The sequence below is a fragment of the Pseudomonas sp. PIC25 genome, from assembly GCF_002286785.1.
Classification (GTDB): Bacteria; Pseudomonadota; Gammaproteobacteria; order Pseudomonadales; family Pseudomonadaceae; genus Pseudomonas_M.
In genome coordinates this window covers 1-54,355 of the sequence record NZ_MUJY01000066.1, presented here as the reverse complement: position 1 = coordinate 54,355, position 54,355 = coordinate 1, and the positions used below count along the sequence as shown (strand labels likewise).

Below are 54,355 nucleotides of genomic sequence, written 5' to 3'. Positions count from 1 at the left end.
GCCCAGGACGGTGAAGATTTCGAAGACCCGCTATCCAGTGGATCGGAAGGCTGCTCCGCTTAAGTGAACAGCATTACCGCCTTTGCGCGGGGCTTTTTCATGCCTGCCTCAGCCCTCCATCAGCAGCATGACCACCGGCACGGCGACCACCAGCAACGCCATCAGGAAGAGCAAGCCAATTCCCACCGCTCGCCAATTGGAGAAGAACGAGCCACCCACCGCCCGGTGGGTATTCACTTCTTTCTCCATCAACTGCTTGGCATAGAAGTACATACCAGCCACCTGGATAGCCGTGATCGGTGTGGCCGGCATCGAGTCCGGCAGGAAAAAGCTGAGCGCCAGCAGAGCAACAAAGACACCCACGCCCATCGCCCAAGCCTGGGTGATCTCGGCGGAGCGTCCCAGTTGCTTGAGGTTCTGGACAATGAAGTAGGCCCCCGCTATGGGAGTGCCGAAGAATGTCCCCAATGCTACGGCGCCCAGGCTGTAGAGCTTGCCATCGGTTGTCGTCGTGCCGGTCAGGTCGGCCGAAGGGGTACGGAAGGGGTTCTCTGCGTCCATGCGCGTTTCCTCAGGTCAGATCGAAAGTATCGGCATCCATATATGCCGGAAAACGTTCCCGGTAGGCGGTCAGTCCAGCAGCCTCCAGGCGGGCCCTGAATACGCCGTCACGGTCACCGGCATCCAGCAGGGTTTCGCCCTGGTAATCCAGCACTTGGCTGTCGCCACTGTAGGGATGGCCCTTGCCGTCGGTGCCTACCCGGTTCACGGCTGCAACGAAACACAGGTTCTCGATGGCCCTCGCCGGCAGCAGTCGATTCCAGTGGTGGCGGCGCGCGGCCGGCCAGTTGGCGGTGTAGAGCAGCAGGTCGGTGTCGTGCGGGTCGTAACTCCAGACCGGGAAGCGTAGGTCGTAGCAGACCAGCGGACGCACTCGCCAGCCGTTACATTCCATCTCCACCTGTCGCTCGCCGGCGGTGTAGTGCTTGTGCTCCCCGGCCATACGGAACAGGTGGCGCTTGTCGTAATGCAGCATCTCGCCATCCGGGCGCGCCCAGAGCAGGCGATTGCGGTGGCTGCCATCGCGGGCCTGGACAATCAGGCTGCCGGTGATCGTCGCATTCAGCCGCGCCGCCTGTTGCAGGAGCCAGGCGCTGGTCGGCCCCTGCTCCGGCTCGGCGAGCCGCTCGGACTCCATGGAAAAGCCGGTGCTGAACATCTCCGGCAGCACGATGAGATCGACGCCACGCGCCTGCTCCAAGAGAAGCTCAAGCTTCGCACGGTTCGCCGCCGGGTCCTGCCAGACCAGATCGGTCTGCACCAGGGCCAGACTCAGATCGGGCAACTCGTTCAGATTGCGCATAGTTTCTCCGCTGCCTGTCCGAGGGTTTCCTCACGCTTGGCAAAGCAGAAACGCACCAGGCGCAGGTCCTTCGGCGGAGTCTGGTAGAACACCGATACCGGGATGGCGGCGACGCCGTGCTCGCGAGTCAGCCATTCGGCCATTGCCAGATCGTCGAGGTCCGGCCGTATTTCGGAATAATCGACCAGTTGAAAATAGGTGCCGGCGGCACGGGTGAAGCGGAAACGCGAGCCGGCCAGCAGGTCGCAGAACAGATCACGCTTGCTTTGGTAGAACGCCGGCAGCTCAGCGATGTGCTCGGGGTGCTCCAGCATGAAGTCGGCCAGCGCCCACTGCAGCGGCGTCACGCCGCAAAAGCTGACGTACTGGTGCACCTTGCGCAGCTCGGCGGTAAGAGCCGGGGGCGCCACCACGTAACCGGTCTTCCAGCCGGTGACGTGGTAGGTCTTGCCGAAGGAGCTGACCACGAAGGCACGTTGGTAGAGTTCGGCGTGAGCCAGGACGCTGGCATGCCGCTGGCCATCGAACACCAGGTGCTCGTAGACCTCGTCGCTGACCAGATAGATATCGCGGTCGCGGATCAGGGTGGCCAGACGGTCCAACGCCTTGCGGGAAATCAGGGCTCCGCTGGGGTTGTGCGGGCTGTTCAGGATCACCATGCGCGTGCGCGGACTGAGCGCATCGCTGAAACGCTGCCAGTCGATCTCGAACGTCGGCAATGCCAGCGGAACATGCACGCAGCGACCGCCGGCCAGCTCCACCGAGGGCTCGTAGCTGTCATAGCAGGGATCGAAGACAATGACCTGGTCGCCAGGGCGGATCACTGCCTGGATAGCGCAGAAAATCGCCTGGGTCGCGCCGGGAGTGATGGTGATTTCACTGTCGGCGCTGACCGTCTGGCCGTAGCAGATCGCGATCTTTGCCGCGACCTGCTCGCGCAAGGCCGGCAGCCCGGTCATCGGCGCGTACTGGTTATGGCCTGCGGCGATATGGCGGCCGACCGCCTCGCGCAAGGCGGCAGGGCCATCGAAATCGGGAAAACCCTGGGACAGGTTCAGCGCGCCGGTTTCCGCAGCAAGCTGGGACATCCGGGTAAAGATGGTGGTGCCGACGTTCGGCAATTTGCTTTCGATCATGGGCTTCAACAGGCAGCGGGCTGAGTCGGGGCGACAAGCTTATCCCCTGGCGCCTGCCGCCTGAAGACCGCCCGCCGCTATTTCCTCTTGTCCTTGCGCTTCTTCTCTTGTTTCTTGTGGTGGCTCATCAGCCGGCGCTTCTTGTTCACCTGGCGGTCGGTGAGGGTATTCTTCTTGCCCTCGTAGGGGTTTTCACCGCCCTTGTATTCGATGCGAATCGGCGTGCCGACCAACCGGAGAACCCGCCGATAGGTATTTTCCAAGTAGCGCGTATAGGACTTCGGTACGGCCTCGACCTGATTGCCGTGAATCACGATCAGCGGCGGGTTGGCACCACCCAGGTGGGCATAGCGCAGCTTGATGCGCCGACCGTTGACCAGCGGCGGCTGGTGCTCCTGCACCGCATCCTCGAGAATCTGAGTCAGGCGGCTGGTGGGCCAGCGGGTAATCGCCGACTTGAACGCAGCCTGCACCGACTTGTACAGATGCCCGACACCCGTGCCATGCAAGGCCGAGATGAAGTGTATGTCGGCAAAATCGACGAAGAACAGCCGGCGCTCCAGTTCGGTCTTCACATAGTCGCGCTGGCCGGGCTCCATGCCATCCCACTTATTGAGCGCAATGACCAGCGCCCGGCCGGTCTCCAGGACGAAGCCGAGCAGGTTGAGGTCATGCTCGACCACGCCTTCACGGGCATCCATGACGAAGACCACCACGTTGGCATCCTGGATGGCCTGGAGTGTCTTCACCACCGAGAACTTTTCCACGGCCTCGAAGATCTTGCCGCGACGGCGCACGCCGGCGGTATCGATCAGCGTGTACTTCTCCTCGTCGCGCTCGAAGGGAATGTAGATGCTATCGCGGGTCGTACCGGCCTGGTCGTAGACGATCACCCGCTCCTCGCCGAGCATGCGGTTGACCAGCGTGGACTTGCCGACGTTGGGCCGACCGATGATGGCGATCTTGATACCGTCCTTCTCGCTCGGGCCAGGAATGCGCTTGGCTTCCTCGCCTTCCGCGACATCCTCAGCCGCAGCCTCTTCGATCGCCTCGGCATCGGCATCCTTGGGGAACTCACCAAGGGCCGCCTGCAACAGAGCGCTGATGCCTCGCCCATGGGCCGCGGCGATCGGCAAGGCGTCGCCGAGTGCCAGTGGACTGAACTCGGCCCGGGCGATATCCGGATCGACGTTGTCGACCTTGTTCGCCACCAGGAAGGTGCGCTTGTTCTTGCGGCGCAGATGCTCGCCGATCATTTGGTCGGCGGCGGAAAGGCCGGCGCGGGCGTCCACCAGGAACAGCACTGCATCGGCTTCCTCGATGGCTTGCAGAGACTGCTCGGCCATCTTCGCGTCGATGCCCTCTTCGTCGCCGGAAATACCACCGGTATCGATGACGATGAAGGTGCGCCCCTGCCAGCGCGCCTCGCCGTACTGGCGGTCGCGGGTCAGGCCGGAGAGATCGCCGACGATGGCATCGCGGGTCTTGGTCAGACGGTTGAACAGTGTCGACTTGCCGACGTTCGGGCGGCCCACCAGGGCGATTACGGGAACCATAAGGCTCTCACCTGCTTATTTCAGAAAACACAACGGCCGCTGCAAGGGCAGCGGCCGGACATTTCGGCGACCCGCATGGGGCGGGTCGCAGTGGCAAGACGGGTTTAGCGAATGGTCAGACCGACCAGCTCGCCCCCGTTGCCATAGGCATACAGCCATTCGCCGACCACTAGCGGGCGGGCACGCAGGCCATCGCTGTCGATGCGGACGCGACCGACGAAGCGGCCGTCCACCTGGCTAAGCAGGTGCAGGTAACCTTCCAGATCACCGACTGCCACGTAGCTGGAGAACACTTCCGGCGCCGACAGTTGGCGGCGGGCCAGTTGATCGTTGCTCCAGAGTGCCGACGAGGAACGCTCGTCGATGCCTTCGACGGTACCGCTGGCCTGGCTGACGTAGACGCTGCCGAAGCCCTGCGCCACGCCGACATAGCTGGAGGCCTCGCGCTGCCAGAGCACCCGGCCGCTTTCCACATCCAGGCCGGCGACGCGGCCCTGGTAGGTCACGACATACAGAGTGCCGCCGGACAGCAGCAAGCCGCCGTCGATGTCTACCACGCGATCCAGCTCGGAACGGCCGGAAGGCACGGCTACGCGTTGTTCCCAGACCGGCAGGCCGCGCTGGGTATCCAGGGCGATCACCTTGCCGGTGGAAAGGCCGGCAATGGCCAGGCGGTTGGTCACGATGGGAGCACCAGTACCGCGCAGCGTCAGTACCGCCGGGGTGCTTTCGTAGATCCAGCGCTGGTTGCCGGTATCGGCATCAAGCGCGATCAGCCGGTCGTCCTGGGTCTGAACGATGACCACGTCACCGTTAGTTGCCGGAGGAGCCAGTACCTCGCTGGTCACGCGGGCACGCCATTTCTCTTCGCCGCTGGTGGCGTCCAGGGCGATCACCTCACCCTTCAGCGTCCCCAGCAGGACCATCCCATAGCCGGCACCCACGGCGCCGGATACCGGCAATTCCAGGTCTTCCTTCCAGACCACCTTGCCACTGAAACGGTCCAACGCCATGACTACGCCTTCGACATCGGCCGCGTAGATCACATCGCCGTCGACCGCCGGCACCAGCATGTTGAAGGTTTCGCCCTGGCCGTCACCAATCGAGCGGCTCCATTCCTTCTTCAGTTGCACTTCCTCTTCGAACTTGGGCAGCTCGGCCGGCGGCAGTTCCTTCTTGCTGTTGCTGCTGCAACCCACGACCACGGCGGCCAGGGTCAGCACTACGGCATATTTCCAGCGCTTCACGTCAGGCATCCCCTTTAGCCAGGTCGTCGAGCTTCATCTGCAGGCTGCCTACCGCCGCGTCGTCGGAGAGCGCAGCCTTGGCCTTCTCATAGGCGGCATGGGCTTCATCGGTACGGCCGAGCTGGACCAGCAGATCGCCACGAACTTCTTCACGGCTCGCCAGATAGGCCTTGTCCGCATCGCCTTCGAGCAGTTTGAGCGCCTCTTCGGCCTTGCCCTGGGCCGCCAGCACACGGGCCAGGCGCTGGCGCGCCAGTTCGCCAAGGGTGGCATCGGCCGGCTTGTCGACAATGGCCCGCAACTCAGCGGCGGCATCGTCCAGCTTGCCCGCTTCGACCGCCACCTTGGCGACAAAGAGGCTGCCGTACTGGGCGTATTGAGTGCCGGCATAATCGCTCTTGAGCTTGCCGGCCAGTTCGCTGACCTTGCCTGCATCCGGCTGGCCGCTAGGTGTCAGGGCGGTTTCCAGCAGTTGCTGGTACAGCATGGAAGCGCCTTGCGCCTGGTTGGTCTGGTACTTCTGCCAGCCCTGCCAGCCGAACACCGCCACCAGCGCCAGCGCACCGCCGGTCAGCAGGGGCATGCCGTTGCGCTGCCACCATTCCTTGATCAGCGCCAGTTGTTCTTCTTCGGTACGCGAGGTCACCCCAATGCTCCTATCCGTCTGATACTCAAGCCTGCATGCAGGCAGCCAGGTGCTCGGCAAGAGCATCCCAGGCAATGTTCTGTTGTTCGCCGTCGGTACGCAGCGGCTTGCACCCTACCACGCGGTTGGCCAGTTCGTCGTCGCCCAGAATCAGCGCATATGACGCACCGCTCTTGTCGGCCTTCTTGAATTGACTCTTGAAGCTGCCGCCCCCCGCATTGACCAGCAGACGCAACCCAGGAAGGGCATCGCGCAGGCGCTCCGCCAGCGCCAGAGCAGCCAGTTCGGCGGGCTCGCCGAAGGCGCAGAGGTAGGCGTGAGCCGGACTGTTCAGCTCCGCCGGCACCAGCTCCAGGGTCTCCAGCAGCAGTACCAGACGCTCGACACCCATGGCGAAACCGACGCCCGGGGTCGGCTTGCCACCGAACTGGGAGATCAGGCCGTCGTAGCGGCCGCCGGCACAGACGGTGCCCTGGGCGCCGAGCCTGTCGGTCACCCACTCGAACACGGTACGGCCGTAGTAATCCAGGCCGCGGACCAGCTTCTGGTTGATCTCGTAGCGGATACCGACCGCATCGAGGCGGGCCTTGAGCCCCTCGAAATGAGTGCGCGACTCCTCGTCCAGATAGTCATGCAGCGTCGGCGCATCAGCGAGGAGCGCCTGGGTCTGGGCATTCTTGCTGTCGAGAATACGCAGCGGATTAGTGGTCAGGCGGCGCTGGCTGTCTTCGTCGAGTTGGTCGAAGCGCTCGCGCAGATAAGCCACCAGAGCATCCCGATAGGACGCACGGGCTTCACTGGAGCCAAGGCTATTGAGTTGCAGAGTGACGGAATCGGCCAGGCCAAGCCTCTTCCACAGACGCCAGGTCAGCACGATCAGCTCGGCATCGATATCCGGCCCCGGCTGGTTGAAGACTTCCACACCGATCTGGTGGAACTGGCGATAGCGGCCTTTCTGCGGCTTTTCGTAACGGAACATCGGGCCGGCGTACCAAAGCTTCTGGACCTGACCGCCACCGGTCAGGCCGTGCTCAAGCACCGCACGCACACAACCGGCCGTACCTTCCGGGCGCAAAGTCAGGGACTCTTCGTTGCGGTCGAGGAAGGTGTACATCTCCTTGTCGACCACATCGGTGCCTTCGCCGATACCACGGGCGAACAGCTCGGTGAATTCGAGGATCGGCAGGCGGATTTCCTTGTAGCCGTAGCCGTCCAGCAACTGTGCGAAGGTGTTCTCGAGGTAGCGCCAAACCGGAGTCTGCTCCGGCAGGATGTCGTTCATGCCACGTATGGCTTGCAGCGTTTTGCTCACGAAAGATCCTTAGGAAATTAACCGCGCGCGATCAGGGTCGCGTCGGCCTCGGCCTTTTCGGCCGCCTTCCGGCGGATCAGCTTTTCCAGCTCGTCCACCAGATTGTCGTTGGTCAGTTTCTGTGCGGGCTTGCCGTCGATGTAGATCAGGTTGTTGGGCGTACCGCCGGTCAGGCCGATATGCGCTTCCTTCGCCTCGCCGGGGCCGTTCACCACGCAGCCGATTACCGCCACATCCAGCGGAACCAGGAGGTCGTCGAGACGCCCCTCCAGTTCGTTCATGGTTTTCACCACGTCGAAGTTCTGCCGCGAACAGCTCGGACAGGCGATGAAGTTGATGCCACGCGAGCGCAGGTGCAGCGATTTGAGAATGTCGAAACCGACCTTGATCTCTTCGACCGGATCGGCGGCAAGGGAGATGCGGATGGTATCGCCGATCCCCTCGGCCAGCAGCATCCCCAACCCCACTGCCGACTTGACGGTACCGGAGCGCAAGCCACCGGCTTCCGTGATGCCCAGGTGCAGGGGCTGCTCAATCTGCTTGGCGAGCAGACGGTAGGCTTCCACCGCCATGAACACGTCTGAGGCTTTCACGCTGACTTTGAAGTCCTGGAAGTCCAGACGGTCCAGGTGCTCGACATGGCGAAGTGCGGACTCCACCAGCGCTGCCGGCGTGGGTTCGCCGTACTTCTTCTGTAGGTCCTTTTCCAGCGAACCGGCGTTGACGCCGATGCGGATAGGAATGCCCTTGTCGCGGGCGGCATCGACCACGGCCCGGACGCGGTCTTCACGACCGATATTACCCGGGTTGATGCGCAGGCAATCGACGCCCAGCTCGGCAACCCGCAAGGCGATGGTGTAATCGAAGTGAATGTCCGCCACCAGCGGAACCTTCACCTGCTGTTTGATCTTGCCGAAGGCCTCGGCAGCCTCCATGTCCGGCACCGAAACGCGAACGATGTCCGCACCGGCATCTTCCAGACGACGGATCTGGGCCACCGTGGCCGCCACGTCACAGGTATCGGTGTTGGTCATGCTCTGCACGGAGATGGGCGCATCGCCACCCACGGGCACGGAACCGACCCAGATCTTGCGCGACTGGCGTCGCTTGATGGGAGACTCGCAATGCACGGTTTATTGCCCTCCCAAGGTGAAGCGCGCAGTTTCGCCACGGACATACGGTGCCAGATCGACCGTTTGGCCATTGAAGCTGACCTGCACACCGCGGGCATAGCCAAGATGCAGTTTCAAGGGCGCCTTGCCACTGACGTCCAGGCTTTCCCCCTCTCGCTTCAAACCGCTGTAGAGTACCTTGCCAGTGGCATCGGTGATCTGGGTCCAACAATTGGCGGTGAACTGCATACGCACCATACCCTCGCCCGGCTGGACCGCTACCGGAGCCGCAGGCGGCGTCGCCGGAGGAGTGACGCTCTCAGGCTGGGCCGGGGTCTCGGGCTCGGTCGAAGCCGACGGTGCTTCGCCGGTCGATGCGGCATCGCTCGGAGCGGACGGCTCGGCATCACTTTCCGGCTGACCGGCGACTTCCGGCGAAACGGAAGGCAACGGTAATTCGGCCTGATCGCCGCTCGCCTCGGCCACGGCCTGGTCTTCAGGCTCATCCAGCGGATGAATCTGCGTCGTACCGTCGGCGCTTTCCACTTCGACATGCTCGATGCCCAGCCCGGTGCGTTCTTCGCCCCGGTTGGAAGACTGTTCCTGCCACCAGAAGAAGCCGACAGCAGCCAACACTGCCAACAGCGCGAAACTGACGAAGCGCAGCAGGTTCTGGGACAGCCTCACCGGCTCCTCGATACGGCCGAGGCTGTGCACGCTACTGCCCGTGGCGTCCGTTCCCGTGTACTGGTCGAACTCTTGTACCAACCGGGTCTGGTCCATGCCCAGCAACTTGGCGTAGGCGCGAATGTAGCCGCGTGCGAAGGTGTGCCCCGGCAACTGGTCGAAAGCCCCGTCTTCCAACTGGCGCAACGCCTGCGCAGTCAGGTTGAGCTGAGCGGCAACGTCGGTCAGCTCCCAATTCCTGCTTTCGCGGGCTCTTCGCAGCGTCTCGCCCGGATTGACGCGAGTCGCCGCTACAGCTTCATGATGCGACGCGTTCATTGTTGCTCCGACAGATATTGCTGATATTCCGGCGTACCGGGATAAAGGCGCTTCAACTGCAGGCCGAGGCTGGCAGCCCTGTCACGATCGTCGAAGATGGTCGCCAGGCGGGTACCCAGCAGAAGGCTGCGGGCATTCTGTTCGGACAGACGACTGAAACTTTCATAGTACCCACGAGCCGGTACGTACTCTTTATCCTCGAAGGACAACACGGCCAGCTCCAGCAGCGCACGCGGCTGCTCGCGATTCAGGCGCAGGGACTTCTCCAGATGTTGCTTGGCCAAGGCACGCTGGTTCAGCTTCAACGCGGTAAGGCCGAGGTTCTCGTAGACGCGCGAGCGCTCGGGATAGAGATTGTCCGCTGCGGCCTGCTGGAAGCGCTCGTAGGCTTCCTTGTAACGCTGCTGTTCGAACAGGAAGCTGCCGTAATTGTTGAGAATCCGCGCATCGCTGCGCAGGGACAACGCCTTGCGGTAGTTATCATCGGCCAGCTTGGGTTCCATCTCGGTCTGGAACACCAGGGCCAGTGCCGCATAGGCATCGGCATTCGAGGAATCGAGTTCGAGCGCCTTCTTCAATGGAACCTTGGCTCGCTCGGTCTGGCCTTGCTGGAGATAACCGAGCCCCAATTGGATGTAAGCATCGCGCGCTTGCTCACGACCCTCGGAGGTCTTCATCCGGTCGACATTGCCGGTGGAAACGCAGCCTGTCAGGAACAGACCGGTGAAAAGCGAAAGCAGCGCAGCGCGCACGATCATGAAACTCCTCCCTTCAGGTTCGATTGGCAGTGCCGCCCGGTGTGTCGGCATCGGTGCCGAGCTGACGCACGGCGATATAACGTTCGCTGCGCCGGGTACGATCCATCACCTGACCGACCAGCTGGCCGCAAGCCGCATCGATGTCATCGCCGCGCGTAGTGCGTACGGTGACATTGTGCCCCGCCTTATGCAGCAGGTCCTGGAAACGACGGATCGCATTGTTGCTCGGCCGCTCGTATCCGGAAAAAGGGAAGGGATTAAACGGAATCAGGTTGATCTTGCAAGGAAAATCCTTGAGAAGCGCGACGATCTGCGCAGCGTGTTCCGGCTGATCGTTGACATCCTTGAGCAGCGTATACTCGATGGTCAGCACGCGCTTCTCGCCGAGCCGGGAGATATAGCGCTTGCAGGCATCCAGGACGACCGCCAGCGGATACTTCTTGTTGATTGGTACCAGCTTGTTGCGCAATTCATCGTTGGGCGCGTGCAGCGACAGCGCCAGGGAGACATCGATCACCTCCCCCAGCTTGTCGATCATCGGCGCCACGCCGGAAGTGGACAGGGTCACCTTCCGTTTGGAAATCCCGTATCCGAGGTCGTCCATCATGATGCTCATGGCGGCGACCACGTTGTCGAAGTTCAGCAGCGGCTCACCCATGCCCATCATCACCACGTTGGTAATGGCACGATCGATTTTCGCCGGCACGGTGCCGAATGACTTGTTGGCGATCCACACCTGGCCGATCACTTCCGCCGCAGTGAGGTCGCTGTTGAAACCTTGCTTGCCGGTGGAGCAGAAGCTGCAATCCAGGGCACAACCGGCCTGGGAGGACACGCAGAGGGTGCCGCGCCCGCCCTGGGGAATGTAGACGGTCTCGACACAACTGCCGGACGCCACGCGGACCACCCATTTACGGGTACCGTCGCTGGAGATGTCCTGGCTGACCACTTCCGGACCGCGAATCTCGGCAGAGGCCTTGAGCTTGTCGCGCAGGGCCTTGCCGATATTGCTCATGGCATCGAAATCATCGACACCAAAGTGGTGAATCCATTTCATCACCTGACCGGCACGGAAGCGCTTCTCTCCGATGGATTCGAAGAAGCTCTCCAGTTGAGGCTGGGTCAGGCCCAGCAGATTCACTTTTCCGGTCGATTCAGTCATGGCTTCACCCTTCCCGCGATTCGCTTAGCGAATGCGAGCGCACACCTCGGTGGCGGCGAAGAAGTAGGCGATTTCGCGAGCAGCGGAAGCCTCGGAGTCGGAACCGTGCACGGCGTTCTCGTCGATGGAGACGGCGAAATCGGCGCGGATGGTGCCAGCTTCGGCCTTCTTCGGATCGGTGGCACCCATCAGTTCACGGTTTTTGGCAATGGCGTTCTCGCCTTCCAGAACCTGGACCAGGACCGGACCGGAGGTCATGAAGGACACCAGATCCTTGAAGAAGGGACGCTCTTTGTGCTCGGCGTAGAAGCCACCGGCTTCACGCTCGGAGAGTTGGACCATCTTGGCGGCAACGACACGCAGGCCGGCCTTTTCGAAACGGGTCAGGATCTCGCCGATGACGTTCTTGGAAACGGCATCCGGCTTGACGATGGAAAGAGTGCGCTCAACGGCCATGAAAAACTCCAGAAACTTGAGGTTAAAGCGAAAAATTAAACCCGCGAATTATACGCGGGTTCCAGTGAAATGCGTAGGGCCGGGGGCCTGGCTCAGTCGAGCTCTTCGATCCACGCCGCCTGGATGGCTTCGAGGACCTTCTCGCCGCCACGCTGGGGATCGTCGTCGAAGTCCGGCAAGGCCAGTACCCAGCGGTGCAAATCGACGAAATTGACGTAGCGCGGGTCCACGCCCGGCTTGCTCTCTGCCAACTCGATGGCGATATCCAGAACATCCGTCCACTTAAGGCTCATGATCGCTCCCGTTTCGCCTCAATGCCCTTCGGAGACCTGATTGATAGTGTACTTCGGAATTTCCACTACCAAATCCTCGTCTGCCACAACAGCCTGGCAGGAAAGCCGAGAGGAAGGCTCCAGCCCCCACGCCTTGTCGAGCATATCGTCTTCCAGTTCATCGGATGGCTCCAGCGAGCCGAAGCCTTCACGAATGACGACATGACAAGTGGTACAGGCACAAGACTTTTCGCAGGCATGCTCGATGTCGATGCCATTGCGCAAGGCGGCGTCAAGAACGGTTTCGCCGGGTTGCGCCTCGATCACGGCCCCCTCGGGACAGTGCTCGGCATGGGGCAGAAAAACAATCTGCGGCATCGGTCATTCCTCGATTTCGTTCAGGCGACGTCCGGCCAGGGCGGCTTTCACCGTGGCATCCAGACGACGCGCAGCAAAGGCGTCGGTAATTTGGGTGAGGCGCTTGGCCTGCCGCTCGATGGCAGGCCCATCGGTACCCACCATGAGTTCGCGCAACTGCTCCATCTGCGACTCGATGGCCGCGCGCTCGTCGGCACTGAGCAGACGCTCGCCATCGGCTTCCAGGGCAGCGGTAACCGCCTCCAGCAGACGCTGGGCATCGACCTGTTGCTCGCGCAGCGCACGCGCGGCCTTGTCGTCGCCCGCATGCTGGAAAGAGTCCTGCAACATGCGAGCGATTTCACTGTCGGTCAGGCCATAGGACGGCTTCACCTGGATGCTCGCCTCTACACCCGAGCCCAGCTCGCGAGCCGAGACGTTCAGCAAACCATCCGCGTCCACCTGGAAAGTCACCCGAATCTTCGCCGCCCCCGCCACCATGGGCGGAATGCCACGCAACTCGAAACGCGCCAGGGAGCGGCAGTCGCTGATCAGTTCGCGCTCGCCCTGCAGCACATGGATCATCATGGCCGTCTGGCCATCCTTGTAAGTGGTGAAATCCTGGGCACGCGCTACCGGTATGGTGGTATTGCGAGGAATCACCTTCTCCATCAGCCCACCCATGGTTTCCAGGCCGAGCGACAGAGGAATCACATCGAGCAGCAGCAACTCGTCGCCGCCACGCTTGTTACCGGCCAGCATATCGGCTTGGATGGCCGCACCAATGGCCACGACCTGATCGGGATCGATATCGGTCAACGGCTCGCGTGCGAAGAGTTCGGCGACCGCCTGGCGAACGCGCGGCACGCGGGTGGACCCACCCACCATGACCACGGCCTCGACCTCCTCCAGCTCGATGCCCGCATCGCGCACAGCCCGACGGCACGCCTTGAGACTGCGCGCCACCATCGGCTCGATCAGCGCGTCGAAATGCTCACGCGTCAGCAGCCCCTGCCAAGCGCCGTATTCGACCACCACGGAGGTTTCGCCGGTCAGCGCCTCTTTTGCCGCACATGCGGCTCGCAGCAGGCTGCGCTGGGCCGCCGGATCGAGATCGGCGGACAATCCGGCCTGCTCGACGATCCAGCCGGCGACCGCGTGATCGAAATCATCACCACCCAGCGCGCTGTCGCCGCCCGTGGCCATGACTTCGAACACCCCGCGACTCAGCCTCAGGATGGAAATATCGAAGGTGCCTCCGCCCAGATCGTAGATCGCCACGACCCCCTCCGCCTGCTGGTCGAGGCCATAGGCGACGGCAGCCGCCGTCGGCTCGTTGAGCAGACGCAGGACGTTCAGACCGGCAAGTCGCGCGGCGTCTTTGGTGGCCTGGCGCTGAGCCTCGTCGAAATAGGCAGGCACGGTGATGACCGCCCCGACCAGTTCGCCGCCCAACGCGGCTTCGGCGCGCTGACGCAGCACCTTGAGAATATCGGCAGAGACCTCCACCGGGCTTTTCGGACCTTGTACGGTCTCGATGAACGGCATGTGCGATTCGCCGCCGCTGAAGCGGTAGGGCAACTGTTCGCCCAATTGCTTCACGTCCGCCAGGCCACGTCCCATCAGGCGCTTGACCGACAATACGGTGTTCAGCGGATCTTCGGCTGCCGCAGCCTTGGCAGTTCGCCCCACCTCGACCCGATCAATGTGGTAGCGCACCGCGGACGGCAGGATGACATCTCCGCTCTCGTCGGCCAGAGGCTCGGACAAGCCACTGCGGACGGCGGCGACCAGAGAATTGGTGGTGCCCAGATCGATCCCCACCGCCAGACGACGCTGGTGTGGCTGGGGGCTCTGTCCGGGTTCAGCGATCTGAAGTAGAGCCATGCTTGCCTGGATATCGGGCGCGTCACCAAGGGCAACGCGCAGGTTAATCGTCGAGGCGCTCTTCCAACTGGCGCACTTCGTAGGAGAGTTTGTCGAGGAACTGCATCCGCCGTACGAGCCGCTCGGCCTCTTCACGACGGGCCGCATCGTTCCAGCAGGCTGCGAACGCCTCGTTCAGCTCTTCCTGAGCCCCCTTGAGACGGCGCTTGAATGCCGCCACCCCCGACAAGTCCGCGCTGTCTTGCAGGTCCTCCAACTCCTCGCGCCAATGCATCTGCTGCATGAGGAAATCGGGGTCTTGGACAGTGGCCTCCAGCGGCAACTCGCGACCATTAAGCGCCAGCAGGTACAGCGCCCGCCGCGGCGCGCTCTTCAGCGTCTGGTAGGCCTCGTTGAGGCTGGCCGAACGCTCCAGAGCCAAGCGCTGCTCGCGCTCCGACGCATCGGCAAAGCGATCCGGATGAACGGTGCGCGCCAGCTCGCGATAGCGCGCCGCCAACCGTTCGAGATCGACGCGAAAGTCCGGCTGCAGGTCGAACAGCGCAAAGTGACAGGGGCTACCCACGGAGAGCCTCAGACATTGAAACTCTCGCCACAGCCGCACTCGCCGCGGACGTTGGGGTTGTTGAACTTGAAGCCTTCGTTGAGGCCCTCGCGAACGAAATCGAGCTCCGTGCCATCGAGGTAGACCAGACTCTTCGGGTCAATGATCACCTTCACGCCATGGCTTTCGAAAACCTGGTCGTCAGCACCGGTCTCGTCCACAAACTCCAGTACATAAGCCAAGCCGGAGCAGCCCGTGGTGCGCACACCCAGGCGAATACCCTCGCCCTTGCCACGCCCATCCAGTGAGCGGCGGACGTGCTGGGCGGCGGCTGGGGTCATGGTGATGGCCATTGGAAACTCCTCACTCACTGAAACGACTCAGAGCAAGCCTTTCTTCTGCTTGTAATCGCGCACGGCCGCTTTAATGGCGTCCTCGGCGAGCACCGAGCAGTGAATCTTGACCGGAGGCAGAGCCAGTTCTTCGGCGAGCTGGGTGTTCTTGATGGTCTCAGCTTCATCCAGGGTCTTGCCCTTCATCCACTCGGTGGCGAGGGAACTGGACGCGATCGCCGAACCGCAACCGTAGGTCTTGAACTTGGCGTCTTCGATGACGCCCTGCTCGTTGACCTTGATCTGCAGGCGCATCACGTCACCGCAAGCCGGCGCACCGACCATGCCGGTCCCGACATTGGGATCTTCGGCGTCGAGCTTGCCGACGTTGCGCGGGTTTTCGTAGTGGTCAATGACCTTGTCGCTGTATGCCATGTTGCAATTCCTCTCACGTCAGGGCGTCAATGCGCCTGCCACTCGACCTTCGACAGGTCGACACCCTCTTTGAACATATCCCACAGCGGCGAAAGCTCGCGCAGCTTCGAGACCGCCTCGGAGACCTTCTGCGCCGCATAGTCGATCTCTTCCTCGGTGGTGAAGCGACCGAAGGTGAAACGGATCGAGCTGTGTGCCAATTCATCGTTACGCCCCAGCGCACGCAGCACATAGGACGGTTCCAAGGAGGCCGAAGTACAGGCCGACCCGGAAGACACCGCCAGGTCCTTGAGCGCCATGATCAACGACTCACCCTCGACATAGTTGAAGCTGAGGTTGAGGTTGTGCGGCACACGGGCAGTCATGCTGCCGTTCACGTAAAGCTCTTCGATACCTTCGACCTGACGATAGAAACGGTCGCGCAGGCTGCGGATACGCTCGTTCTCCTGGACCATTTCTTCCTTCGCGATACGGAAGGCTTCGCCCATGCCGACAATCTGGTGGGTCGCCAGCGTGCCGGAACGCATGCCACGCTCATGACCGCCGCCATGGATGATCGCCTCCAGGCGAACACGCGGCTTGCGGCGCACGTAAAGCGCACCGATCCCCTTCGGCCCGTAGGTCTTGTGGGCAGAGAAGGACATCAGGTCGACTTTCATCTTTTCCAGATCGATCTCGACCTTGCCGGTGGATTGCGCGGCATCCACGTGGAACAGCACGCCACGGGAACGGGTCAGCTCGCCGATGGCGGCAATATCGTTGATCGTGCCGATCTCGTTATTGACGTGCATCACCGAGACCAGAATGGTGTCGTCGCGCAGAGCCGCCTCGACCATCGCCGGGGTGATCAGCCCGTCTTCGCCCGGCTCGAGATAGGTCACCTCGAAACCTTCGCGCTCGAGCTGGCGAGTGGTATCCAGGACCGCCTTGTGCTCGATCTTGGAAGTCACGATGTGCTTCCCCTTGCCCGCATAGAAATGCGCGACACCCTTGATGGCCAGGTTGTCGGACTCGGTAGCACCGGACGTCCAGACGATCTCGCGCGGATCGGCATTGACCAGTTCAGCCACCTGCCGCCGGGCATTCTCCACCGCTTCTTCGGCTTTCCAACCGAACACGTGGGAGCGCGATGCCGGGTTACCAAAGTTGCCATCGACCAGCAGACATTCGCTCATCTTCTGGGCAACGCGAGGATCCACCGGTGTCGTGGCCGAGTAGTCGAGGTAAATCGGCAATCTCATCAAACTTCTCCTATCAGGCTGGCATCCTGCTCATTCAACGGCGGACGCTTCAATCTTATCCAGGCGCGGCGCCCTCGCATTGGTACTGCAGCGACGCTGATCCTGACGCTGGGCGACCTCCTGCACCTCGCGACGGGTAACGAGGTCGGCCAGGCTGATACCACTGAGGAATTCATGAATCTGCTGACTGAGATCGCACCAGAGGTGGTGAGTGAGGCAGGTATCGCCGGAATGGCAGTCACCGAGCCCCTGGCAACGGGTGGCATCGACCGACTCGTTGACCGCGTCGATCACCTGGGCCACCTGGATACCCTGCATATCCCGGGAGAGCTGGTATCCCCCTCCGGGGCCACGCACACTGGTCACCAGATTGCCACGACGAAGCTTGGCAAAGAGCTGCTCCAGATAAGACAGGGAAATTCCTTGGCGCTCGGAAATATCCGCCAGGGACACCGGACCATGCTGGGCATGCAGAGCCAGATCGAGCATGGCGGTGACGGCGTAACGGCCTTTAGTGGTCAGACGCATGGTTGGAATACCACGGGATCGCTGGTTTGCAGCGAGTATGCAATTCCCGAGTATTTAAGTCAACTAAAAGACCTATCCTTTTACTCAGGTTTACGCGCCCCAGCAGGGGCGCGCATCATAACAGGACACCAGCAACCGCGCATCAGGCCGCAGGCTTACTGCCGTCATCCTTGACCCCGGCGAAGTCCTCTTCGCGCAGCGCAGGCAGCTCCTTAGCGCAATAATCACTGCCCAGCGCCTTGAGCGCCGCGCACATCCCCTCCAGGCGCGCATCCACCGCCTGCAGGTGATCCAGCAACTGACCGATCGCCCGCGCCACGGGATCAGGCATGTCCTGGCCGACGCCGTATGCGTCGAAGCCGAACTTCTCGGCTATAGCCTGGCGCTTGGCCTCCTGTTCGTCATCGACCTTTACGATGATTCGCCCGGGAATACCGACCGCCGTAGCGCCAGCCGGCACGGCCTTGGTCACCACCGCATTGGAGCCGATCTTCGCCCCCGCCCCCACCGTGAAAGGCCCCAGCACCTTGGCGCCGGCACCGACCACCACACCATCTTCCAGGGTCGGATGACGCTTACCCTTGTTCCAACTGGTACCACCCAGGGTCACCCCCTGATACAGCGTCACGTCATCGCCGATTTCCGCCGTCTCGCCAATCACGATACCCATGCCATGATCAATGAAGAAGCGCCGGCCGATTTTCGCCCCCGGATGGATCTCGATCCCAGTCAACCAACGGCCGAAATTCGACACCAGACGTGCCAGCCATTTCCAGCCGGCGCCCCACAGCGCATGCGCCAGACGATGCAACCAGATCGCATGAAGGCCCGGGTAGCAGGTCAGCACCTCGAACGCGTTGCGCGCAGCCGGATCGCGATGGAAAACGCTCTGGATATCTTCTCGAACGCGCTCGAACATCAGTCTTCTCTCCGCTTGTGAGGCTCCCCCCGGGCAACCTTCTGAGTCTCTGTCAGAATGCCGCGAAGGATATTCATTTCCAGCTTGCTGATACCGCAACGCCCGTAAAGCCGGCGCAACCTCGACATCAGATGCCTCGGCTTCTCGGGATCGAGAAAGCCGATGTCCACCAGCGTCTTTTCCAGATGCCCATAGAAAAGCTCCAGCTCCTCCACCGTCACCGGCTGGGAATTTAGAATCGCCGTGGTCTCCAGCTTCTCCATCTTGGTCGGCTGCCCCTGGGCCGCCAACCATGCCATGCGAACCTCGTACACCAACACCTGCACCGCAGCCGCCAAGTTGAGCGAACCGAACTCCGGGTCCGACGGGATATGCACATGGAACTGGCAACGCTGCAGCTCTTCGTTGGTCAGGCCGGCGTATTCACGCCCGAAAACCAATGCGACCTCAGCCCCAGCCCCCACTTGATCGAGACAGGTTGCCGCACATTCACGCGGATCCAGGAGCGGCCAGGGAATGCGTCGGTCTCGCGCACTGGTGCCAAGCGCCACACTGCACCCCACCAATGCCTCTTCCAACGTGCCGACAACCTGCGCGTTGTCGAGGATATCCGTCGCGCCGGAAGCGCGAGCGACGGCCTCCCCACTGGGAAAATCCTCGGGATCGACCAGCACCAGACGGGAGAGCCCCATGTTCTTCATGGCGCGCGCAGCCCCGCCGATATTGCCGGGATGACTGGTATTCACCAGGACCACTCGTATGTTCTGCAGCACCGGGCACCACACACAAACAGCAAAAAGGCAGCAAATCTTACAGAAGCCCCCCGGCGAACGCCACGCACCACACAAGGCGCGCTACCCGCGCCAAGCTTTTCTGCTAGAATGGCCGGCTTTCTTTAATGTCCCAGGTAATCGTCCATGCAGCCCATGCTGAATATCGCGCTGCGCGCAGCCCGCAGCGCCGGAGAATTGATCTTCCGTTCCATCGAGCGGCTGGATGTCATCTCGGTCAACGAGAAGGAAGCCAAGGATTATGTGACCGAGGTCGATCGCGCTGCCGAGCAGACCATCGTCAACGCCCTGCGCAAGGCCTACCCGAATCACGGCTTCAAAGGCGAAGAAGGCGGACTGATCGAAGGCAGCGGCGAAGGTGCCGACTACCAATGGATCATCGACCCGCTGGATGGAACCACCAACTTCGTTCGCGGCGTACCGCACTTCGCCGTGAGCATCGCCTGCAAATATCGCGGCCGTCTCGAACACGCCGTGGTGCTCGATCCGGTCCGCCAGGAAGAATTCACCGCCAGCCGCGGTCGTGGCGCGGCCCTGAACGGTCGCCGCCTGCGCGTCAGCCCGCGCAAGGGCCTTGAAGGCGCACTGCTCGGCACGGGGTTCCCCTTCCGCGATAGCCAGATGGACCATCTGGACAATTACCTGAACATGTTTCGCAGCCTGGTCGGACAGACCGCCGGCATTCGCCGCGCCGGCGCCGCCAGCCTGGATCTGGCCTACGTGGCCGCCGGCCGCTACGACGCCTATTGGGAGTTCGGCCTGTCCGAATGGGACATGGCTGCGGGCGCCCTACTGGTACAGGAAGCCGGTGGCTTGGTGAGCGATTTCACCGGCAACCACGAATTCCTGGAAAAAGGCCACATCGTCGCCGGCAATACCAAGTGCTTCAAGGCCGTACTGACTGCGATCCAGCCACACCTTCCCCCGTCGCTGAAACGCTGACCGCAGATACGAAAAAACCCGGCCTAGACCGGGTTTTTCTTTGTCTCGATTTCGCCTACTGGGCAGGCTGGGATTGCTGCGCCAGAACCAACTGACCATCCTTCACCGGAATGGCGGCACCCGGATCGCGATCCATCCGCACCTTTCCGACCTTCTCACCCAGCTTGTATTTCACGTCATAACCGACCACCTTTTCGCTGGTGTCGGTCACCGTATTACAGCGGGTCTCGGTCGTCGTGTACGTGTCACGCGCCTGCATGCCTTCCTGAATCTTGTTACCGGCATAGCCACCGGCTGCAGCACCAGCCACGGTAGCGATCTTCTTGCCGTTACCGCCACCGACCTGATTACCCAGCAATCCGCCGGCCACCGCACCAATCACGGTACCTGCAATCTGATGCTGGTCCTGCACCGGACGCTGGCGGGTCACGGTAACGTCCTTGCATACTTCGCGCGGGGTCTTGATCGTTTCCTTGATCGGCTCCACGGCGAGCACTTCGGCATACTCGGGGCCGCCACCCACAAGACTGTAAGTAGCCAGGGCACCACCGGCAGTCACACCGACCGCACCCAGTACCGCACCTACGAGCATCGACTTGTTCATATATCTCCTACCTCTCGATCGGCACCCGAGTGCCTTTGTCCTTGCCTTGGACCCAGGCACCGCACGAGAGTTCCGCTTCGCTACTCAGGGGCGATCATCCACCGCCTCCTCGACTGCCGGCGGAATCAGGTCGTCGCGGGTGAGTTTCAGCCAGATCAGCAGAATGCTGGCGATATAGACGGACGAGTAAGTACCCGCCAGAACACCGATGAACAGCGCCAACGAGAAGCCCCACAGGTTTTCCCCACCGAAGACCATCAGCGCGACGACCGCCAGAAGGGTGGAAATCGACGTTGCAAGGGTACGCAACAGCGTCTGGGTCGTGGAGATGTTGATGTTCTCGATCAGCTCGGCCTTGCGCAGGACACGGAAATTCTCGCGGATACGGTCGAACACCACGATGGTATCGTTCAGCGAATAGCCGATGATTGCCAGGACCGCCGCCAGGACCGTGAGGTCGAAGGGAATCTGGAACAGCGAGAACACCCCGAGCGTCACGATCACGTCGTGGATCAGCGAAAGGATCGCACCCAGACCGAACTTCCATTGGAAGCGGAAAGCCACGTAGACCAGGATGCCGCCCAGCGCCAGCAACATGCCCAGGCCGCCCTGGTCACGCAGCTCCTCTCCGACCGCCGGACCGACGAACTCGACCCGCTTGACCGATACCGGGTTGCCGCTGTCCGCCTGCTCCAAAGCCGCAGAGACCTTGTTGCCGAGCTGCGGGTCGTCGCCCTGCAAGCGCACCAGCACATCGGTGGTAGCCCCAAAGCTCTGCACGACGGCGTCTGGATAGCCTGCCGCACTCAGTTGACTGCGCACCTTGTCGAGTTCGGCCGGCTTTTCGTAACCCAGCTCGATCAGGGTGCCGCCAGTGAAGTCCAGGCCGAAATTCAGCCCCTGGAACGCGAGGCTGCCCAGGGATACCAGGGTCAGCAACACGGTCGCGGCAAACGCCAAGTGGCGAATGCCCATGAAGTTGATAACGCGTTTCATCGTGGCGTACCCCTTAAATCCACAGCTTCTTCAGATCGCGACCACCGAAGATCAGGTTGACCATGCCACGGGTCACGACGATGGCGGTGAACATGGAGGTAATGATCCCGAGCGACAGCGTCACGGCGAAACCTTTCACCGGACCGGTCCCCATGGCGAAGAGAATTCCCCCCACCAGCAGGGTGGTGAGGTTGCCATCGAGAATGGCCGAGAAGGCGCGATCGAAGCCCTCATGGATGGCACGCTGAATGGACATTCCGTTGGCGATTTCCTCCCTGATACGGGAGAAGATCAGCACGTTGGCGTCCACCGCCATACCCATGGTCAACACGATACCGGCGATGCCGGGCAGGGTCAGCGTCGCCCCCAGCAAGGACATCAACGCGACCAGGACGACCATGTTGAAGCCCAGCGCGACGGTCGCCAGCAGCCCGAAGAACTTGTAGATCGCAACGATGAACAGGGCGACGAAGAAGAAGCCCCACAGTGCGGCATTGGCACCCAGCTCGATGTTCTCCGCACCCAGGCTCGGCCCGATGGTGCGCTCTTCGGCGAAGTACATCGGCGCGGCCAGACCACCGGCGCGCAGCAGCAGTGCCAGTTCGGAGGACTCGCCCGGACCATCGAGACCAGTGATACGGAAGCTGTTGCCCAGCGGCGACTGAATGGTCGCCAGACTGATGATCTTCTTCTCCTCACGGAAGGCCTGCACCGGCACCTCCTTCTCGACGCCGCCGACCACCTGCTTGACGTAGCGGGTTACCGGCTTCTGTTCGATGAAGATCACCGCCATGCTGCGCCCGACGTTGTTGCGGGTAGCGCGATTCATCAGGTCGCCGCCATGCCCATCCAGGCGGATATTCACCTGCGGGCGACCGTTCTCGTCGAAACTCGCCTGCGCATCGGTCACCTGGTCACCGGTGATGATCAGGGTGCGCTCCAACTGGACCGGCGGGCGTCCTTCCTGACGAAACTCGAAAGCCTCGGTAGTCGCCCGGGCCGCATCCGCCTCGGCCTGCAGACGGAACTCCAGGTTCGCGGTCTTGCCAAGGATACCCTTGGCCGTTGCGGTGTCCTGCACCCCTGGCAGTTCCACGACGATGCGGTTGGCACCCTGACGCTGAACCAGCGGCTCGGCGACACCCAGCTCGTTGACCCGGTTGCGCACCGTGGTCAGGTTCTGCTTGATGGAGTATTCCCGGATTTCCGCGAGCTTGGCCGGGGTCAGCGCCAGGCGGAGCACCTGCATACCGTTACGCTCGCTGCTAGTCGCATCGAAGTCGGAGAAATTGCGGCGCACCAGGGCCTGGGCTTTTTCCAGCGTATCCGCGTCGGTGAACCCCAACTGGATGGCGCCATCCTGCTGCGGCAGGCTGCGATAACGAACCCGCTCTTTGCGCAGCAGGCTCTTCACTTCGCCTTCGTAGACTTTCAGGCGTGCATCCACCGCCTTGTCCATGTCCACTTCCATCAGGAAATGCACGCCACCGGACAGGTCCAGGCCCAACTTCATCGGACCAGCCCCCAGATTGCGCAACCAATCGGGCGTGGTCGGTGCAAGGTTCAGAGCGACTACATACTCGTCGCCCAGTGCACGGTGAACCACATCCCTGGCCGGCAACTGGTCTTCCTGGCGAGTCAGGCGCAACAAGCCGCCACCCTGCTCGCCGAGACCGCTCGACTTGACCGCAATACCGGCGTCCCTGAGGGCGCGCTCGGCACGATCAAGATCGGCCTGGCCAATCTGCAGCGCAGCGCTTTGGCCTCGGATCTGGATGGCCGGATCGTCAGGGTAGAGATTGGGAGCGGAATAGATAATGCCTACCGTCAGAACCACGAGGATCAGCAGGTATTTCCACATGGGGTATTTATTGAGCATGACGCGCCGCCTAATGACGCGGGGCGCCTTGCGCGCCCCGTCCAAATGGTGAAGTGATGTGCTTAGATGGCCTTCAGCGTGCCCTTGGGCAGCGTTGCGGCAATGGCCACTTTCTGAATCTTCAGCTCGACGGTGTCGGACACTTCGAGCACGACAAAATCGTCGGCAACCTTGACCACTTTTCCAGCGATGCCACCGGAGGTCACCACTTCATCGCCCTTCTGCAGACCGCCGAGCAGGTTTTTGTGCTCCTTGGCGCGCTTCGCCTGCGGGCGCCAGATCATCAGGTAGAAGATGACCAGGAAGCCGACCAGAAACACCCACTCGAAACCGGTGCCGGCAGGGCCAGCCGCCGGGGCAGCCGCATCAGCGTAGGCAGCGGGGATCAGAAAGCTCATGTAGCACTCCTGTTACTCATATATAAGAAGGGAAAGCGTGTTCTTGTTCAGTCCAGCGGCGGCGTTGGCAGGCCGCGCCGAGCATAGAAGGCATCGACGAAGGCGGCCAATGTACCCTGTTGGATAGCCTCGCGCAAACCAGCCATCAGACGCTGGTAATGCCGCAAGTTATGGATTGTATTCAACATGCTTCCCAACATTTCGCCGCATTTGTCCAGATGATGGAGATAGGCGCGGGAAAAGTGTTGGCAAGTGTAACAGTCGCAGGTCGGGTCCAATGGCGACTCGTCGTGCTTATGGGCGGAATTGCGGATTTTCAGCACACCGGTCTCGATGAACAGGTGACCGTTGCGGGCATTGCGGGTCGGCATCACGCAATCGAACATATCGACCCCGCGGCGCACGCCCTCCACCAGATCCTCCGGCTTGCCGACCCCCATCAGGTAGCGCGGCTTGTCGGCCGGCATCCGTGGCGGCAGGAAATCCAGCACACGGATCATCTCTTCCTTCGGCTCGCCAACCGACAGGCCGCCGATCGCCAGCCCATCGAAGCCGATCGACTCCAATCCTTCCAGCGAGCGCATGCGCAGGCTCTCGTGCATACCGCCCTGGACAATGCCGAACAACGCGGCCGGATTATCGCCATGGGCCACCTTGGAACGCTGGGCCCAGCGCAGCGACAGCTCCATGGAGCGGCGCGCCACATCCTCGTCGGCCGGATAGGGCGTGCACTCATCGAAGATCATCACAATGTCCGAGCCGAGATCGCGCTGGACCTGCATTGACTCCTCGGGTCCCATGAATACTTTGCTGCCATCGACCGGCGAAGCGAAGGTGACCCCCTCCTCCTTGATCTTGCGCAGCGCACCAAGGCTGAACACCTGGAAACCGCCAGAATCGGTGAGGATCGGCCCCTTCCACTGCATGAAATCGTGCAAATCCCCGTGCCGCTTGATCACCTCGGTTCCGGGACGCAGCCAGAGATGGAAGGTATTGCCGAGGATGATTTGGGCACCGATGGCTTCGATATCGCGCGGCAGCATGCCCTTCACCGTCCCGTAGGTACCGACAGGCATGAACGCCGGGGTTTCGACCACACCGCGCGGAAAGGTGAGACGGCCGCGACGGGCCTTGCCGTCGGTCGCCAGAAGCTCGAAGGACATATGGCAGGTGCGGGACATGATCAATCCTCGGGGCCGCGGGGTGCGGGGTTGCGGGTGATGAACATGGCATCACCGTAGCTGAAGAAACGATATTCCTGCTCGACGGCCGCCCGGTATGCAGCCATGGCCTCGGGATAGCCGGCGAAGGCGGAAACCAGCATGAGCAGGGTGGATTCGGGCAGGTGGAAGTTGGTCACCAGTGCATCGACCACGCGGAAGCTGTAGCCCGGGAAGATGAAGATATCGGTGTCGCCACTGAATGGCTCAAGCGCCCCGTTCCGCGCGGCGCTTTCCAGCGAACGCACACTGGTGGTCCCCACCGCGACCACACGACCACCCCGGGCCCGGCAGGCTGCCACCGCATCCACCACGTCCTGGCTCACCTCGAGCCATTCGCGGTGCATATGGTGGTCTTCTATGCGATCCACACGAACGGGCTGGAACGTGCCGGCTCCCACGTGCAGAGTGACGAACGCGGTCTCCACCCCCTTCTCCCGGATCGCCTCGAGCAGCGCCGTATCGAAATGCAGACCGGCCGTAGGTGCGGCAACGGCGCCGGCACGCTCGGCGTAGACGGTCTGGTAACGCTCGCGGTCGGCGGCTTCGTCCGGTCGATCGATGTAGGGCGGCAGCGGCATGTGGCCAACGCGCTCGAGCAGGGGCAGCACCTCATCGGCGAACGCCAGTTCGAACAGCGCATCGTGGCGGGCCAGCATCTCGGCCTCGCCCCCACCCTCGAGGAGAATCTTCGAGCCAGGCTTGGGCGACTTGCTGGAACGCACGTGGGCCAATACCCGATGGCTGTCCAGCACCCGTTCGATGAGGATTTCCAGCTTGCCGCCGGATGCCTTCTGGCCGAACAGACGCGCCGGAATCACCCGGGTGTTGTTGAACACCATCAGGTCGCCGGGGCGCAGATACTCGAGGAGATCCGGAAAGCGGCGATGCGCCAGCGAACCGGTAGGACCATCCAGGACCAGCAGGCGGCTGGCCCGCCGCTCGGCCAGCGGATGACGGGCGATCAGGGATTCGGGCAGATCGAAATGAAAGTCGGAAACGCGCATGATGGGGTCGTCTTGCAGGGCCGCGAAGTTTAACGGAATTAGTTCGCGGTGACCATGAAACCCAATTGACCCGGAGAAAATGCCTCCCTATACTGCGCCGCCATTATGCCTCGGTGGCGGAATCGGTAGACGCGGCGGATTCAAAATCCGTTTCTGGCGACAGAGTGAGAGTTCGAGTCTCTCCCGAGGCACCATAAGAAAAATCTCCCCCCAGCCGTTCTCGACGGCGCCCTCCGTTCCAAGTCTTCTTCGATCCGCCTCATCTGCCGACATGGCGTTTTCCGCAGCCCTGACCCGGGACTTTCGCAGCCATGAAAAAGGCACCTTCCTGGGGGTTGGCATTTGCCTGAAAGTTAGCGTAGAGTGTGCGCACTGTGTTTGCATGGGTCGCTGTTGAATCGTGACCTGGTGCAGTAGATCCTACAGATCCGCTACATCCCGCTCGACTTCTCTTACTCTCTGCAACCAGTTCCAGTCCTCTATTGTCATAGAGGCTGCCATCAACTCCAGTTCCAAGGAATTAAGATATGTCGAATCGTCAAACCGGCACCGTCAAGTGGTTCAACGACGAGAAGGGCTTTGGCTTCATTACCCCCGAGAGCGGTCCGGATCTGTTCGTGCACTTCCGCGCCATCGAAGGCAATGGCTTCAAGAGCCTGAAAGAAGGCCAGAAAGTCAGCTTCGAAGCCGTACAAGGCCAGAAAGGCATGCAGGCTGACAAGGTCCAGATCCTGGGCTAATCGCCGCGTCGCCAAAAGCCCCTGATGGCAACATCAGGGGCTTTTTTATGCCCGTCATTCCGTAAAATGGCGGCTTTCCTTCGCTGCGAGCCCCACGATGCCGAAACACACGCTTCACCCACAGGGCGACTTCCCAACCGCAGGTCTTATCCGCCGACTGGCGGCGATGTTCTATGACTTCCTGCTCTGCGTGGCCCTGCTACTGGTGATCACCTTCGCCTACAAGCTGGTGCAGATGGGCATCTACGGCGAAGCCAAACTCCGGGCGCTTTCCGAATCCGGCGCCCTGGATGGCGACCCACTTCTTTCCAGCCTGTTACTGCTCGGCCTGTTCGGCTTCTTCGCCAAATTCTGGACGCACAATGGCCAGACCCTGGGCATGCAGGTGTGGGGGTTACGCGTACAGAATGCCGACGGTACAGCGATCGACCTCTGGCAAGCATTGCTGCGCTTCCTGATCGCCATCATTTCCTGGCTGTGCGCAGGCCTGGGATTCCTCTGGATTCTTTGGGACAAGCAGAAGCGTAGCTGGCACGACATCTACTCCGAGAGCAAAGTCGTGCAACTGCCCAAGAACATCCACAAGAAATAACGGCGAGAACGTGGAGAGAGGGGCTGGCCGCCCCTCGATCAGCCGGCTCGTCTCAGCAGCCAGAAACCGGCCAAACCACAGATACCGGCCGGCAACACCACTGCCAGCAGCGGCGAAAAGCCGAACACCAGACTGGACGGCCCCAGCAGGTCCTGGGCAATGCGGAACACGAAGCCCACCAGCACGCCGGTGAACACCCTCTGCCCCAGCGTCACGGAGCGCAGCGGGCCGAAGATGAACGAGATGGCCATCAGCACCAGCGCCGCCGTCACCAGTGGCTGCAACACCTTGTTCCAGAACGCCAGCCAGTAGTTGCCATTGTTGAGCCCCTGGTCTGCCAGGTACTGGATATAGCGCCACAATCCGGTCATCGACAGCGCATCCGGCGCCAGCACCACGGTGCCGAGGAATTGCGGGCTCAGCTCGACATCCCAGCGCAGGGTCGAGGCCTGGCTGACTTCAGTACTGCGCTCATGGAAGCGGGTCGTTGCCACATCCTCCAGCATCCAGTGATCGCCCTGGTACAGCGCACGCCGGGCAAAGCTGGACTCCACCAGATGGCGCTGATCATCGAAGCGATAACGGGTCACACCATAAAGCACGCCATTCGGCTGCACGGCGTTGATGTGGACGAACTCGTCACCCTGACGATGCCAGAGGCCGCGCTTGGCGCTCTGCGCATCGCCACCGCCCTGCGCCATGGCTCGATTGGCCTGCGCCAGGTTTTCGCTCCAGGGCGCCACGTACTCGCCGATCAGGATGCCCACCAGCATCAGCACGAGCATCGGCTTCATTACCGCCCAGACGATCCGTCCGATCGACACGCCCGCCGCGCGCATGATGGTCAGCTCGCTGCTGCTGGCAAGGCTACCGAGACCAATCAGACAGCCGATCAGCGCAGCCATGGGCAGCATCTCGTAGATACGCCGCGGAGTGGTCAGCAGGACGTAGTAGAAAGCTTCGGACAAACCGTAGCCGCCTTCGACATCGCCCAGCTCGTCGATAAAGGAGAACAACAGGGCCAAGCCAACGATGATCCCCAGCACGCTGAGGATCGCGAAGAACACACTGGTGCCGATATAGCGATCCAACTTAGCCATGGGCCACCTCCCGCACGGTACGACGGGCGGCCAGCTTCAGCCGCAAGGGTTCCCAGTAGAGCAGCAGCAAGCCGATGGCCAGGAACAGCCCATGCACCCACCAGAGCCCGAGCTGCATGGGAATCCTTCCTTTATCCAGTGCGCCCCGGGCGGCGATCAGCAGCGACAGGTAAGCCATATACAGCAGGATTGCAGGCAGCAGTTTGAGGAAGCGCCCCTGACGCGGATTGACCTTGGACAGCGGCACCGCCATCAGCGCCACCACGAAAGCCAGCAACGGGATCGACAGGCGCCATTGCAGCTCGGCCTGGTAACGCGGCTTGTCGCTGCCGAACAACTCACGGGTCGGGATCGCCTCACGCTCGCTGATTTCGGCACTGACTTCCGGCTTCGGCAGCAGCACACCATAGGTGTCGTACTGGATCGCCCGATAGTCCGCTTCGCCCGGGTTGCCATCGTAGCGGTAACCGTTTTCCAGGATCAGGTAGCGGCTGCCGTCCGGCTGGATTTCCTGTCGCCCGGATTCGGCCACCAGCACGGTGATGCCGCGCTCCTTGTCGCCTTGCCGGGACAGGCGCTTCTCCGAAATGAAGATGCCGGCAAGCTCGCCACGGTCTTCCGACAACTCGCGGGTATAAGTCACACGGGTGCCGTTCTTCATGGTCTGGAAACGACCGGGTACCAGGGTATCGAATTCGGTCAGCGCGTCCTGCTCGTTGAGGATGCGCGCCACCTCCGCCACCCCCTGCGGGGCCAGGCCCATGCTCAACCAGGCCACCAGCAGCGCGACCAGCGCGGTCGGGGCCAGGGTATAGGCCATCAGCCGGCTCTGGCTCATGCCAGTGGCCGACAGCACAGTCATTTCGCTGTCCAGATAGAGCCGGCCGTATGCCAGCAGGATGCCAAGGAACAGCCCCAACGGCAGGATCAATTGAAGAAAGCCCGGCAGGCGGAACCCCATGATCAGGAACAACACGCCCGGGTCGAGCAGGCCCTGAGCGGCCTGAGCCAGGTATTTGATGAAACGGCCACTCATGATGATCACCAGCAGCACGGCACTCACCGCGCTCAAGGTGATCAGCAACTCACGGGACAGATAACGGAAGACAATCAAACCAGCCACTCCAGGGTTGTCAGGCTCGCACAGCTACGCTCAAACTAGCCGCTTTAGGCCGACCCGCCGACAGGCGGACACCGAAAAAATAGCCGGCATTATCCTGCAAAGCCGGCTCTTTGTCTTGGGGACACCTTGCCATGGAATTCCTTGTCAAAAGCGCTCGTCCGGAAACCCTGAAAACCGCCACCCTGGTGCTGGCCGTCGGCGAAGGCCGCAAGCTCGGCGAAACCGCCAAAGCGGTGGATGCCGCCAGCGGTGGTGCTATCAGCACCCTGCTCAAGCGCGGCGACATCGCCGGCAAGCTCGGCCAAACCCTGCTGCTGCACAGCGTGCCCGCGCTCAAGACTGAGCGTGTCCTGCTGGTGGGCTGCGGCAAGGAGCGCGAACTGTCCGATCGGCAGTACCGCAAGGTCATCGGCGCGGCACAGAGCGCACTGAAAGGTCTGGGCGGAAAGGATGCCGTGATTACCCTGCACGAGCTGCCGGTGAAAGGCCGCGACCTCTACGGTAAGGCTCGACTGCTGGTGGAAGGTCTGATCGACGGCGGCTACGTCTTCGATCGCTTCAAGAGCCAGAAAGCCGATCCGCGCGCACTGAAGACCGTCACTCTGACCGCCGACAAAAACAGCCAGGCCGATGTCGAGCGCGCCGCCACCCACGCCCGGGCGATCGCCGCCGGCATGGCCCTGACCCGCGACCTGGGCAACCTGCCGCCGAACCTCTGCCACCCGAGCTTCATGGCCGAGGAAGCCAAGAACCTGGCCAAGACCTACAAGGGCCTCAAGGTCGAGGTACTGGACGAGAAGAAACTCAAGGAACTGGGCATGGGCGCCTTCCTCGCCGTGGGCCAGGGCAGCGTCCAGCCACCGCGCCTCGTCGTGCTGCAGTACAACGGCGGCAAAAAGGATGAGAAACCCTACGCCCTGGTCGGCAAGGGCATCACCTTCGACACAGGCGGTATCAGCATCAAGCCTTCGGCCAACATGGACGAAATGAAGTACGACATGTGCGGCGCCGCCAGCGTGCTCGGCACTTTCCGCGCCGTGCTCGAGCTGCAACTGCCGATCAACCTGGTCGGCCTCCTCGCCTGCGCCGAGAACATGCCCAGCGGCCACGCCACCCGCCCGGGCGACATCGTCACCACTCTGAGCGGCCAGACCGTCGAGATCCTCAATACCGACGCCGAAGGCCGCCTGGTGCTGTGCGACACCCTGACCTATGCCGAGCGATTCAAGCCGCAAGCGGTGGTGGACATCGCCACCCTGACCGGCGCCTGCATCGTCGCCCTGGGCAGCAATGTCTGCGGCCTGATGGGCAACAACGACGGACTGATCAAGCAACTGCTCAAGGCCAGCGAGAGCGCCGACGACCGTGCCTGGCAACTGCCGCTGTTCGAGGATTACCACGAGCTGCTGGAAAGCCCATTCGCCGACGTCGCCAACATCGGCGGACCGAAGGCCGGCACCATCACCGCGGGCTGTTTCCTTTCCCGCTTCGCCAAGAACTACCACTGGGCGCACCTCGACATCGCCGGCACTGCCTGGATCAGCGGCGGCAAGGACAAGAACGCCACCGGCCGTCCCGTCCCGCTACTGACTCAGTACCTCCTGGACCGCTGCAAGGCCTGAGGCGCAACGCGGGGAGCCCCGGCTCCCCGCGACCCGCCGTCGAGTTCCCATGACCAAAGTCGACTTCTACATCCTGCCCAGCGCCGATCCCGAGGCACGTCTGGCCTTCGCCTGCAAACTGGCGGAAAAAGCCTGGCGCCTGGGGCATCGCATCTACGTCCACTGCCAGGACGACGCCCAGCGCAACCGCCTTGACGCGGAAATGTGGCGCTTCAAGGGCGAAGCCTTCCTGCCGCACAGCCTGGCCGAGGAGGATGAAGAGGCGCCGGTGGCCTTAGGGCTCGGCGAAGCGCCAGGCACTCACCAGGACCTGCTGATCAACCTGGGAGCCGGTGTGCCCGCCTTTTTCAGCCGCTTCGCCCGGGTCGCCGAACTGGTGGTCGAAGAGCCGGCCATCCGTCAGGCGGCAAGAGAGAGTTTCCGTTTCTACCGGGAGCACGGCTATCCTTTGCAGGACCACCGCCTGCCCCGCCTGTGAACGTTCGATGGACAGCCATACCCCACCGCAAAAACCCAAGCAGTTGCTGGACGATCTCGAATCGATCCGCGATCTGCTGGGCGACGACACACTGGAACCGCCGCTGCTGACCGAGTCCGTCGATCCGGCGCAGATTCCCCTGCTCTCCGACGTAGTGGCCCCGGCCCCGGCCGATACCACCCCACGCGCGGCAGCCCCGGCGCCTGCACCGCCCCCCGCCGTCACACCTCGCCCCGCGGCGCCTGTCGCGGCAGCCCTCCAGCACAGTGTCGCCGCCGAACTGGCGCGCCTGGACACGGAACTGCGCGCTTCCGCGCAGTTGATCCTGCAGGACGTGATCGATGATTTCGTGCCGCAGATCGAAGCCGAACTCAAGCGCCGCCTGGACGCCCGCCTGGATCGTTTGCTGGCCCAACGCAAACGCTGAGCGGCGACGCATCTCCCGCACGTTCGGCTTACCGCCCGCCGCCAGTGGCTTGCCGCTGGCCAACCCCGCTATACTCCCCGGTTTTCCGTGATCAGCCGTCTTAAGGGTCCCGCCGCATGGACAAGACCTACCAGCCGCATGCCATCGAGACTTCCTGGTACCAGACCTGGGAGTCCAAGAACTACTTCGCCCCGCAAGGTTCCGGCGAGCCCTACACCATCATGATCCCGCCGCCGAACGTCACCGGCAGCCTGCACATGGGCCATGGTTTCAACAACGCCATCATGGACGCGCTGATCCGCTGGCGCCGCATGCAAGGCCGCAACACCCTATGGCAGCCGGGTACCGACCACGCTGGCATCGCCACGCAGATGGTGGTGGAGCGCCAGCTCGCCGCCCAGGGCGTCAGTCGTCACGACCTCGGACGAGAAAAGTTCCTGGAGAAGGTCTGGCAATGGAAGGAAGAGTCCGGCGGCACCATCACTCGCCAGATTCGTCGCCTGGGCTCCTCGGTGGACTGGTCGCGCGAGCGCTTCACCATGGACGCGGGCCTGTCCGAGGCGGTCAAGGAAGCCTTCGTCCGCCTGTTCGAAGACGGCCTGATCTACCGCGGCAAACGCCTGGTCAACTGGGACACCAAGTTCCATACCGCCATTTCCGACCTGGAAGTGGAAAACCATGACGAGAAGGGCAACCTCTGGCACCTGCGCTACCCGCTGGCGGACGGCGCCAGGACGGCCGAAGGCCTGGGCTACCTGGTGGTCGCCACCACCCGCCCGGAGACCATGCTCGGTGACGCCGCCGTCGCGGTGCACCCGGAGGACGAGCGCTACAAGGACCTGATCGGCCGCCACGTCATGCTGCCGCTGGTCAACCGCCTGATCCCCATCGTCGCCGACGAATACGTCGACCGCGAGTTCGGCACCGGCTGCGTGAAGATCACCCCGGCCCACGACTTCAACGACTACGAAGTCGGCAAGCGCCACAACCTGCCGCTGATCAACATCTTCGACAAGAACGCCGCAGTGCTGGAAACCGCCCAGGTGTTCAACCTCGACGGCAGTGTCAACGACCGGGTCGATCCGACCCTGCCGGACAGCTACGCCCACATGGACCGCTTCGAGGCGCGCAAGGCCATCGTGGCGGACTTCGACGGCATGGGCCTGCTGGAGAAGGTCGACGACCACGCCCTGAAGGTGCCGCGCGGCGACCGTTCGGGCACCGTCATCGAGCCCTGGCTGACCGACCAGTGGTACGTCGCCACCAAACCGCTGGCCGAGAAGGCCATCGCCGTGGTGGAAAGCGGCGAAATCCAGTTCGTGCCGAAGCAGTACGAGAACATGTATTTCAGCTGGATGCGCGACATCCAGGACTGGTGCATCAGCCGCCAGCTCTGGTGGGGTCACCGCATCCCGGCCTGGTACGACGAAGCCGGCAACGTCTATGTCGGTCGCGACGAAGCGGAAGTCCGCACCAAGTACAACCTGACCAACGACATCGACCTGCGCCAGGACGAAGACGTGCTGGACACCTGGTTCAGCTCGGGCCTGTGGACCTTCTCCACTCTCGGCTGGCCGGAGCAGACCGACTTCCTCAAAACGTTCCACCCCACCGACGTGCTGGTCACCGGCTTCGACATCATCTTCTTCTGGGTCGCCCGGATGATCATGCTGTCCACTCACCTGACCGGGCAGATTCCGTTCAAGACCGTCTATGTCCACGGCCTGGTGCGCGACGGCCAGGGCCAGAAGATGTCCAAGTCCAAGGGCAACGTGCTCGACCCGCTGGATATTGTCGACGGCGTCGATCTCGATACTTTGCTGGCCAAGCGCACCAGCGGCATGATGCAGCCGAAGCTGGCGGAAAAGATCGCCAAGCAGACCCGCGCCGAATTCCCCGAGGGGATTGCCAGCTACGGTACCGACGCCCTGCGCTTCACCTTCTGCTCGCTGGCCTCCACTGGCCGCGACATCAAGTTCGACATGGGCCGCGTCGAGGGCTATCGCAACTTCTGCAACAAGTTGTGGAACGCCACCAACTTCGTGCTGGAAAACACTGACGGCAAGGACTGCGGCGTCAACGACGAACCCGTGGAACTGTCCTCGGTGGACCGCTGGATCATCTCCGCGCTGCAACGCACCGAAGCCGATGTCACCCGCCATCTCGAAGCCTTCCGCTTCGACCTGGCCGCCCAGGCACTCTATGAGTTCATTTGGGACGAGTACTGCGCCTGGTACCTGGAGCTGGTCAAGCCGGTGCTGTGGGACGAGCAGGCCTCCGTCGAGCGCCAGCGCGGTACCCGCCGCACGCTGATCCGCGTGCTGGAAGTGGCGTTGCGCCTGGCGCATCCGTTCATGCCCTTCATCACCGAAGAGATCTGGCAGCGGATCAGGGCCCAGGCCGGCAAGCAGGGCGAAACTATCATGCTGCAGCCCTGGCCGGTGGCCAACGAGGCGCGCATCGATGCGGCCGCCGAGGGCGACATCGCCTGGGTCAAGGCCTTCATGCTCGGCGTGCGGCAGATTCGCGGCGAGATGAACATCTCCATGGCCAAGCGCATCGACGTGGTGCTGAACAACGCCAGCGCCGAAGACCGCCGCCGTCTGGCCGAAAACGAGCCGCTGCTGAAGAAGCTGGCCAAGCTGGAAAGCGTGCGCGTCCTGGAAGCCGGCGAAGAGGCCCCGCTGGCCGCCACCGCGCTGGTCGGCGAGATGGGAGTGCTGGTACCGATGGCCGGCCTGATCGACAAGGACGCCGAACTGGCACGCCTGGACAAGGAAATCCAGCGCCTCGGCGGCGAAGTGCAGCGGGTCGGCGGCAAGCTGTCCAATGCCAGCTTTGTCGACAAGGCACCGGCCGAAGTAATCGCCAAGGAACGCGCCAAGCTGGCCGAAGCCGAACTGGCCCTGGGCAAGCTCAACGAACAGCGCGAGCGTATCGCCAGTCTGTAATTTCCTGCAGTAACCTCACGGGGCCCGCGGCCGATACGGCGCGGGCCCCGTCGTTTTATCGGTAACCCGCCATGACCGTTCCCCGCTCCCCTTCCCTACTCGACGCCCTGTTGCCGATCGCCGTCCTGGTGACATTGCTCGGCCTGTCCGTCTACCTGTTCGGCGACGGCTCCTCGTCCGGCCCCAACCAGATCGCCCTGATGGCTGCGGCCTTCGTCGCCGGCCTGGTGGGCCTGAAGAATGGCCAGCGCTGGGCACAGATTGAGGAAGGCATCCTCGCCGGCATCCACATGGCGATGAAAGCCAACCTGATCCTGCTGTCGGTGGGAGCGCTGATCGGCACCTGGATTCTCGCCGGCACCGTGCCAACCATGATCTGGTACGGCCTCAAGCTGATCTCGGCGGAATACTTCTACGTCACCAGCTGCCTGATCTGCGCCTTGGTCGCACTGTCCATCGGCAGCTCCTGGACGGTCGCCGGCACCCTCGGCATCGGCCTGATGGGCGTGGCCTCGGGACTCGGCCTGGACCCAGCGATCACCGCCGGGGCGATCATTTCCGGCGCCTACTTCGGCGACAAGCTGTCGCCGCTGTCGGACACCACCAACCTCGCCCCGGCGGCGGCCGGTGCCGATCTGTTCCAGCACATCCGCTACATGTCACACACCACGGTACCGGCCCTGCTGATCAGCCTTGTGATCTTCTTCGTGCTCGGCCAACAGGCCAGCGACAGCCACGACACCACCCGCATCCAAGCCGTGCTGAGCGCCTTGGAGGGCCAGTTCAGCCTTGGCTGGCACCTGCTGCTGCCGGTGGCCTTCCTGCTGTTCCTCGCCATGCGCCAGTGGGCGGCCTTCCCCGCCGTGTTCCTCGGCGCCCTGGTCGGCGCGGTCTTCGCCGTGGTCTTCCAGCCCGAGGTGATGGGCCGCTTGGCCGACCCGCAAGCCGGCGCGCTCGCCCCGCTGAAAACCGTGTGGAACGCCCTGTTCGCCGGCTACCAGTCGGACAGCGGCAACGCCGAACTGGACGGCCTGCTATCCAAGGGCGGCATGGGAAGCATGCTCAATACCGTCTGGCTGATCATCTGCGCCATGAGCTTCGGCGGCGTGCTGGAAAAACTCGGTCTGCTGCAGCGACTGCTCAACAGCACCATCCACCTGGCCAAGCGCACCAGCAGCCTGATCGCCAGCACCATCGTCACCACCATCGGCACCAACGTGATCACCGCCGACCAGTACATCGCCCTGGTCCTGCCCGGCCGTATGTACCGCGCCGAGTACGAGAGCCGCGGCCTGAAACCCACCGTCCTGTCCCGCGCCCTGGAAGACGGCGGCACCCTGACTTCGGTGCTGGTGCCCTGGAACACCTGCGGCGCCTACATGGCCGCCACCCTCGGCGTGGCCACGCTGACCTACCTGCCTTACTGCTTCTTCAACCTGATCATGCCGCTGATGGCCATCAGCCTGGCCTTCGCGCGGCCGCCGCAGCCAATGACCGCCGCGGAACCGGCCCAAACCTGATAGCCCCACGCCGCCCGCTCGCGCGGGCGGTGCCTTTAGCGCAGCCGCAGCCAGCGTAACGGCCAGAGCCAACCCGGTGCCGAACCGATGCGGGCCAGCCGGGCAGCGAGCCGTTTGCGCAGCCGTCGGTAGGCGGGATTGTTGATATTGCGTGCCTGCGCCGCCGTTTCCCGGAAAGGCCACTGGGCGGCCATCCCGTCTCCTGCTTCCAGGGCCTGTGCATATCCACGGATGAGGCCGAGCGTACACTGGTGGAAGACACCGAGCCGCTCGTCCTCGAGCAATTCCAGATGCTCACGCATCTCGTCGTGCCGCTCATGCCAGGCCGCATCGAACGCCAGCCAACAGCGCGCGATGGGATCGCGGGGCTCGCGCTCCAGGGCGGCCTGGGCGACTGCGAAGCCTTCGTTGTCTCGACCACGCAGGTAGCAACCGGTGGCCAGGTTGCTCAGTCCCCAGGACGGCGCCTGCGGACGCGCCCGCCAGTCGCCCATCCAGTGGAACAGGGCGTCGAACAGGTCGTGCCCGAGCAACGCGTAGCTGGCCATGGCCCAGACCTGATCGTCGTCGCGGATGGCCGCGCTGCAGTTCGTCAGGGTTTCCTGGAGCAGACCCCGGCTGTTCTCCCGGGTGGCCAGTAGATCGAACATAGCCCGCGCGAGCCGGTTGTCGCGGTCGTGCGGCAGCATCCGCCGGAAAGCACGCTGCAGGCTTCCGGGCGCCCACCGGCTGTCTTCGAGCTGCAGCCAATAGCGAGCCGCCGCGACGTGTGGACAGCCGTCACGAAGCGCGTGCTCCAACACGGTACGCAGGTCCGCGTCTTTGTGTGGCTCGGTGATGATAGTGAGCACTTCGTCCCAGTGCTCCTCCGCATCCAAGTCGCGGCACAATCGCTCCAGCGCCTCGCGTTTGAGTGCGGCATCACCCATTGCCAGCGATAGGCGCAGCGCCCGCAAGGCCAGCACGGGAGCCCGGGAACCGGCAAGCAGTTGGTCGAGGATCGGCCGGGCAGCGCTGCGGTCACCTTGCTCCAGCAGCAGGTCGTAGGCGTTCACTCCGGCGAATACATAGTCGCTGTCCAGGCGGAACGCCTGGAGGAAGGCCTCCCTCGCCGCGTCCCGCTCCCGGTTCAGCAACAGCGCATGCCCCAGGTAGCCATGGGATACGGCCGACTTCGGGTCCAGGCGGACCATCTGCCGCGCGGCCTTCACATAACCGGGAAAGTCCTCCGACAGCTCGAATTGATCAGCCAGCTCGCGCCAGGCCGGATAACTATCCGGCAGACGTTCGAGCAGGGCATGTAGTTCAGCGATCGCTTCCTCCCCGCGCCCCTCGGCACGCAGCGAACGGGGACCATAGAGCGCCAGACCGACCGGCGGGCGGTCGCCCCAATGAGATACCTGCAGCCAGGCACGCAACTCCTCGTGCCGCCCCGAACGGAGCAGCAGGTCAAGCAATGTCCCATTGCCCGCCTCATGACGCGGCTCGCGCTGCAATGCCTGCCGCAGGGCCTCTTCGCGCGCCGTCTCGTCAGTATCCTCACCGGCTAGCAGCAGCCAGGCTTCGGCTTCCCCTGGCCGCAGCCGGACCAACTCGCGGGCCAACGCCAAGGGCCGGTCCGGCTGTTCCAGAAGCCCGGCATATCGCTTGAACTGGTCCCACGCCCAGCGATGCCCCGGCTCATGCCGCAGCACGCATTCGGCCTGTTGCATGGCCTCTTCATAGTGTTCCCGCTCGCCCAGCACATAGGCGCGGAAGGCACGCAGCTCATGGTTCTCCGGCGTTCGGGCCAGCACGCTGGCAAGCAACTGGTCGGCTCGCTCTAGCTGGCGTCCATCCTCCAGCAGGCATTCGACGTATAGGCGGACGCTCCGGGCCCATAGCGGATTGATACGGAAGCTGCGCTCCAGTACCGCCTGGCACTCCGCCAGATGCCCCAACCGCTTGTGCAACTCGGCGCGTTCGAGCGCGATGCGCGGCAACAGGGGGAAGCGTTCGACGGCCTCGTCCAGCAACGCCGCCGCTTCGTCCAAACGCTCCATGGCGACCAATTGCCAGCCAAGAGCAACCCAGACCTGCCAGAGATCGGGGCGCCGGGCGAGCGCTTCGCGCAGAGCCTCCAGCACGATTTCGCCGTCCAGCAGGTCCTGCCCCTGGATCTGGTAGGTCATCCAGCCGTCACCGAAGGTCACCTGGCGGACCAGCTCGGCGTGAAGAAAGACCAGGTTCTGCCGTGCCTCCTCCTGGCTGGTACTGGTGTCGATCAACCGGTTGCCGGCGTAGTCGTTATCCACGGAACGCCGCAGCGAATCGCGAAACGCTTCGTGCGCGGCCTCGACCTGGCCACTCTGCAACAGGACGAAACCACGTGTGGACCATGACGTGCTGCTGGCCGGATCGATCTGGCAGGCCGTTTCGGCCATCTCCATAGCCTCCTCACCACGCCCCTGGCGGCTCAGAACGATCGACAGCTCGCGCAATGCCCAAGGATGGTGAGGGTGGCTCCGCAGGAGACGGCGCAAGGCTTCCTCAGCCTCGGTCAGGGAACGCTGCTGAGCGCGCTCCACCAACAGCTCGGCAATGCCGCAGTGGTGCTCGAAACGGGTCGCCAGCGCCTGCAGATAAGCCTGTGCTGCATCGTCCCCTTCGCACTGCACCAGCAGGCCGATACACAGACGGTGCAGGCTCAGATTGAAGGGGTCCAGCTCCGCCGCCTCCCGACACCAGTCCAGCGCCTTCCGGGCATCTCCGGCGCTGCGCTGGCTATGCAGGACCCGCGCGCGCAACCAGGCGCTACGCCGGCTGACCGGTTCGGCCCGCACCAGCAGAGCCTCTGCGCGCTGCACTTCGCCGTGGCGACCCAGCAGATCGACGCCATACAGCAGCAGGTCGGGATCCAGCGGGCGCCCCTCCAGCGCCTGCTCCAGCAATACGAGGGCCTCTTCGCTGCGCTCCAGCTCTTCCAATTGTTCGCACAGAGTCAGGGTAGGGCCTGCGGCGAGCCGGCCGAGCCGCCGCTGGCGGTCCTGCAGGAAGTCCAGACCGCGTTCGGTACGGCCGAGACTGCGCTCGGCACGGAAGTAATGAAGGCTGTAGGGCTCGCGCATGAATTGCAGGCACGCAGCGACGCGGAACAGTTCGGTCGCCTCTTCGCGCGCACCGTCGGCCCAGCGCAACCCGGCCAGGCCGTTCCAGGCCTGCGCCTCCATCGGTGTCTGACGCAACACTCGCTGCAGCAGGGCCGCTGCTCTGGCGCTGGCCCGACCGTCCTCGGCCAGCGACTGGGCATAGCGCACGGCGATGCCCGGATCGCTGCCGCGCCGCTCGCCGTGCTCCGCCAGCCAGGCCAGTTGCTCCGCCCAGGGGCGAAGCTGGCTCATCGATGCCGCCTTGGACAACACCAGGTTGGCATCCCGGGGAAATTGCTCCAGCAGGGCTTCGGTCGCCTGCAACAGACGAACCTGGTCGCCATCGTAGGCAGCCACCGCGCGCATGGCCTGCAGCGTCAGTAAGTGCTCTGGCGCCAGCGCCTGCAACGAGGCCAGCCCTGCCAACGCAGACTCCCGCTCATGTGCCTCCAGGGCGGCCATCAGTCGGTAGTAACCATCCCAGCACTCGGCCTCGGGCAGGATCAGCCCTTCCAGCCGCTCCGACTCTTCCGGCGGCAGCAACAGCATGCCGCGCGGCCCGGAAGAGCGCTGCGCCTGCAACAACTCCACGGCCCGGAACTCCGTATGCTGGGCCAGGCTGGGGTCGCGGATCAGCAAGGTGCCGCGCGGCTCGTCGTAGCCGACGACTGCCTGCAGATGACCGCTCCCGGTGTACTGGATGGTGAGGGTGAAAGGCACGCCGCGGTCGATCAAGGCCCGGGCGATATCCCAATCCACGGTGAACTCGCGTGCCAGCCAACCGTGCCGCTCGGCCCAGGCGCGCTCCGCGAAATGTGGCGTACCGTCGTAACAAATCTCCTCAGCCACCTCCAGATGCTCCACCGGACGGCTCCAGTAGCCCGCCAGGGCGGTCAGGGTGGCGGGGACGCAGGTCATGTGGTGCTGGCGCACGAAACCTACCGGCAACAAGCAGCGGATACCCCGCTCACCGCGCCGCAGGCTCTCCAGCACGCCCCGGTAGAAGCCCCCACCGGCCCGTTCGGCCTGGACCTCGGCCTCCTCCCAGTGCTGCCGGAGACACGCAATGTCGCAACGCCGTGCCGCCAGCCAGTGTGCCTGCTCCTTGCGCAACAATGGCATGCAGCCTTCAGCCCGGCGCAGCCAGGTCTCGGCCTCGTCCAGGTCGCCACGCTCGATCAGGAGATCGGCCAGTTGAGCGCAAAGAGAGCCGCTTTCCAGGTTACCGGCGGCGTTGCGCAACCTTTCCAAGGCCGCCTCGACATCACCCCGTTGCACCTGAAGCTGGGTCACCTGCTGCAGCGCCGAGCGCAGCCGCAGCGGATAGCCGAGCGCACGTTCGCAGACCTCCAGCGCTTCGTCATAGCGGTCCTCCTGCTCCAGCCCATAGGAACGTTCGACCCACAGCCAGGGATCATCCACTCCACAATCCAGCGCTTCGCGATGCAGCGCCTCGGCCCCCGCGAAGTCGCGCAACAGCGCCAGCAGATAGCTTTTCAGCGATAGCCATTCGGCCCGTAGCGCCGGCTGCGTGGGCAGCCAGCCATCCAGCAAATGGAAGAATGTCCAGGCTCGGTGAGCACCGCGGCTGGAAAGAAGGAAACGAGCGTAACGCAAGCGCGTCTCGGCGGCCTGGGGATAGCGGCGATAGCCGAGCCGGATCAGCGCATCGGCCAAGCGCGGCGCGCCCAGGTTGCCGACCAGACGAGCGGCCAGCGCCATGGCGCGTGGCCCGCGCCAGTCGCGATAGTCGCCCAGGCCCGTAGCCTGCTCGTGGGCCTGCAACAGGTAGCCCTGATCGACCAGGCGCTCGATGGCATCGAGCGTACTGTCGGAAATGTCCAGGATCGGGGAGCGGAGCGAAGCGTGGATATCCATCCGATGCATCCTTGCGTGAAATCATTTTGCCGCCAAGCACTCTAGCGGCGATACGCCAGCACCTCAACACCGGGGACGGCAGGCTGTGAGCCAACTCAACATACGCTTCCGGCCGTTTCGTTCCGGCGGGATAATCCACCGCTGCACCAATGAGGACGCCCCATGGACGTGAGCAAGACCCGAACCAGCTTCTACCGCCGTCTCTACGTGGCCTGGCTGATCGACAGCGGCACCGCCACCAGCGTACCGGCACTGATGGAGGCCACTGGCATGCCCCGGCGCACCGCCCAGGACACCCTGTCGGCGCTGGGCGAGCTGGACATCGACTGCGTCTTCGAGCAACAGGAAGGCGAGCGCAATCACATCGGCCGTTACGTTATACGTGACTGGGGGCCCATCGACCGGCGCTGGATCGAGGCCAACCTGGCGAAACTCAAGGCCATCCTGAACTACCCCTGACAGATTCCGTCGCCCGCGTCGACGCTACTTTCGCCGCAACGGCCTGCGATCATGGGCCCACACCTCCGGCACGACCCGCCCTCCTGCCAAGGCATCGCGGCGATCGGTCGCAGGGCAATGCGCCCGAAATCTGCCTCCTGGAATCTTTCCGGCGAAGTACCCCGCTATCGACCGCCAGGGGGCGAAACAGAGCCGCTGCCAACTCCAACGACCGTTTCCGCAAGCGGCCTACGCCCACCTGCCGGCGAATTTCCGCCCCCCGATTTGATCATTCAGCCTTTTTACCGCCGGCTCATCTGGCCATAATCCAGCCTCCCTTTCTGGACGGAAGAACAATAATGTATGCATTGATGGCGCTGGTTTTCGTACTCGGGTACCTCTGCATCGCGTTCGAGCACCCGTTGAGGATCGACAAGGCGGCCTCGGCGCTTCTCACCGCCGTGTTCGCCTGGACCTTGCTGGTGATAGGGGCCGACAGTATTTTCCCCGCGCTGGAAAGCGCGGCGAACGGCAACAGCAACACCCACCATGTCGTCGAATCGCTCCGCCACCACCTCGGCGAGATTTCCGAAATCCTCTTCTTCCTCATGGGCGCCATGACCATCGTCGAACTGATCGACGCCCACGATGGTTTCAAGGCGATCACCGACCGCATCCACACCACCAAGCGTGTGCACCTGCTCTGGCTGGTCGGCCTGATCACTTTCTTCCTTTCCGCCGCCCTGGATAACCTGGCCACCACCATCGTCATGGTCTCGCTGCTGCGCAAATTGGTCAGCGACCAACAGGAGCGCTGGTTCTACGCCGGCATCGTGGTGATCGCGGCGAACGCCGGCGGCGCCTGGTCGCCTATCGGCGACGTCACCACCACCATGCTCTGGATCGGCAACCAGATCACTGCCAGCGGCATCGTGGTCAAGCTGCTGCTGCCGAGCCTGGTCTGCCTGCTGGTACCGCTGATCCTGCTCAGCTTCCGCCTGCGCGGGAACACCGAGCCGCCGCTGGTGGTGGAACCGGAAGAAAACCGCCGCGACCCGACCACCCCCTTCGAGCGCAACCTGGTGTTCTTCCTCGGCCTCGCCGCCCTGGTCTTCGTACCGCTGTTCAAGACCATCACCCACCTGCCGCCGTATATGGGCATCCTGTTCGGCCTCGGCGTGCTCTGGGTGGTCACCGAAGTGATCCACCGCGGCAAGAACGACGAAGACAAGCACCCGCTGTCGGTAGTCGGCGTCTTGCGCCGGATCGACACCACCAGCGTGCTGTTCTTCCTCGGCATCCTGCTCGCCGTGTCCAGCCTGGCCACCGCCGGCCACCTGACCCAGGCCGCCATCGCCCTCAAGGATGGCCTGAGCAACGTCTACGCCATCAACATCGCCATCGGCCTGCTCTCCGCCGTGGTGGACAACGTTCCGCTGGTGGCCGGTGCGATGAAGATGTACCCGCTGGTCAGCCACGCGGACGTTGCCGCCGCCGGCAATGAAGCGGGTTGGCTGAGCAACTTCGTGATCAACGGCAATTTCTGGGAAATGCTCGCCTACTGCGCCGGCACCGGCGGCAGTTGCCTGATCATCGGCTCGGCGGCAGGCGTGGCGGCCATGGGTATGGAGAAGATCAACTTCATCTGGTACCTGAAGCGGATCAGTGGGCTGGCCTTCATCGGCTATATTTCCGGTGCTGCGACCTATATAGCGCTGTTCGCCACGACCACTTGAATGTGCCCGGACGAACCCGGCATTCCGGGTTCGTCCTCTCGGGGAGGCTGTGGGAAAATACGCGACCGCCGTTTTCCGAGAGCGCTCCATGCCCCGCACCCCCTCCCCTCCAGGCCGCCCGCCCAAGGGATACAAGCCTGCCAAAGATCCGGCGCCGTCCGACAAGGCCCTGTTCCACCCGCGCAACCGCCACCAGGGCCGATACGACTTCCCCGCCTTGATCAAACGTCATCCGGCGTTGGCCGCATTCGTCATCCTCAATCCTTATGGCAAGCAGAGCATCGACTTCGCCAACCCGCAGGCGGTGAAAGCACTCAACCGCGCCCTGCTCAAGGATCACTACGCTATCGAGCACTGGGACATTCCCCCCGCCTACCTCTGCCCGCCGATTCCCGGCCGCGCCGACTACCTGCACGGCCTCGCCGACCTGCTGGCGGAAGACAATGGCGGCGAAATCCCACGAGGGGGACAGATAAGGGTGCTGGACATCGGAGCCGGTGCCAACTGCATCTACCCGCTGATCGGCCACCGCGAATACGGCTGGCGCTTCCTCGGCGCCGACATCGACCCCGTGGCCCTGGCCTCGGCGGAAACCATCATCCGCGCTAACCACCTGGACAACGCCATCCAGTTACGCCGTCAGAACGATCCGAAGCACATCTTCCGAGGTCTGCTGCTGCCCGACGAGCGCTTCGACCTGACCCTCTGCAACCCGCCCTTCCATGCTTCCCTGGAAGAAGCCACCCGCGGCAGCCAGCGCAAATGGCGTAACCTCGGCAAACTCGACCCGAAGCGCAAGCTGCCGGTGCTCAACTTCGGCGGTCAGGGTGCGGAGCTGTACTGCGAGGGCGGCGAAGCGGCCTTCGTGCGGCGGATGGTGGAAGAAAGCCGGGACGTCGCCGGCCAGGTACTCTGGTTCAGCACCCTGGTCTCCAAGGCTGGCAACCTGCCGGCGATCCAGACGGCACTGGCGCGGGTCGACGCGCAGGAGGTGCGCATCATCGCTATGGCCCAGGGGCAGAAGCAGAGCCGCTTCGTGGCTTGGACGTTCCACCCTCGCAAGACGCGTCAGACCTGGCTGACCGGCTCAGCGGGCGAGCAAGCGTGAACCGTCCGAACGGTCTCGCCCGTCCGCTCCGGCCTGGGCTCTGACCCAGTCCAAAGCCAGATCGCGCCCCTGCCGGAGGTTGACGGCGGCGCAGATGCCAAGGGCGATCAGCGCGCCGATCCCCGCCAGGGCCATGTCCTTCTGTGCATCCCACTTGTCGCCCTGGGCGGCGATATAGGCCTCGGCCTCTTCGCCGCCGAAATAGTCGCCGCCGATCCATTCGATCAGCTCGTACATCGCCGAGGTGGAAAGGATGAAATCCACGGCGATGAAGTAACTCCACCACCCTCGCGCCCCGGTGCCGCGCAGCAGGGCCTCGCGCGCCGGATAGGCGATCAGTAGCCCGTAGCAGAAGTGAACGAGGCGATCGAACTGGTTGCGCTCCCAGCCCAGGGTTTCGTCCAGCCCCTGGCCGAACAGCGCGCGCAGCCAGTCGTCGTAGGGCACCTTCGCATAGCTGTAGTGAGCGCCGAGTTCGTGCAGGCAGACAAACAGGAAAATCAGCGTGAGGGATACCCGCGAAAAGCGGAACCAGCGATGGCTCATCACCATGCCGGCACCCACCACCAGGACCAGGATGTTCTCCATGGCCCAGTCGCGCCGGTTGTGCGGGTCGATGGCCAGGATTAGCCAGAGCACGGCAAAGAGGCCGAGCAGAATGAACAAGTGCTGCCGATAGGCGCGTTCGTCAGACATGCGAGTTCCTCGGTGGCGACGCGGGCGCAGCGCCGCTCGCGACGCCGCCTCAACTCACCGCGAACCGCCGCTCCAGCGCGCTGTAGCCCATCCCTATTCCCTTCGACACCTTTACCTGCACGGGAATTCGCTCCTTCAGCGCTTCGACGTGGCTGATGACACCAATCGTCTTGCCGCTGGCATTGAGGCTGTCGAGGGCATCCAGCGCCACTTCCAGGGTCTCGCCGTCCAGCGTGCCGAAGCCTTCGTCGAGGAACAGCGAGTCGATACTGGTCTTGTGGCTGACCAGATCGGACAGCGCCAATGCCAGGGCCAGGCTGACCAGGAAGCTCTCGCCGCCGGACAGGGTACGGGTGTCACGCGCGACATCGGCCTGCCAGGTGTCGAGAACTTCCATCTCCAGCTCGCCGCTGGCCTTGCGCCGCAACTGGTAGCGGCCGTGTAGCCGCTCCAACTGACGGTTGGCCAGGTAGACCAGATGATCCAGCGTCAACCCTTGGGCGAACTTGCGGTACTTGGCGCCATCGGCTGAACCGATCAGACCATTGAGTCGCTGCCAGAGGTCGTAGTCGGCCTGACGCGCAGCGATCTCGGCGAACAGCGCCTGCTGGCTCTGCCGGCGGGCATCATCGCCCTGCAACTCGGCGCGAATCTCGCCGCGCCGGTGGACCAACCCGTTCAGTTCCTCGGCTACCGTATGCAGACGTTCGTCCAGCTCGTCCCGGTCCGCGGTCGTCAGGGGATTCGACCGCAGGCCCGCCAGGGTCTGCTCGGCCACCGTGGCCAGCGCGCCGGCCTCCGCCAGCGCCTGTTGCAGACGCGCCTGCAAGGCACGCAGGGCGTCCCGCTCGGCATCGTCGAGCAGCGCCGCGAGAAACGCCTGCTCGTCGGCGAACGGACTTTGGGCCAGTTGGCTCTGCCAACGCTCCGCGCAGGCATGCAGTGCCTCCTGTTGGCGGCGCAACGCTTCGTTGAGCGTCACCAGACGGCCCTCCAGTTCGTTGACCAGCCGCTGCGCCGCAGCGACCTGCCCTTCACTGTCGGACAGCGCCGCCTGCGGATCGGTCTCGACCACCGCCTCCCCCTCAGGCTCGCCGAGCGCGGTCCAACGCTGACGCCACAGTAGGGCATCCTTGTCTGCCGATTCGACTCGCCCCTGCTGCGCAAGCTGCTCACGCTCCAACGTCTGCAACTGCGACTGATCCCGTTGCCAAGCCTGCCACTCGGCCTCGCGCTGGGTCAGCCAGCCTTCGCCGGCATCCGCCAAGGTATAGCCCAGGCTCTGCAGGTCCGTTTCGAGATCGGACTCGCAACGGGCCAGCTTTTCCTGCTGAGCCGCCAATTGATCGGCGAGCGCGCCGAGCTGCGCCTCTTCGCCCTGCTGCCGCTGACGTAGCAGGGCCAGTTGCTGGCCTTGCTCCTGGCAGCGCTGCTCAAGCGCCTGCCGTGCATCGCGAGCCGATTCGCAAGCCCGTTTCAGCTCATCGAGCCGTTGCAGACGCTGCTCCAAGGCGCCCAGTTGTTCGGTCTGCGCCTGCTGACGGACGGCCAGGGCCGCATCGTCCGCCAAGTCGCAGCGCAGTTCGCGGCAGAGCTGCTGCCAGCGGACCCGCAACGTCTGCGCATCGATCTCATCCTGCCGTTGCCGGTTGCGCAACTGATCGAGTTGGGCCTCAAGCGCCGCTACTTCGGCGCCCACCCCGGTTCCCTGTTCGCGAACAGCCTCCAGTTCGGCCTGCGCGGCCTGCAAGGCACGCTCGGTGGCCGACACATCCAGCGCACGGTAGGCACTGATCGCCGGGTGATCATGGGAACCGCACAGCGGGCAGGCTTCGCCGGGCTGCAACTGCTCGCGATAGCTCTCCAGCGTACGGATGCGTTGCTCCTGTTCGAGCAGCTTCTGTTTATCCGCGACCTGCGCTTTCAGATCGCTGTAGCGCTGGCGCAGGGCATCGCGTTGGGCACTTTTCTCGTCCCGCTGGCGCGCCAGCTCGGCCAACCTGCCGGCTGTATCGGCCAGAGCAGTGTCCAAGCGGCGGAGTTGTTCGCCGGTCTGCTGCAACTGCACCAGCAAGCCCTGCTCGCCATGCAGGCGCTGCCACTGCGTGCGCAACCCGGCTTCGCTCTGGCCTTCCAGCAGGGTCGCCAGTCGCCCCTGGGCTTGCTGTTCGACGTCGCGGGCCCCGTCCAAGCGGTGCTGTTCCGTTTGCCATTGCGCGTCCTGCACCTGCTGCTGAGCCTGCAAATCATGCAAGGCGTTCTGCACCTGCCGCTGGCGTTCCGCCAAGGCCGCGATATCCGCCTGAATTTGCCGGCGGCTGTCGAACTGCCCACGCCAGGCGGCGAGCCGTTCACCCAATTGGGCATGCTGTGGTTGCCGGTCCAATCGTTCCTGAAGCGCCCGCCGCTGTTGCTGGAGCCCGTCGAGACGCTCTTTCGCCCCCTCAGCCACCAGCTGGCTTAGTTGGACAGCTCTCCACAACTGAACGGCCAGCGCCTCCCCGGCCTGCTGTCGTTCGCTGCGGGTTTCGATCAACGCCCGCTCGCCCTGCACAACGGCGTCCAACGCCTGCCGCCAGGCCTGATGACAGTGCTGCAAACGTACCGCTGGCTCGCTGGCCGCCAATCGCGCCAGACGCGGCTGGGCCGTCTGCTGCTCAGCCTGCGCCTGTTGCAGGGCGAGCTGCGCTTCCTGATGCTGCCGCTCCGCCTGGGCCACGGCGTCCAGCCATTGCCGTTGCGCCTGCAAACGCTGCTGTTCGGCTAGCAGCGGTTGCTCCTGTCCTACCAACGTCGCCAGTTCCTGCTGCAAGGCCGTGCGTTGTTCCTCACCGAGCAGCTCCACGCCCTCGGCACGCGCCTTGAGCCGGCCCAACTCGATCTCCACCGCCTTGGTCCGCTCGTAGACACGCTGGGAAATCTGCCCGTAGATATCGGTGCCGGTCAGCTCCTCCAGCAGCTCCGCACGCTGGTTGGCGCTGGCTTCGAGAAACGCGGCAAAACCGCCCTGGGCCAGCAGCATGGACTTGGTGAAGCGCTCGAAATCGAGCCCGGTAAGCTGCTCGGTCTGGCGCAGCTTGTCGTTGATCTTGTCGGTGAGGATGGTGCCTTCGCCGTCCGCCAGTTCGACCTTAGGCGCCTGCAAGGCGCCATTCACCTTGTCGCGCGCCCGCCGCTGGCTCCAGAACGCCCGATAGCGTGCACCCTTCACCTCGAACTCCACTTCCGCCAGGCAATCGGCGGTGTGCCGGGTCATCAGCTCATTGGCACTGGCCGACAGCGTGGTCATCCGCGGCGTGCGGTGATAAAGCGCAAGGCAGATGGCATCCAGCAGGGTGGTCTTACCGGCACCGGTGGGGCCGGTAATGGCGAACAGACCGTTATCCCTGAACGGCTCAGCGGTGAAATCGATCTTCCATTCGCCCTTCAGCGAGTTGAGGTTCTTCAGGCGCAGGCTGAGGATTTTCATGTCAGGGTCGATGGCCGGCGGAAAGCGGCCATTGTGGCATCGTTGATGGGGTTGTGTAGACGAGCCATGGAAAGCATGGGTTTCAGGGCGCTGCACCGTCGACTGGCTTTCTGCAAATACCGACACAAAGCAGTTCACTTCTCTGTGCCTGATGATGTGGATTGGGCGTGAACGAGCCCCCTCAACTCACTCCTCAGCCCGCAAACCTTCCAGCACCTCACAATAAAGCCCCTTCAACCGCTGCGCGTCGCCCTCGTCCAGTTGCTCTTGCTGGAGGCGGCGGGCGAACACCTCTTCCACACTCAACTCATCCAAGGTCTCCCGAGCCTGGGACTGTAGGCCGACCACGGCTGTGCCGCGTTCGCGGCGGATGCGCAGTACTTCCACCGGCAGGCCCTCGCAGAGTGCGGCGATGCGCGTTTGCAGGTCCGGCAGGTAGTCGTCGGCGCGGACCACCACTTCCAGCCACACCGGCCGCTCGGCGCTGCCTTGTTGCGCAGCCTCGGCCAGGGCGGCTGGCAGTTCGGCGAGGTTGCCGCGTAGCGACAGCAGCGGTTGGAAGCACGGCACCGGCAGCGGTGTCACCGCGCGCAGGCCGTTGGTGTCCAGGTCGACCAGCAGTATCTGCTTCTCCTGCCGCGCTTCGTCGAAGGCCAGCGGGATTGGCGAGCCGCAGTAGCGGATGTGCTCCAGGCCGCCGACCTTCTGCGGCCGGTGGATATGCCCGAGGGCGATGTAGGCCGCGGGTGGGAAGGCGTTGGTGGGGAAGGCTTCCAGCGCGCCGACGTAGATTTCCCGCACCGATTCGCTGGCGCTCGCGCCCACCGTGGTCAGGTGGCCGGTGGCGACGATCGGCAGGCCGCCGCCCAGGGCGTCGCGTTTCGCCTCGGCCAGCGCGTACAGTGCCTGGTAATGCGCGTGGATCGCGCTCTGCAGTGACTGTTGTTTGTCCTCGGCGCTCTGCCCCGCCTCGCTGCGCAGCACATCGCGCGGACGGACGAAGGGGACGCCGCAGAGGATCGCACCCGGCGAGCCGTCGCGGCGGCAGAGCACCTGCAACTGTTCTTCCAGGTTCTCGCTCACCGCCGGGATCACGCAGGTGTCCAGGCAGGCCAGCAGCGTCCGCGATTCGCCCAGGGTGGCCACCGAGTCATGGTTGCCGCCGAGCACGACCAACTGCGCGCCAGTGTCGCGCAGTGCGACGATGAAGCGGTTGTACTGCTCGCGGGCGTAGCTGGGCGGCGCGCCGGTGTCGAACACATCGCCGGCGACGATCACCGCATCCACGCCCTGCTCGCGGACCTGCGCCACCAGCCAGGCGCAGAACGCCTGATGCTCGGCCTGGCGGGTCTTGCCCATGAAGTGCTGGCCCAAGTGCCAGTCGGAGGTATGCAGGATGCGCATCGGCCGGCTCACATGCCCCACTCCTGCACCACCATGTGGGTCTTCACCCGCTGCATGCCCGGGAAGCGTTCGATCTCGTCGCGGATCGCGCTGAGCCGCGCAATGGATTCGGCCTCGACGTAGACCAGCATGTCGGTCTCGCCGCTGATTCCGCAGCAGCGGCGGATTTCCTGGAAGGCGCGCATGCGCTCGACGTACTCCTGGCAGCGGCTTTCCTTGTAGAAGAGTTCGAGGAAGGCCTTTACCGTGCCGTTGCCCGGCTCGGCGACGCTGGCGTGGTAGCCGCGGATGGTGCCGTTCTCCTCCAGGTTGCGGATGCGCTCGCCCACCGCCGAGCGCGACAGGTTCACTTCTCGGGCGATCTGGCTGACGGGCAGGCGCGCGTCGGCGCGCAGCAGGGCGAGGATCTGGCGGTCGAACTTGTCCACTCGGGCACTCTCGGCAACGGGCAGGTTGAGCATGAATTCCGCCACTTTGCCGGGTAAAGCCGGCGACCTGACAGCAGCCTTGCTCGCTCGCGCGGCCTACCATGGCGGGATGGAAAACGCCTACGAGCATACAACATGAGCCGACTCGATCAGGAACTCGGGCTGCTGCAAGGCGTCGGCCTGCTCAGCACGTCATTGCTGGGCACCGGCATCTTCGTGGTGCCGGCGCTGGCCGCTACCGCCGCTGGCGACGCCTCGCTCTGGGCTTGGCTGCTGTTGATCGCCCTGGTGCTGCCGGTGGCCTTCACCTTCGCCCAGCTCGGCCGCCGCTTTCCCCATGCCGGTGGCGCGCCGCACCTGATAGGCCGGGCCTTCGGCGCGCGCCTGGAACGGCTCAGCGCGCTGTTGTTCCTCGCCGTATTGCCGGTGGGCCTGCCGGCCGCGCTGTACATTGCCAGCGGCTTCTGGGAAGCGCTGTTCGACCTCGGTCGAGGCCAGGTCCTGACCATCCATCTCGCCACCCTGGGCGCCATGCTGTGGCTCGGCCGGCGGCCGGCCAAGGCCTCGGGCCTGGTGCAGAGTCTGATCGCTCTGGCGATCATCGCCACCGTCGCCCTCGCCTGGTGGCTGGGCGACCTGCCCCGCGCCAGCCAGCCCCTGCTGCCGCCCATGGAAGACCAGTGGCATCTGCTGCCCGCGGCGCTGGGCGTGATGTTCTGGTGCTTCGTCGGCATCGAGGCGTTCACCCACATGGGCGAGGAGTTCAAGCACCCGCAACGCGACTTCCCGCTGGCCCTGCTGCTCGGTGTGTTGCTGGCCGGCCTGGTCTACTGGGCCTGCTCGGTGGCCGTACTGAGCTTCGGCACCTACGGCGACGTGCGCAGCGATGCCGGCGCCCTGCCGCGCCTCTATGAACTGCTGCTGGGCGAACGCGCGCGCTGGCTGGTGGCAGTGGTCGGCTACCTGGCCTGCTTCGCCTCGATCAACGTCTACGTGCAGGGCTTCGCCCGGCTGATCTGGAGCCTCGCCGACGAAGGCAAGCTGCCCGCCGCACTGGCCCACCGCAACCGCCATGGCGTACCGGGCCGCGCCCTGCTGCTGGTGGTCCTGTGTTGTGCGCTGTGCGTGCTGCTCGCCGGGGCGTTCGACCTCTCGGTGGACGACCTGATCCGCTACGCCAACGGCAACTTCGTGGTCATCTACCTGCTCAGCATGGCCGCTGGCTGGGTCCTGCTGCACGGCTTCTGGCGCTGGCTCGCCGGCTTCGCCACCCTCCTCTGCGCTCTGGTGCTGACCATGCTCGGCACCGATGCGGGCTATGTGCTGGGACTGTTCGCGGTGCTGGCGCTGCTCGATGCGGCACGAGGGGTTCGGGTACGCAAGGCACAGTCGCAGCCATGAAGCAAAAAGCCCTGCCGAAATACTCGGCAGGGCTTCCTCGTAGCGACTCAACGAAACTCAGTTCACCGCACCCGCTCGAACGCCGCCTCGTACAAACCCGCCGCATCGTTCAGCAGCAGATGAAACGCCGCGAACACCTCGCCGTTATCCAACTGCGGCTCGTTGCAGAACAACACCAGCGCCAACTGTCGCGCGGCGTTCAGCCGTTCCTGGCCGGCTTCGAACAGTTCGTGGGCCGCGAGGCTGGCGTTGGCATAAAGAACGGGGCTGGCGGTGATGCTGAGGGCAGGAAGGGGACGGAAGTCAGGCATGGCGGGCCTCCACGTCTGGGAGACTCGGAATGGCAGCTAACGGAGACAACGCATGAGCAGTGCTCCTTGAACAGGTTAAGGAGCCGCCATCCAACCTTTCTCACGAGTTTGGAGGCGGACCGTGCGAGGGTGAGAAACCGGCGTTCAAGGAAACCGGCCAAGCAGAAGCCTGCCTCACACGGCCCGCCATAGAAAGCCAGATCGCAGGCGTAAAAATGCCAGTATCCGCTATGACGCTGTCGCGTCTTGAACAACGGGTTCTCACGCCCGGCCACGAGATTGACCGTGACGGGCGGACTCTAGCGGCTCAAGAGAGTGGGAGCAAGCGAGCGGCAAACACTCAACCGCTGGGAGCCGTGAGAAAGTGACCAACCGCAAACACCGTCCTCCACTGTCTCGCCATCGTTCCGCCCGTTATGCTCGGTGACAGGCATTCGCCCTTCGAACGAATCCCGACGTACCACGGTCCATTACCTGCCCATCGTCCCATCACACGCCCCAGAGGCCCGCGCCCATGACCCGAACGCCCCATGTCGACCTGCTGATCTGCGATTGCGATGGCGTACTGATCGATAGCGAAATCGTTTCCGGCCGCGTGCTGCGCGAGGCCTTGTTGCAACTGGCACCGTCGGAGCAGGAACTGGATGTGCTGCTCAACGGCACTTTCGGCCTGCAGAGCCGGGACATTATTGCCCGAGTCGCGGCGCATTTCGGCATTGAAATCCCCGTGGATTTCCACGCGCGTCACCTCGAACTCAGCGAGGCGACCATCCATGCCGAAGCCCAGGCGATTCCCGGTGTGCGCGAGGCGCTGTATGCCATCGACCTGCCATTGGCCGTGGCGTCCAACAGCCGCTACGACTCGGTCCGCCATGCCTTGCGCCGCAGCGGGCTGACCGAGCGGGTGGACGTAGGCATCTTCAGCGCCGACCGGGTGGAGCGGCCGAAGCCGGCGCCGGACGTCTATCTGCTGGCCGCCCGCACCGCCGGCGTCGCACCGCAGCGCTGCCTGGTGGTGGAGGACAGTGCCACCGGCGTCACTGCCGCGCTGACCGCCGGCATGCGGGTGATCGGCTTCCTCGGTGCCGGTCACATCCCGCCGGAGCATGGCGAAGTGCTGCGTGAGCTGGGCGTCGAGCATCTGTTGCATGACATGCGCGAGTTGCCGGCGCTGGTGGAGCGGCTGCGCTATGCCGCCCCGGCCGATGCCTTGCCTTGATCATCCGCGCACATTCAGGTAGCCCCAGCCCTTCCCGCTTGGATTAAACTGCCCCGGCCCGACCGCACGTCGCCGCTGTCGGGCCCGTTTTCTTCGCGCCCGCCATGCTGGCGCTGTTCCGACGCCTTCGCGTCGCCGTGAACCCGAGTGATTGCACGACATGCCAATACGCCATTGCATCGTCCACCTGATCGAGAAGAAGCCCGATGGCAGCCCCGCCGTGCTGCATGCCCGCGATTCGGAGCTAGGCGAATCCCAGGCCATCGAGAACCTGCTGGCCGATCTCAACGAAAGCTACAACGCCAAGCAGGGCAAGGCCTGGGGTTTCTTTCACGAGGAATCCGGCGCCTATCCGTTCAGCGGCTGGCTGAACCAGTACCTGGAAGGCGCGCAGGATTTCACCGCGTTCAGCCGCCAGGCCGTGGAGCATCTGCAGAAGTTGATGGAAGAGTCCAACCTGTCCACCGGCGGCCACGTGCTG

General features: G+C 63.6%; 50 protein-coding genes and 1 tRNA gene. 15 read left to right on the top strand and 36 right to left on the bottom strand.

All coding sequences use genetic code 11. The features are described 5' to 3' along the window. Positions 1 to 108 precede the first annotated feature (108 nt). From BZL41_RS07865 to trmJ, 22 genes are all read right to left on the bottom strand, one after another. On the bottom strand, positions 109 to 561 hold the full coding sequence (locus BZL41_RS07865) for a hypothetical protein (protein ID WP_095598773.1): 453 nt from the start codon (positions 559 to 561) through the stop codon (positions 109 to 111). Between the two features lie 10 nt (positions 562 to 571). Beyond that, entirely contained in the window at positions 572 to 1,363 is a 792-nt protein-coding gene (locus BZL41_RS07860; RefSeq protein ID WP_095598772.1) for an amidohydrolase, read from the bottom strand. Next, positions 1,351 to 2,499 (bottom strand): pyridoxal phosphate-dependent aminotransferase, encoded by a 1,149-nt coding sequence (locus BZL41_RS07855; RefSeq protein WP_095598771.1) that lies wholly within the window; start codon positions 2,497 to 2,499, stop codon positions 1,351 to 1,353. Before BZL41_RS07855 ends, BZL41_RS07860 begins: the two co-directional genes overlap by 13 nt. Positions 2,500 to 2,576: 77 nt before the next feature. Further along, positions 2,577 to 4,055: a ribosome biogenesis GTPase Der gene (gene der, locus BZL41_RS07850; RefSeq protein WP_095598770.1), complete on the bottom strand. Its 1,479-nt coding sequence runs from the start codon at positions 4,053 to 4,055 to the stop codon at positions 2,577 to 2,579. Positions 4,056 to 4,159: 104 nt separating this feature from the next. After that, the gene (bamB, locus tag BZL41_RS07845; protein WP_095598769.1) at positions 4,160 to 5,311 is read right to left on the bottom strand and encodes an outer membrane protein assembly factor BamB; all 1,152 of its coding nucleotides are present in this window, start codon (positions 5,309 to 5,311) and stop codon (positions 4,160 to 4,162) included. Next, on the bottom strand, positions 5,304 to 5,948 hold the full coding sequence (locus BZL41_RS07840) for a tetratricopeptide repeat protein (protein ID WP_174706142.1): 645 nt from the start codon (positions 5,946 to 5,948) through the stop codon (positions 5,304 to 5,306). The genes bamB and BZL41_RS07840 overlap by 8 nt, the downstream gene beginning before the upstream one ends. A 25-nt stretch (positions 5,949 to 5,973) precedes the next feature. Beyond that, positions 5,974 to 7,260 carry a histidine--tRNA ligase gene (hisS, locus tag BZL41_RS07835; protein ID WP_095598767.1) on the bottom strand — a complete coding sequence of 429 codons (1,287 nt, stop codon included), beginning with the start codon at positions 7,258 to 7,260 and terminating at the stop codon, positions 5,974 to 5,976. A gap of 17 nt (positions 7,261 to 7,277) precedes the next feature. After that, positions 7,278 to 8,390 carry a flavodoxin-dependent (E)-4-hydroxy-3-methylbut-2-enyl-diphosphate synthase gene (ispG, locus tag BZL41_RS07830; protein WP_095598766.1) on the bottom strand — a complete coding sequence of 371 codons (1,113 nt, stop codon included), beginning with the start codon at positions 8,388 to 8,390 and terminating at the stop codon, positions 7,278 to 7,280. 3 nt (positions 8,391 to 8,393) lie between these two features. Continuing rightward, positions 8,394 to 9,377, bottom strand: a complete 984-nt coding sequence (locus BZL41_RS07825; protein ID WP_095598765.1) for a RodZ family helix-turn-helix domain-containing protein — start codon at positions 9,375 to 9,377, stop codon at positions 8,394 to 8,396. Next, complete coding sequence (pilW, locus tag BZL41_RS07820) at positions 9,374 to 10,135, bottom strand: type IV pilus biogenesis/stability protein PilW (RefSeq protein WP_095598764.1); 762 nt, start codon at positions 10,133 to 10,135, stop codon at positions 9,374 to 9,376. The genes BZL41_RS07825 and pilW overlap by 4 nt, the downstream gene beginning before the upstream one ends. A gap of 13 nt (positions 10,136 to 10,148) precedes the next feature. After that, positions 10,149 to 11,297: a 23S rRNA (adenine(2503)-C(2))-methyltransferase RlmN gene (gene rlmN / locus BZL41_RS07815; RefSeq protein ID WP_095598763.1), complete on the bottom strand. Its 1,149-nt coding sequence runs from the start codon at positions 11,295 to 11,297 to the stop codon at positions 10,149 to 10,151. A gap of 24 nt (positions 11,298 to 11,321) precedes the next feature. Continuing rightward, positions 11,322 to 11,753 (bottom strand): nucleoside-diphosphate kinase, encoded by a 432-nt coding sequence (gene ndk / locus BZL41_RS07810; RefSeq protein WP_084335723.1) that lies wholly within the window; start codon positions 11,751 to 11,753, stop codon positions 11,322 to 11,324. Between the two features lie 92 nt (positions 11,754 to 11,845). Next, on the bottom strand, positions 11,846 to 12,046 hold the full coding sequence (gene iscX, locus BZL41_RS07805) for a Fe-S cluster assembly protein IscX (protein WP_095598762.1): 201 nt from the start codon (positions 12,044 to 12,046) through the stop codon (positions 11,846 to 11,848). Positions 12,047 to 12,064: 18 nt separating this feature from the next. Then, positions 12,065 to 12,403, bottom strand: a complete 339-nt coding sequence (gene fdx / locus BZL41_RS07800; protein WP_084335721.1) for an ISC system 2Fe-2S type ferredoxin — start codon at positions 12,401 to 12,403, stop codon at positions 12,065 to 12,067. Positions 12,404 to 12,406: 3 nt separating this feature from the next. Next, positions 12,407 to 14,269 (bottom strand): Fe-S protein assembly chaperone HscA, encoded by a 1,863-nt coding sequence (hscA, locus tag BZL41_RS07795; RefSeq protein ID WP_095598761.1) that lies wholly within the window; start codon positions 14,267 to 14,269, stop codon positions 12,407 to 12,409. Positions 14,270 to 14,312: 43 nt separating this feature from the next. Next, complete coding sequence (gene hscB / locus BZL41_RS07790; protein WP_095598760.1) at positions 14,313 to 14,834, bottom strand: co-chaperone HscB; 522 nt, start codon at positions 14,832 to 14,834, stop codon at positions 14,313 to 14,315. A gap of 8 nt (positions 14,835 to 14,842) precedes the next feature. Continuing rightward, complete coding sequence (iscA, locus tag BZL41_RS07785) at positions 14,843 to 15,166, bottom strand: iron-sulfur cluster assembly protein IscA (protein ID WP_095598759.1); 324 nt, start codon at positions 15,164 to 15,166, stop codon at positions 14,843 to 14,845. 27 nt (positions 15,167 to 15,193) lie between these two features. Further along, positions 15,194 to 15,580 (bottom strand): Fe-S cluster assembly scaffold IscU, encoded by a 387-nt coding sequence (iscU, locus tag BZL41_RS07780; RefSeq protein ID WP_084335717.1) that lies wholly within the window; start codon positions 15,578 to 15,580, stop codon positions 15,194 to 15,196. A gap of 26 nt (positions 15,581 to 15,606) precedes the next feature. Beyond that, positions 15,607 to 16,821, bottom strand: coding sequence for an IscS subfamily cysteine desulfurase (locus BZL41_RS07775; RefSeq protein ID WP_095598758.1), 1,215 nt, complete (start codon positions 16,819 to 16,821; stop codon positions 15,607 to 15,609). A gap of 30 nt (positions 16,822 to 16,851) precedes the next feature. Beyond that, complete coding sequence (gene iscR / locus BZL41_RS07770) at positions 16,852 to 17,349, bottom strand: Fe-S cluster assembly transcriptional regulator IscR (RefSeq protein ID WP_095598757.1); 498 nt, start codon at positions 17,347 to 17,349, stop codon at positions 16,852 to 16,854. 142 nt (positions 17,350 to 17,491) lie between these two features. Further along, complete coding sequence (cysE, locus tag BZL41_RS07765) at positions 17,492 to 18,268, bottom strand: serine O-acetyltransferase (RefSeq protein WP_095598756.1); 777 nt, start codon at positions 18,266 to 18,268, stop codon at positions 17,492 to 17,494. Next, the gene (trmJ, locus tag BZL41_RS07760; protein ID WP_095598755.1) at positions 18,268 to 19,041 is read right to left on the bottom strand and encodes a tRNA (cytosine(32)/uridine(32)-2'-O)-methyltransferase TrmJ; all 774 of its coding nucleotides are present in this window, start codon (positions 19,039 to 19,041) and stop codon (positions 18,268 to 18,270) included. The genes cysE and trmJ overlap by 1 nt, the downstream gene beginning before the upstream one ends. A 144-nt stretch (positions 19,042 to 19,185) precedes the next feature. On the opposite strand from trmJ, the gene suhB reads away from it, so the two are divergent. Next, on the top strand, positions 19,186 to 20,001 hold the full coding sequence (gene suhB, locus BZL41_RS07755) for an inositol-phosphate phosphatase (RefSeq protein WP_095598754.1): 816 nt from the start codon (positions 19,186 to 19,188) through the stop codon (positions 19,999 to 20,001). Between the two features lie 55 nt (positions 20,002 to 20,056). On the opposite strand, the gene BZL41_RS07750 is transcribed toward suhB, so the two are convergent. The 6 genes from BZL41_RS07750 to queA all read right to left on the bottom strand — a co-directional run bounded on the left by BZL41_RS07750 (position 20,057) and on the right by queA (position 26,105). Further along, positions 20,057 to 20,605, bottom strand: coding sequence for a glycine zipper 2TM domain-containing protein (locus tag BZL41_RS07750; RefSeq protein WP_095598753.1), 549 nt, complete (start codon positions 20,603 to 20,605; stop codon positions 20,057 to 20,059). An 84-nt stretch (positions 20,606 to 20,689) separates the two neighbouring features. Next, positions 20,690 to 21,601, bottom strand: a complete 912-nt coding sequence (secF, locus tag BZL41_RS07745) for a protein translocase subunit SecF (protein WP_095598752.1) — start codon at positions 21,599 to 21,601, stop codon at positions 20,690 to 20,692. A 13-nt stretch (positions 21,602 to 21,614) separates the two neighbouring features. Then, complete coding sequence (gene secD, locus BZL41_RS07740) at positions 21,615 to 23,480, bottom strand: protein translocase subunit SecD (RefSeq protein WP_095598751.1); 1,866 nt, start codon at positions 23,478 to 23,480, stop codon at positions 21,615 to 21,617. A 62-nt stretch (positions 23,481 to 23,542) separates the two neighbouring features. Next, positions 23,543 to 23,878, bottom strand: a complete 336-nt coding sequence (gene yajC, locus BZL41_RS07735) for a preprotein translocase subunit YajC (protein WP_084335708.1) — start codon at positions 23,876 to 23,878, stop codon at positions 23,543 to 23,545. A 47-nt stretch (positions 23,879 to 23,925) separates the two neighbouring features. After that, the gene (gene tgt / locus BZL41_RS07730) at positions 23,926 to 25,041 is read right to left on the bottom strand and encodes a tRNA guanosine(34) transglycosylase Tgt (protein WP_168190963.1); all 1,116 of its coding nucleotides are present in this window, start codon (positions 25,039 to 25,041) and stop codon (positions 23,926 to 23,928) included. Positions 25,042 to 25,061: 20 nt separating this feature from the next. Continuing rightward, on the bottom strand, positions 25,062 to 26,105 hold the full coding sequence (queA, locus tag BZL41_RS07725; RefSeq protein WP_095598749.1) for a tRNA preQ1(34) S-adenosylmethionine ribosyltransferase-isomerase QueA: 1,044 nt from the start codon (positions 26,103 to 26,105) through the stop codon (positions 25,062 to 25,064). 107 nt (positions 26,106 to 26,212) lie between these two features. Between queA and BZL41_RS07720 the strand changes: the two genes are divergently transcribed. From BZL41_RS07720 to BZL41_RS07710, 3 genes are all read left to right on the top strand, one after another. Then, positions 26,213 to 26,299 (top strand) — tRNA-Leu (locus BZL41_RS07720). 333 nt (positions 26,300 to 26,632) lie between these two features. After that, on the top strand, positions 26,633 to 26,845 hold the full coding sequence (locus BZL41_RS07715; protein ID WP_084335705.1) for a cold-shock protein: 213 nt from the start codon (positions 26,633 to 26,635) through the stop codon (positions 26,843 to 26,845). Between the two features lie 97 nt (positions 26,846 to 26,942). Then, complete coding sequence (locus tag BZL41_RS07710) at positions 26,943 to 27,437, top strand: RDD family protein (protein WP_095598748.1); 495 nt, start codon at positions 26,943 to 26,945, stop codon at positions 27,435 to 27,437. 38 nt (positions 27,438 to 27,475) lie between these two features. Here BZL41_RS07710 and lptG read toward each other — a convergent pair whose 3' ends face one another. Together lptG and lptF are read right to left on the bottom strand one after the other, a co-directional pair. After that, on the bottom strand, positions 27,476 to 28,537 hold the full coding sequence (gene lptG / locus BZL41_RS07705) for an LPS export ABC transporter permease LptG (protein ID WP_095598747.1): 1,062 nt from the start codon (positions 28,535 to 28,537) through the stop codon (positions 27,476 to 27,478). After that, a complete protein-coding gene (gene lptF / locus BZL41_RS07700) occupies positions 28,530 to 29,651 on the bottom strand; it encodes an LPS export ABC transporter permease LptF (RefSeq protein WP_095598746.1) in 1,122 nt (373 codons plus the stop codon). The genes lptG and lptF overlap by 8 nt, the downstream gene beginning before the upstream one ends. A 140-nt stretch (positions 29,652 to 29,791) precedes the next feature. Here lptF and BZL41_RS07695 point away from each other — a divergent pair, with 140 nt between their 5' ends. The 5 genes from BZL41_RS07695 (at position 29,792) to nhaC (ending at position 36,658) form a co-directional block, all read left to right on the top strand. Further along, on the top strand, positions 29,792 to 31,282 hold the full coding sequence (locus tag BZL41_RS07695) for a leucyl aminopeptidase (protein WP_095598745.1): 1,491 nt from the start codon (positions 29,792 to 29,794) through the stop codon (positions 31,280 to 31,282). A gap of 49 nt (positions 31,283 to 31,331) precedes the next feature. After that, complete coding sequence (locus tag BZL41_RS07690; protein WP_095598744.1) at positions 31,332 to 31,760, top strand: DNA polymerase III subunit chi; 429 nt, start codon at positions 31,332 to 31,334, stop codon at positions 31,758 to 31,760. Between the two features lie 7 nt (positions 31,761 to 31,767). Further along, a complete protein-coding gene (locus BZL41_RS07685) occupies positions 31,768 to 32,187 on the top strand; it encodes a DNA polymerase III subunit chi (protein WP_095598743.1) in 420 nt (139 codons plus the stop codon). A 116-nt stretch (positions 32,188 to 32,303) separates the two neighbouring features. Beyond that, on the top strand, positions 32,304 to 35,138 hold the full coding sequence (locus tag BZL41_RS07680) for a valine--tRNA ligase (RefSeq protein ID WP_095598742.1): 2,835 nt from the start codon (positions 32,304 to 32,306) through the stop codon (positions 35,136 to 35,138). Between the two features lie 71 nt (positions 35,139 to 35,209). Continuing rightward, positions 35,210 to 36,658, top strand: coding sequence for a Na+/H+ antiporter NhaC (nhaC, locus tag BZL41_RS07675; RefSeq protein ID WP_095598741.1), 1,449 nt, complete (start codon positions 35,210 to 35,212; stop codon positions 36,656 to 36,658). A 35-nt stretch (positions 36,659 to 36,693) separates the two neighbouring features. Here the strand turns inward: nhaC and BZL41_RS07670 are convergent, their stop codons facing one another. After that, positions 36,694 to 41,664: a tetratricopeptide repeat protein gene (locus tag BZL41_RS07670; protein WP_168190962.1), complete on the bottom strand. Its 4,971-nt coding sequence runs from the start codon at positions 41,662 to 41,664 to the stop codon at positions 36,694 to 36,696. A gap of 162 nt (positions 41,665 to 41,826) precedes the next feature. On the opposite strand from BZL41_RS07670, the gene BZL41_RS07665 reads away from it, so the two are divergent. From BZL41_RS07665 to rlmF, 3 genes are all read left to right on the top strand, one after another. Then, complete coding sequence (locus BZL41_RS07665; protein WP_095598739.1) at positions 41,827 to 42,123, top strand: helix-turn-helix domain-containing protein; 297 nt, start codon at positions 41,827 to 41,829, stop codon at positions 42,121 to 42,123. 338 nt (positions 42,124 to 42,461) lie between these two features. Then, positions 42,462 to 43,838: a sodium:proton antiporter NhaD gene (nhaD, locus tag BZL41_RS07660; protein WP_095598738.1), complete on the top strand. Its 1,377-nt coding sequence runs from the start codon at positions 42,462 to 42,464 to the stop codon at positions 43,836 to 43,838. Between the two features lie 88 nt (positions 43,839 to 43,926). Beyond that, positions 43,927 to 44,946 (top strand): 23S rRNA (adenine(1618)-N(6))-methyltransferase RlmF, encoded by a 1,020-nt coding sequence (rlmF, locus tag BZL41_RS07655; RefSeq protein ID WP_095598737.1) that lies wholly within the window; start codon positions 43,927 to 43,929, stop codon positions 44,944 to 44,946. Here rlmF and BZL41_RS07650 read toward each other — a convergent pair. From BZL41_RS07650 to BZL41_RS07635, 4 genes are all read right to left on the bottom strand, one after another. Beyond that, positions 44,926 to 45,642 (bottom strand): DUF2238 domain-containing protein, encoded by a 717-nt coding sequence (locus BZL41_RS07650; RefSeq protein WP_095598736.1) that lies wholly within the window; start codon positions 45,640 to 45,642, stop codon positions 44,926 to 44,928. The two genes, rlmF and BZL41_RS07650, sit on opposite strands and share 21 nt — an antisense overlap. A 49-nt stretch (positions 45,643 to 45,691) precedes the next feature. Next, entirely contained in the window at positions 45,692 to 49,111 is a 3,420-nt protein-coding gene (locus tag BZL41_RS07645; protein WP_095598735.1) for an AAA family ATPase, read from the bottom strand. A gap of 186 nt (positions 49,112 to 49,297) precedes the next feature. Further along, on the bottom strand, positions 49,298 to 50,515 hold the full coding sequence (gene sbcD / locus BZL41_RS07640) for an exonuclease subunit SbcD (RefSeq protein WP_095598774.1): 1,218 nt from the start codon (positions 50,513 to 50,515) through the stop codon (positions 49,298 to 49,300). A gap of 8 nt (positions 50,516 to 50,523) precedes the next feature. Next, on the bottom strand, positions 50,524 to 50,943 hold the full coding sequence (locus BZL41_RS07635) for an Lrp/AsnC family transcriptional regulator (RefSeq protein ID WP_084335769.1): 420 nt from the start codon (positions 50,941 to 50,943) through the stop codon (positions 50,524 to 50,526). Positions 50,944 to 51,078: 135 nt separating this feature from the next. Between BZL41_RS07635 and yjeH the strand changes: the two genes are divergently transcribed. Then, entirely contained in the window at positions 51,079 to 52,344 is a 1,266-nt protein-coding gene (gene yjeH, locus BZL41_RS07630; protein ID WP_095598734.1) for an L-methionine/branched-chain amino acid transporter, read from the top strand. A 62-nt stretch (positions 52,345 to 52,406) separates the two neighbouring features. Here the strand turns inward: yjeH and BZL41_RS07625 are convergent, their stop codons facing one another. Beyond that, positions 52,407 to 52,655, bottom strand: coding sequence for a hypothetical protein (locus BZL41_RS07625; protein ID WP_095598733.1), 249 nt, complete (start codon positions 52,653 to 52,655; stop codon positions 52,407 to 52,409). A 514-nt stretch (positions 52,656 to 53,169) separates the two neighbouring features. On the opposite strand from BZL41_RS07625, the gene BZL41_RS07620 reads away from it, so the two are divergent. Continuing rightward, entirely contained in the window at positions 53,170 to 53,874 is a 705-nt protein-coding gene (locus BZL41_RS07620) for an HAD family phosphatase (RefSeq protein WP_095598732.1), read from the top strand. A gap of 160 nt (positions 53,875 to 54,034) precedes the next feature. Beyond that, positions 54,035 to 54,355, top strand: a 321-nt coding sequence (locus BZL41_RS07615) for a nucleoid-associated protein (RefSeq protein WP_174706141.1), incomplete at its 3' end; no start/stop codon positions are given.

What these genes read in the sequence shown, in the direction of transcription:
- secF (WP_095598752.1), bottom strand. Translation starts at nt 21,601, where the DNA reads ATGAAACGCGTTATCAACTTCATGGGCATTCGCCACTTGGCGTTTGCC.
- tgt (WP_168190963.1), bottom strand. Translation starts at nt 25,041, where the DNA reads ATGTCCTTCGAGCTTCTGGCGACCGACGGCAAGGCCCGTCGCGGCCGT.
- bamB (WP_095598769.1), bottom strand. Translation starts at nt 5,311, where the DNA reads ATGCCTGACGTGAAGCGCTGGAAATATGCCGTAGTGCTGACCCTGGCC.
- BZL41_RS07825 (WP_095598765.1), bottom strand. Translation starts at nt 9,377, where the DNA reads ATGAACGCGTCGCATCATGAAGCTGTAGCGGCGACTCGCGTCAATCCG.
- BZL41_RS07650 (WP_095598736.1), bottom strand. Translation starts at nt 45,642, where the DNA reads ATGTCTGACGAACGCGCCTATCGGCAGCACTTGTTCATTCTGCTCGGC.
- BZL41_RS07625 (WP_095598733.1), bottom strand. Translation starts at nt 52,655, where the DNA reads ATGCCTGACTTCCGTCCCCTTCCTGCCCTCAGCATCACCGCCAGCCCC.
- iscR (WP_095598757.1), bottom strand. Translation starts at nt 17,349, where the DNA reads ATGCGTCTGACCACTAAAGGCCGTTACGCCGTCACCGCCATGCTCGAT.
- BZL41_RS07865 (WP_095598773.1), bottom strand. Translation starts at nt 561, where the DNA reads ATGGACGCAGAGAACCCCTTCCGTACCCCTTCGGCCGACCTGACCGGC.
- BZL41_RS07670 (WP_168190962.1), bottom strand. Translation starts at nt 41,664, where the DNA reads ATGGATATCCACGCTTCGCTCCGCTCCCCGATCCTGGACATTTCCGAC.
- der (WP_095598770.1), bottom strand. Translation starts at nt 4,055, where the DNA reads ATGGTTCCCGTAATCGCCCTGGTGGGCCGCCCGAACGTCGGCAAGTCG.
- suhB (WP_095598754.1), top strand. Translation starts at nt 19,186, where the DNA reads ATGCAGCCCATGCTGAATATCGCGCTGCGCGCAGCCCGCAGCGCCGGA.
- rlmF (WP_095598737.1), top strand. Translation starts at nt 43,927, where the DNA reads ATGCCCCGCACCCCCTCCCCTCCAGGCCGCCCGCCCAAGGGATACAAG.
- BZL41_RS07680 (WP_095598742.1), top strand. Translation starts at nt 32,304, where the DNA reads ATGGACAAGACCTACCAGCCGCATGCCATCGAGACTTCCTGGTACCAG.
- rlmN (WP_095598763.1), bottom strand. Translation starts at nt 11,297, where the DNA reads ATGACTGAATCGACCGGAAAAGTGAATCTGCTGGGCCTGACCCAGCCT.
- queA (WP_095598749.1), bottom strand. Translation starts at nt 26,105, where the DNA reads ATGCGCGTTTCCGACTTTCATTTCGATCTGCCCGAATCCCTGATCGCC.
- BZL41_RS07645 (WP_095598735.1), bottom strand. Translation starts at nt 49,111, where the DNA reads ATGAAAATCCTCAGCCTGCGCCTGAAGAACCTCAACTCGCTGAAGGGC.
- ndk (WP_084335723.1), bottom strand. Translation starts at nt 11,753, where the DNA reads ATGGCCGTTGAGCGCACTCTTTCCATCGTCAAGCCGGATGCCGTTTCC.
- BZL41_RS07775 (WP_095598758.1), bottom strand. Translation starts at nt 16,821, where the DNA reads ATGAGATTGCCGATTTACCTCGACTACTCGGCCACGACACCGGTGGAT.
- hscA (WP_095598761.1), bottom strand. Translation starts at nt 14,269, where the DNA reads ATGGCTCTACTTCAGATCGCTGAACCCGGACAGAGCCCCCAGCCACAC.
- lptG (WP_095598747.1), bottom strand. Translation starts at nt 28,537, where the DNA reads ATGGCTAAGTTGGATCGCTATATCGGCACCAGTGTGTTCTTCGCGATC.
- BZL41_RS07750 (WP_095598753.1), bottom strand. Translation starts at nt 20,605, where the DNA reads ATGAACAAGTCGATGCTCGTAGGTGCGGTACTGGGTGCGGTCGGTGTG.
- BZL41_RS07665 (WP_095598739.1), top strand. Translation starts at nt 41,827, where the DNA reads ATGGACGTGAGCAAGACCCGAACCAGCTTCTACCGCCGTCTCTACGTG.
- fdx (WP_084335721.1), bottom strand. Translation starts at nt 12,403, where the DNA reads ATGCCGCAGATTGTTTTTCTGCCCCATGCCGAGCACTGTCCCGAGGGG.
- pilW (WP_095598764.1), bottom strand. Translation starts at nt 10,135, where the DNA reads ATGATCGTGCGCGCTGCGCTGCTTTCGCTTTTCACCGGTCTGTTCCTG.
- BZL41_RS07695 (WP_095598745.1), top strand. Translation starts at nt 29,792, where the DNA reads ATGGAATTCCTTGTCAAAAGCGCTCGTCCGGAAACCCTGAAAACCGCC.
- BZL41_RS07690 (WP_095598744.1), top strand. Translation starts at nt 31,332, where the DNA reads ATGACCAAAGTCGACTTCTACATCCTGCCCAGCGCCGATCCCGAGGCA.
- BZL41_RS07685 (WP_095598743.1), top strand. Translation starts at nt 31,768, where the DNA reads ATGGACAGCCATACCCCACCGCAAAAACCCAAGCAGTTGCTGGACGAT.
- secD (WP_095598751.1), bottom strand. Translation starts at nt 23,480, where the DNA reads ATGCTCAATAAATACCCCATGTGGAAATACCTGCTGATCCTCGTGGTT.
- yjeH (WP_095598734.1), top strand. Translation starts at nt 51,079, where the DNA reads ATGAGCCGACTCGATCAGGAACTCGGGCTGCTGCAAGGCGTCGGCCTG.
- nhaC (WP_095598741.1), top strand. Translation starts at nt 35,210, where the DNA reads ATGACCGTTCCCCGCTCCCCTTCCCTACTCGACGCCCTGTTGCCGATC.
- BZL41_RS07855 (WP_095598771.1), bottom strand. Translation starts at nt 2,499, where the DNA reads ATGATCGAAAGCAAATTGCCGAACGTCGGCACCACCATCTTTACCCGG.
- BZL41_RS07715 (WP_084335705.1), top strand. Translation starts at nt 26,633, where the DNA reads ATGTCGAATCGTCAAACCGGCACCGTCAAGTGGTTCAACGACGAGAAG.
- iscX (WP_095598762.1), bottom strand. Translation starts at nt 12,046, where the DNA reads ATGAGCCTTAAGTGGACGGATGTTCTGGATATCGCCATCGAGTTGGCA.
- iscA (WP_095598759.1), bottom strand. Translation starts at nt 15,166, where the DNA reads ATGGCCATCACCATGACCCCAGCCGCCGCCCAGCACGTCCGCCGCTCA.
- cysE (WP_095598756.1), bottom strand. Translation starts at nt 18,268, where the DNA reads ATGTTCGAGCGCGTTCGAGAAGATATCCAGAGCGTTTTCCATCGCGAT.
- BZL41_RS07860 (WP_095598772.1), bottom strand. Translation starts at nt 1,363, where the DNA reads ATGCGCAATCTGAACGAGTTGCCCGATCTGAGTCTGGCCCTGGTGCAG.
- nhaD (WP_095598738.1), top strand. Translation starts at nt 42,462, where the DNA reads ATGTATGCATTGATGGCGCTGGTTTTCGTACTCGGGTACCTCTGCATC.
- yajC (WP_084335708.1), bottom strand. Translation starts at nt 23,878, where the DNA reads ATGAGCTTTCTGATCCCCGCTGCCTACGCTGATGCGGCTGCCCCGGCG.
- BZL41_RS07710 (WP_095598748.1), top strand. Translation starts at nt 26,943, where the DNA reads ATGCCGAAACACACGCTTCACCCACAGGGCGACTTCCCAACCGCAGGT.
- sbcD (WP_095598774.1), bottom strand. Translation starts at nt 50,515, where the DNA reads ATGCGCATCCTGCATACCTCCGACTGGCACTTGGGCCAGCACTTCATG.
- iscU (WP_084335717.1), bottom strand. Translation starts at nt 15,580, where the DNA reads ATGGCATACAGCGACAAGGTCATTGACCACTACGAAAACCCGCGCAAC.
- BZL41_RS07620 (WP_095598732.1), top strand. Translation starts at nt 53,170, where the DNA reads ATGACCCGAACGCCCCATGTCGACCTGCTGATCTGCGATTGCGATGGC.